This is a genomic window from Bacillus sp. FSL K6-3312, assembly GCF_038007485.1.
Taxonomy (GTDB): domain Bacteria; phylum Bacillota; class Bacilli; order Bacillales; family Bacillaceae; genus Bacillus; species Bacillus pumilus.
In genome coordinates this window covers 3854103-3911773 of sequence record NZ_JBBOXI010000001.1, presented here as the reverse complement: position 1 = coordinate 3911773, position 57671 = coordinate 3854103, and the positions used below count along the sequence as shown (strand labels likewise).

Annotated in this window: 53 protein-coding genes, 4 tRNA genes, 1 riboswitch and 1 other annotated feature (1 of these 59 only partly in view); of the genes, 41 read left to right on the top strand and 16 right to left on the bottom strand. The window is 40.1% G+C overall.

All coding sequences use genetic code 11. From position 1 onward, the window contains the following. Nucleotides 1-139: 139 nt before the first annotated feature. Both MHI11_RS20465 and MHI11_RS20460 read right to left on the bottom strand, forming a co-directional pair. On the bottom strand, nt 140-274 hold the full coding sequence (locus MHI11_RS20465) for a hypothetical protein (protein WP_258395159.1): 135 nt from the start codon (nt 272-274) through the stop codon (nt 140-142). A gap of 91 nt (nt 275-365) precedes the next feature. Next, complete coding sequence (locus tag MHI11_RS20460; protein WP_340962247.1) at nt 366-1286, bottom strand: DUF4885 family protein; 921 nt, start codon at nt 1284-1286, stop codon at nt 366-368. A 109-nt stretch (nt 1287-1395) separates the two neighbouring features. On the opposite strand from MHI11_RS20460, the gene MHI11_RS20455 reads away from it, so the two are divergent. From MHI11_RS20455 to MHI11_RS20445, 3 genes are all read left to right on the top strand, one after another. Then, nucleotides 1396-2253, top strand: a complete 858-nt coding sequence (locus tag MHI11_RS20455; protein WP_044139059.1) for a hypothetical protein — start codon at nt 1396-1398, stop codon at nt 2251-2253. Between the two features lie 243 nt (nt 2254-2496). Further along, nucleotides 2497-3861 (top strand): replicative DNA helicase, encoded by a 1365-nt coding sequence (dnaB, locus tag MHI11_RS20450; RefSeq protein WP_003214779.1) that lies wholly within the window; start codon nt 2497-2499, stop codon nt 3859-3861. Nucleotides 3862-3990: 129 nt separating this feature from the next. Then, nucleotides 3991-4404 carry a VOC family protein gene (locus MHI11_RS20445; RefSeq protein ID WP_044139061.1) on the top strand — a complete coding sequence of 138 codons (414 nt, stop codon included), beginning with the start codon at nt 3991-3993 and terminating at the stop codon, nt 4402-4404. Between the two features lie 32 nt (nt 4405-4436). Here the strand turns inward: MHI11_RS20445 and MHI11_RS20440 are convergent, their stop codons facing one another. Further along, on the bottom strand, nt 4437-5642 hold the full coding sequence (locus MHI11_RS20440; protein ID WP_044139062.1) for a cytochrome P450: 1206 nt from the start codon (nt 5640-5642) through the stop codon (nt 4437-4439). Nucleotides 5643-5778: 136 nt separating this feature from the next. Here MHI11_RS20440 and MHI11_RS20435 point away from each other — a divergent pair, with 136 nt between their 5' ends. The 4 genes from MHI11_RS20435 to MHI11_RS20420 all read left to right on the top strand — a co-directional run bounded on the left by MHI11_RS20435 (nt 5779) and on the right by MHI11_RS20420 (nt 9361). Then, nucleotides 5779-6360 (top strand): TetR/AcrR family transcriptional regulator, encoded by a 582-nt coding sequence (locus MHI11_RS20435; RefSeq protein ID WP_044139063.1) that lies wholly within the window; start codon nt 5779-5781, stop codon nt 6358-6360. A gap of 216 nt (nt 6361-6576) precedes the next feature. Beyond that, nucleotides 6577-7866, top strand: coding sequence for an adenylosuccinate synthase (locus MHI11_RS20430; protein ID WP_340962246.1), 1290 nt, complete (start codon nt 6577-6579; stop codon nt 7864-7866). Between the two features lie 136 nt (nt 7867-8002). Continuing rightward, entirely contained in the window at nt 8003-9136 is a 1134-nt protein-coding gene (locus tag MHI11_RS20425; RefSeq protein WP_340962244.1) for a DUF418 domain-containing protein, read from the top strand. A gap of 15 nt (nt 9137-9151) precedes the next feature. After that, nucleotides 9152-9361: a hypothetical protein gene (locus MHI11_RS20420; protein WP_106065888.1), complete on the top strand. Its 210-nt coding sequence runs from the start codon at nt 9152-9154 to the stop codon at nt 9359-9361. Nucleotides 9362-9395: 34 nt separating this feature from the next. Here MHI11_RS20420 and MHI11_RS20415 read toward each other — a convergent pair whose 3' ends face one another. Then, nucleotides 9396-9914: a peroxiredoxin family protein gene (locus MHI11_RS20415; protein ID WP_065097598.1), complete on the bottom strand. Its 519-nt coding sequence runs from the start codon at nt 9912-9914 to the stop codon at nt 9396-9398. 342 nt (nt 9915-10256) lie between these two features. On the opposite strand from MHI11_RS20415, the gene MHI11_RS20410 reads away from it, so the two are divergent. From MHI11_RS20410 to MHI11_RS20360, 11 genes are all read left to right on the top strand, one after another. After that, nucleotides 10257-10332, top strand: a tRNA-Lys gene (locus tag MHI11_RS20410). Between the two features lie 6 nt (nt 10333-10338). Beyond that, nucleotides 10339-10410, top strand: a tRNA-Glu gene (locus MHI11_RS20405). An 81-nt stretch (nt 10411-10491) separates the two neighbouring features. Beyond that, nucleotides 10492-10568: transfer RNA gene (locus MHI11_RS20400), tRNA-Asp, on the top strand. 27 nt (nt 10569-10595) lie between these two features. Continuing rightward, nucleotides 10596-10668: transfer RNA gene (locus tag MHI11_RS20395), tRNA-Phe, on the top strand. Between the two features lie 350 nt (nt 10669-11018). Beyond that, entirely contained in the window at nt 11019-11726 is a 708-nt protein-coding gene (yycF, locus tag MHI11_RS20390) for a response regulator YycF (protein WP_003215017.1), read from the top strand. Nucleotides 11727-11733: 7 nt separating this feature from the next. Next, on the top strand, nt 11734-13572 hold the full coding sequence (walK, locus tag MHI11_RS20385) for a cell wall metabolism sensor histidine kinase WalK (RefSeq protein WP_044139069.1): 1839 nt from the start codon (nt 11734-11736) through the stop codon (nt 13570-13572). Further along, the gene (yycH, locus tag MHI11_RS20380) at nt 13562-14941 is read left to right on the top strand and encodes a two-component system activity regulator YycH (protein ID WP_340962241.1); all 1380 of its coding nucleotides are present in this window, start codon (nt 13562-13564) and stop codon (nt 14939-14941) included. The genes walK and yycH overlap by 11 nt, the downstream gene beginning before the upstream one ends. Next, on the top strand, nt 14928-15791 hold the full coding sequence (locus MHI11_RS20375) for a two-component system regulatory protein YycI (protein WP_003215210.1): 864 nt from the start codon (nt 14928-14930) through the stop codon (nt 15789-15791). Before yycH ends, MHI11_RS20375 begins: the two co-directional genes overlap by 14 nt. A gap of 6 nt (nt 15792-15797) precedes the next feature. Then, entirely contained in the window at nt 15798-16592 is a 795-nt protein-coding gene (locus tag MHI11_RS20370) for an MBL fold metallo-hydrolase (RefSeq protein ID WP_340962240.1), read from the top strand. A gap of 78 nt (nt 16593-16670) precedes the next feature. Beyond that, nucleotides 16671-17861: a S1C family serine protease gene (locus MHI11_RS20365; RefSeq protein ID WP_445661871.1), complete on the top strand. Its 1191-nt coding sequence runs from the start codon at nt 16671-16673 to the stop codon at nt 17859-17861. Nucleotides 17862-17929: 68 nt separating this feature from the next. Next, nucleotides 17930-18394 carry a GNAT family N-acetyltransferase gene (locus MHI11_RS20360; protein WP_217012611.1) on the top strand — a complete coding sequence of 155 codons (465 nt, stop codon included), beginning with the start codon at nt 17930-17932 and terminating at the stop codon, nt 18392-18394. 38 nt (nt 18395-18432) lie between these two features. Here MHI11_RS20360 and MHI11_RS20355 read toward each other — a convergent pair whose 3' ends face one another. Together MHI11_RS20355 and MHI11_RS20350 are read right to left on the bottom strand one after the other, a co-directional pair. Beyond that, entirely contained in the window at nt 18433-19314 is an 882-nt protein-coding gene (locus MHI11_RS20355) for an ABC transporter ATP-binding protein (RefSeq protein WP_340962238.1), read from the bottom strand. Further along, nucleotides 19315-20001, bottom strand: a complete 687-nt coding sequence (locus MHI11_RS20350) for an ABC transporter permease subunit (RefSeq protein ID WP_065097607.1) — start codon at nt 19999-20001, stop codon at nt 19315-19317. A 192-nt stretch (nt 20002-20193) separates the two neighbouring features. Next, nucleotides 20194-20464: a binding site (T-box leader), on the top strand. A 110-nt stretch (nt 20465-20574) separates the two neighbouring features. Here MHI11_RS20350 and MHI11_RS20345 point away from each other — a divergent pair. From MHI11_RS20345 to MHI11_RS20300, 10 genes are all read left to right on the top strand, one after another. Continuing rightward, the gene (locus tag MHI11_RS20345; RefSeq protein ID WP_340962237.1) at nt 20575-21435 is read left to right on the top strand and encodes an SAM hydrolase/SAM-dependent halogenase family protein; all 861 of its coding nucleotides are present in this window, start codon (nt 20575-20577) and stop codon (nt 21433-21435) included. A gap of 14 nt (nt 21436-21449) precedes the next feature. Then, entirely contained in the window at nt 21450-22007 is a 558-nt protein-coding gene (locus MHI11_RS20340) for an ECF-type riboflavin transporter substrate-binding protein (protein WP_041508071.1), read from the top strand. A 19-nt stretch (nt 22008-22026) separates the two neighbouring features. Beyond that, the gene (locus MHI11_RS20335) at nt 22027-23742 is read left to right on the top strand and encodes an ABC transporter ATP-binding protein (RefSeq protein WP_340962236.1); all 1716 of its coding nucleotides are present in this window, start codon (nt 22027-22029) and stop codon (nt 23740-23742) included. After that, complete coding sequence (locus MHI11_RS20330) at nt 23733-24560, top strand: energy-coupling factor transporter transmembrane component T family protein (RefSeq protein WP_340962235.1); 828 nt, start codon at nt 23733-23735, stop codon at nt 24558-24560. Before MHI11_RS20335 ends, MHI11_RS20330 begins: the two co-directional genes overlap by 10 nt. Before the next feature lie 164 nt (nt 24561-24724). Beyond that, nucleotides 24725-24895, top strand: coding sequence for a CxxH/CxxC protein (locus tag MHI11_RS20325; protein ID WP_340962234.1), 171 nt, complete (start codon nt 24725-24727; stop codon nt 24893-24895). A gap of 80 nt (nt 24896-24975) precedes the next feature. Continuing rightward, the gene (gene rlmH, locus MHI11_RS20320; protein WP_034324655.1) at nt 24976-25455 is read left to right on the top strand and encodes a 23S rRNA (pseudouridine(1915)-N(3))-methyltransferase RlmH; all 480 of its coding nucleotides are present in this window, start codon (nt 24976-24978) and stop codon (nt 25453-25455) included. Nucleotides 25456-25790: 335 nt separating this feature from the next. Then, nucleotides 25791-27545 carry an SIR2 family protein gene (locus MHI11_RS20315; protein ID WP_340962233.1) on the top strand — a complete coding sequence of 585 codons (1755 nt, stop codon included), beginning with the start codon at nt 25791-25793 and terminating at the stop codon, nt 27543-27545. A 327-nt stretch (nt 27546-27872) separates the two neighbouring features. Next, nucleotides 27873-29000 carry a hypothetical protein gene (locus MHI11_RS20310; protein ID WP_340962232.1) on the top strand — a complete coding sequence of 376 codons (1128 nt, stop codon included), beginning with the start codon at nt 27873-27875 and terminating at the stop codon, nt 28998-29000. Nucleotides 29001-29138: 138 nt separating this feature from the next. Then, a complete protein-coding gene (locus tag MHI11_RS20305; RefSeq protein ID WP_340962231.1) occupies nt 29139-30236 on the top strand; it encodes a hypothetical protein in 1098 nt (365 codons plus the stop codon). Nucleotides 30237-30497: 261 nt separating this feature from the next. Beyond that, nucleotides 30498-31346 carry an MBL fold metallo-hydrolase gene (locus MHI11_RS20300; protein WP_340962230.1) on the top strand — a complete coding sequence of 283 codons (849 nt, stop codon included), beginning with the start codon at nt 30498-30500 and terminating at the stop codon, nt 31344-31346. Between the two features lie 60 nt (nt 31347-31406). Here MHI11_RS20300 and MHI11_RS20295 read toward each other — a convergent pair whose 3' ends face one another. Together MHI11_RS20295 and MHI11_RS20290 are read right to left on the bottom strand one after the other, a co-directional pair. Beyond that, nucleotides 31407-31649 carry a hypothetical protein gene (locus MHI11_RS20295; protein ID WP_340962229.1) on the bottom strand — a complete coding sequence of 81 codons (243 nt, stop codon included), beginning with the start codon at nt 31647-31649 and terminating at the stop codon, nt 31407-31409. 14 nt (nt 31650-31663) lie between these two features. After that, nucleotides 31664-31912, bottom strand: coding sequence for a hypothetical protein (locus tag MHI11_RS20290; RefSeq protein ID WP_340962228.1), 249 nt, complete (start codon nt 31910-31912; stop codon nt 31664-31666). Nucleotides 31913-32060: 148 nt separating this feature from the next. Here MHI11_RS20290 and MHI11_RS20285 point away from each other — a divergent pair, with 148 nt between their 5' ends. Beyond that, a complete protein-coding gene (locus MHI11_RS20285) occupies nt 32061-32567 on the top strand; it encodes an LURP-one-related/scramblase family protein (protein WP_340962227.1) in 507 nt (168 codons plus the stop codon). A gap of 88 nt (nt 32568-32655) precedes the next feature. Here MHI11_RS20285 and MHI11_RS20280 read toward each other — a convergent pair whose 3' ends face one another. Next, complete coding sequence (locus MHI11_RS20280) at nt 32656-32961, bottom strand: nucleotide pyrophosphohydrolase (RefSeq protein ID WP_044139088.1); 306 nt, start codon at nt 32959-32961, stop codon at nt 32656-32658. Beyond that, nucleotides 32954-34600: a DUF2075 domain-containing protein gene (locus tag MHI11_RS20275; protein ID WP_340962225.1), complete on the bottom strand. Its 1647-nt coding sequence runs from the start codon at nt 34598-34600 to the stop codon at nt 32954-32956. The genes MHI11_RS20280 and MHI11_RS20275 overlap by 8 nt, the downstream gene beginning before the upstream one ends. A gap of 142 nt (nt 34601-34742) precedes the next feature. Between MHI11_RS20275 and MHI11_RS20270 the strand changes: the two genes are divergently transcribed. Continuing rightward, nucleotides 34743-35615, top strand: a complete 873-nt coding sequence (locus tag MHI11_RS20270; RefSeq protein ID WP_340962224.1) for a LysR family transcriptional regulator — start codon at nt 34743-34745, stop codon at nt 35613-35615. A gap of 40 nt (nt 35616-35655) precedes the next feature. Here MHI11_RS20270 and MHI11_RS20265 read toward each other — a convergent pair whose 3' ends face one another. Continuing rightward, complete coding sequence (locus MHI11_RS20265; protein WP_340962222.1) at nt 35656-36552, bottom strand: PhzF family phenazine biosynthesis protein; 897 nt, start codon at nt 36550-36552, stop codon at nt 35656-35658. Nucleotides 36553-36792: 240 nt separating this feature from the next. Between MHI11_RS20265 and MHI11_RS20260 the strand changes: the two genes are divergently transcribed. Then, on the top strand, nt 36793-38976 hold the full coding sequence (locus MHI11_RS20260) for an Ig-like domain-containing protein (protein ID WP_340962221.1): 2184 nt from the start codon (nt 36793-36795) through the stop codon (nt 38974-38976). Nucleotides 38977-39060: 84 nt separating this feature from the next. Further along, the gene (locus MHI11_RS20255; protein ID WP_340962220.1) at nt 39061-40071 is read left to right on the top strand and encodes a hypothetical protein; all 1011 of its coding nucleotides are present in this window, start codon (nt 39061-39063) and stop codon (nt 40069-40071) included. Nucleotides 40072-40121: 50 nt separating this feature from the next. Here MHI11_RS20255 and MHI11_RS20250 read toward each other — a convergent pair whose 3' ends face one another. Further along, nucleotides 40122-40832, bottom strand: a complete 711-nt coding sequence (locus MHI11_RS20250; protein WP_113767949.1) for a GntR family transcriptional regulator — start codon at nt 40830-40832, stop codon at nt 40122-40124. 153 nt (nt 40833-40985) lie between these two features. Between MHI11_RS20250 and MHI11_RS20245 the strand changes: the two genes are divergently transcribed. Next, nucleotides 40986-42878: a beta-glucoside-specific PTS transporter subunit IIABC gene (locus MHI11_RS20245; protein WP_106065908.1), complete on the top strand. Its 1893-nt coding sequence runs from the start codon at nt 40986-40988 to the stop codon at nt 42876-42878. Nucleotides 42879-42887: 9 nt separating this feature from the next. After that, nucleotides 42888-44327: a 6-phospho-beta-glucosidase BglA gene (gene bglA, locus MHI11_RS20240; RefSeq protein WP_126741966.1), complete on the top strand. Its 1440-nt coding sequence runs from the start codon at nt 42888-42890 to the stop codon at nt 44325-44327. A 53-nt stretch (nt 44328-44380) separates the two neighbouring features. On the opposite strand, the gene MHI11_RS20235 is transcribed toward bglA, so the two are convergent. Then, nucleotides 44381-44542, bottom strand: a complete 162-nt coding sequence (locus MHI11_RS20235) for a hypothetical protein (RefSeq protein ID WP_223250661.1) — start codon at nt 44540-44542, stop codon at nt 44381-44383. A gap of 155 nt (nt 44543-44697) precedes the next feature. Between MHI11_RS20235 and MHI11_RS20230 the strand changes: the two genes are divergently transcribed. The 6 genes from MHI11_RS20230 (at nt 44698) to MHI11_RS20205 (ending at nt 52579) form a co-directional block, all read left to right on the top strand. Then, the gene (locus MHI11_RS20230) at nt 44698-45933 is read left to right on the top strand and encodes a TerD family protein (protein ID WP_340962219.1); all 1236 of its coding nucleotides are present in this window, start codon (nt 44698-44700) and stop codon (nt 45931-45933) included. Nucleotides 45934-45969: 36 nt separating this feature from the next. Then, nucleotides 45970-46443: a YxiF family protein gene (locus MHI11_RS20225; protein WP_445661870.1), complete on the top strand. Its 474-nt coding sequence runs from the start codon at nt 45970-45972 to the stop codon at nt 46441-46443. A 387-nt stretch (nt 46444-46830) separates the two neighbouring features. Then, nucleotides 46831-48708 (top strand): beta-glucoside-specific PTS transporter subunit IIABC, encoded by a 1878-nt coding sequence (locus tag MHI11_RS20220; protein ID WP_044139097.1) that lies wholly within the window; start codon nt 46831-46833, stop codon nt 48706-48708. Between the two features lie 35 nt (nt 48709-48743). After that, nucleotides 48744-49586 carry a BglG family transcription antiterminator LicT gene (gene licT, locus MHI11_RS20215; protein WP_044139098.1) on the top strand — a complete coding sequence of 281 codons (843 nt, stop codon included), beginning with the start codon at nt 48744-48746 and terminating at the stop codon, nt 49584-49586. Nucleotides 49587-49604: 18 nt separating this feature from the next. After that, nucleotides 49605-51080, top strand: coding sequence for a glycoside hydrolase family 1 protein (locus MHI11_RS20210; RefSeq protein WP_044139099.1), 1476 nt, complete (start codon nt 49605-49607; stop codon nt 51078-51080). Between the two features lie 305 nt (nt 51081-51385). Next, nucleotides 51386-52579: an MFS transporter gene (locus tag MHI11_RS20205; RefSeq protein ID WP_113767946.1), complete on the top strand. Its 1194-nt coding sequence runs from the start codon at nt 51386-51388 to the stop codon at nt 52577-52579. 41 nt (nt 52580-52620) lie between these two features. Here the strand turns inward: MHI11_RS20205 and MHI11_RS20200 are convergent, their stop codons facing one another. The 3 genes from MHI11_RS20200 to MHI11_RS20190 all read right to left on the bottom strand — a co-directional run bounded on the left by MHI11_RS20200 (nt 52621) and on the right by MHI11_RS20190 (nt 56183). Beyond that, nucleotides 52621-53523 (bottom strand): hypothetical protein, encoded by a 903-nt coding sequence (locus MHI11_RS20200; RefSeq protein WP_044139102.1) that lies wholly within the window; start codon nt 53521-53523, stop codon nt 52621-52623. Between the two features lie 18 nt (nt 53524-53541). Continuing rightward, a complete protein-coding gene (locus MHI11_RS20195) occupies nt 53542-54723 on the bottom strand; it encodes an MFS transporter (RefSeq protein ID WP_340962216.1) in 1182 nt (393 codons plus the stop codon). Nucleotides 54724-55163: 440 nt separating this feature from the next. Then, a complete protein-coding gene (locus MHI11_RS20190) occupies nt 55164-56183 on the bottom strand; it encodes a LacI family DNA-binding transcriptional regulator (RefSeq protein ID WP_111913000.1) in 1020 nt (339 codons plus the stop codon). A gap of 263 nt (nt 56184-56446) precedes the next feature. Continuing rightward, nucleotides 56447-56526: riboswitch (glycine riboswitch) on the top strand. A 162-nt stretch (nt 56527-56688) separates the two neighbouring features. Here MHI11_RS20190 and MHI11_RS20185 point away from each other — a divergent pair. Next, nucleotides 56689-57671, top strand: the 5' portion of a protein-coding gene (locus MHI11_RS20185) for an amino acid permease (protein WP_050944619.1). It continues 364 nt past the right edge of the window; 983 of the gene's 1347 nt are visible here — the first part of the coding sequence; the start codon lies at nt 56689-56691; its stop codon lies off the right edge, out of view.

Sequence of the window (57671 nt, the reverse complement as noted above, 5' to 3'; positions counted from 1 at the left end):
TTTTTCACAACACACTGTGGATGTACAGAAAGGGTTATTTCAAGTGGACTTTATGATTGTTCCGGATTAGATGGAATGACAAAGAAGCAGACAGCAAAGGTCTGCTTCTTATCTTTTCTAAAAAGGTCACCGGTGAGAATCAGTTTTTAAAACTCTTTTCTTTTAGCAGCTCTATGATGAGTTCATTTTGTTTTTCAATTCTGTTTAAACTTTTCTCAATCATGGTACTTGATATGAAAAGCACAATGAGAATGGCAATCCCCACAAATAACAAATAAACCCTCCTCAAATTACAACTATCAAACCAACAATCAATTTGATCCTTCTAGGAAGTTCTAGTTTTGTTGTAGGAATCCTTCTTCACTTCAACCAATATCATATAAAGAACCATTTTGATAACCAATAGATAATACCAAATCAGGAATAGAATCAAACCCGTTTTTGGCTAGATCAAATAGCTGTGCACCATAATGTGAAGCAGCAATGCGCGCATTTTCTGCTGTGTATGGATTTTTCAGGAGTTCTTCTTTGTATATATCAAAAATATTTGTTCCCTTATCCGTGACAAATTGACCGTTTACAATGCTTAAATCTTTTAAATTGTAGCCTGTCACCGTTTTAATTTGATTGACAAGATGAAACTTGGCAAGAGAATCCGGCATGAATTGAGTAGAATCGTCATTTCTACTTTTCATAATATGGAAAAATAGTTCTCTTGTATTATTGGTTGTATTCAATAAGTCTTCTATTTGTTTGGTCAGCGATTCATCTGTTGATCCACCCACCACTAATTTGAAATGATTTGGGTCAATGGTAAAAGTTAAATTCGTGTTTTTGGGAATGTTTATACCGTTTTTAGAGAATAAATCTTGTAATTGTTCGTTTACCTTTTGGCGATTGAGTATTTTCTTTTCTATACTTTCTAGTGTGGGATCGTAACGTTTTTCATTCCGGAAGATGGCGTCATTAAAATCGTATTGTCCACCCTTATTATTCCTTGCCCAACTCATTTCCATAGTGTACGCAGCTTCTCTCTCCACTTTAGTTAAATCATTTCTGAAATAAGAGGAATATGGATTTCTATACTTATCATATATATGGTCTTGAGGGTCTTTGAAACGTTTATTTTGTTCATTTATTTTTTGGTATTTTTCATCTAGTATTTTCATTCGTCTATCAGATTCTGTCATCACCTCATTTGTACTTTTAATAGCTAATTGACCTTTATAGTCTATTCGGTTCTGATTGTTTGAAGCACCTGCCGTGTATGACGTATTAATATTCATTTCGACTCTCCTTTTTCAAAAAAATAGTGATTATTCAATATATCGGCAATTAAGTTAAAATTTGTTAGTTTTGAACCGATATAGTAATTATTACAAGGGGGGTTAAAATATGACAAATACTATCTTTAAACGTTTTTTATTACCAGCGTTAGTATTAGTTCTAGTTACTAGTTTTTTTGCACCTAATTCAGCGGAAGCAGCTATTACTGGAAATAACAGTCCGAGCACAGCAAGTTTTATGGGGGATTGGAAATATAGTCGTCCCGATACGACAATCTTACCTGAAGGTGAAAATGAAGCGTATTATCAGTTCACGATCAATAAGGGTGAAAGGGTTTATGTGCGAAGTTCATATGATAAGCAATATACAGGAATGAAAATAGAGGTGTATAATTCTAAACATTCTATGACTGGGTCCGAGGTTATGAATCCTTATTCCATTACACCATTTATTTATGCCAATACTAGTGAAGTTACTTCAACAACAGAAACTTATTTTGTGAAAGTAACTCGTGGCACATATACAGGGAATATGTATTTTACCGTCTCAATTCGAGATCGTATTAAATCTGGATTTGGGACATTTAATTTTATAGGAACTGCTACAAACATAGGGAATTCTTCATTGAATCGAGCAGGTGTTGATTCTTCTGTCATTACAATGGATTTAACTAATAATCCTGCAGTTCCTAAACATGCTGTTGTTAAATCGATTTCGACGACTAGCACTCAAACACCTAACCAAGGCAATGTTACTCACAAGCTGATGGCTGATGAAAACAAGATTTGGAACGAATCCGTGTTTTCATCTGCAACAAGTGGTTCTTACCGTATTTCTCTGGAAAATCAATTAAGAGTGGCTCAAAAATGGAGCTTTAAGTACAACGCAAAAGCTACAGCGAGATCTACTATGAGCAATGTCAAAGCCGATATTCGTTACGAATATGATGTCACAGACGGGTTCTAATCGTTTGAATGAAAGGTCAGCTAAACATCCATAAAGAGACAAGGCGCAATACGCCTTGTCTCTTTTGTTACGTCCCCATTCATGCCTTTCGTTTTCAATCCTTCTTCCTATATATTTAAAGGCACTGTTCAATCAATCATCCTCATGGTAATTTTGACTATAGTCGATGTTTTTCACTTTTTTATTGATGAAAATGTTAAAATGATGAGTAGCGTATTTTTTTATGAAAGGACGGTGCTTGGCATGACGGAACTTCTCGATGACCGGCTGCCGCCGCAAAATATAGAAGCCGAGCAGGCCGTATTAGGTGCTGTTTTTTTAGAACCATCTGCGCTCACGCTCGCTTCTGAAGTTTTAATTCCAGAGGATTTCTATAGAATGTCGCATCAAAAGATTTACAATGCGATGCTTGTACTTGGTGATAGAGGGGAACCGGTCGATCTTGTTACGGTGACTTCTGAACTGGCCAATACAGATTTACTAGAAGAGGTAGGCGGGATTTCGTACTTAACCGATATTGCGAACTCCGTCCCAACTGCCGCAAACATTGAATACTATGCAAAAATTGTAGAAGAGAAATCAATTTTAAGACGTCTGATCCGCACGGCGACAACCATTGCACAGGATGGGTACACGCGTGAGGATGAAGTAGAGGATCTGTTGAGTGATGCTGAAAAGACCATTATGGAAGTGGCGCAGCGTAAAAACTCAGGAGCCTTCCAAAACATTAAGGACGTGCTTGTTCAGACATATGATAATATTGAACAGCTTCATAACCGAAAAGGCGATATCACAGGGATTCCAACAGGTTTCTCCGAGCTTGACCGGATGACAGCTGGATTCCAGCGAAATGACTTAATTATTGTAGCGGCTCGTCCATCAGTAGGGAAAACAGCCTTCGCATTGAACATCGCACAAAATGTTGCGACCAAAACGGACGAAAGTGTCGCCATCTTTAGTTTAGAGATGGGGGCTGAGCAGCTCGTCATGCGTATGCTTTGTGCAGAGGGGAATATCAATGCACAGAACCTAAGAACCGGTAATCTGACAGAAGAGGACTGGGGCAAGCTGACAATGGCGATGGGCTCGCTATCAAATAGTGGGATTTTCATAGATGATACGCCTGGAATCAGAGTAAGTGAAATTCGTTCGAAATGCCGCCGCTTGAAGCAAGAAAACGGTCTTGGCATGATCCTGATTGACTACTTACAGCTCATTCAAGGGAGCGGACGATCAAGCGATAACCGTCAGCAAGAGGTTTCTGAAATCTCTAGGGCATTAAAATCACTGGCAAGGGAGCTTGAAGTTCCAGTTATTGCTTTGTCTCAGCTTTCACGTGGAGTAGAGCAGCGTCAGGACAAACGTCCGATGATGTCTGATATTCGTGAATCAGGAAGTATCGAGCAGGATGCCGATATCGTGGCATTCCTTTATCGTGATGATTACTACGACAAAGAATCAGAGAATAAGAACATTATTGAAATCATCATTGCCAAACAGCGTAACGGCCCAGTTGGTACAGTATCACTGGCGTTCGTCAAAGAATATAACAAATTCGTCAACCTGGAAAGAAGATTTGACGATGCGGGTGTTCCGCCCGGTGCTTAAAGCCCAGCTCAAGAAGCTGGGCTTTTTTTGATGGATCTACATCGAAAGAATGATTGAAAAACGATCGAAATGAGGAGGAGAGAAAGACAGAGAAATCGTATACTAAAAGGAGAAAAGGAGTGATGACTGATGAAATTCCAACAGTTCGAAGCCGCTCAATTACGCATCGCACGCCCAACCGTCAACATGGAAGAGGTTGTGTCCTTTTATGAAGAAGGCTTAGGGCTCAAACGAATAGGTTCTTTTGATCAGCATGAAGGATATGATGGTGTCATGCTAGGACTTCCTCATCAGCATGTTCATTTAGAAATCACGAAGCATGAAGAAGAAGAAAGCCTGCCCGCTCCGCATCCAGAACAACTTCTTGTGTTCTATATTCCAGATGCTGAGGAATTTCAGCAAATGAAAGAGAGGTTGATCTCATTTGGCGGACGGCAAGTCACCTCTACAAATCCATATTGGGAACGGGGAGGAGCAACCATTGAAGATCCAGATGGGTATCGCATTGTGCTCATGAACACAGATGGAATCACCCCCGTTTAAAAAAAGACTCCCTTGCCCGGGAGTCTTTTCTGTTATGAACGAGGCGTGACACGCAGTTTCAGCTCTTTCAGTCCATACATGCTGCTGCTTGTCATCGGAACGTAAGAAAGGAGCTCTAACGCCTCATATCGTTCGATTAAAATCTTTATAGCTGTACATGCTTCAAGACGTGCCAGTGGTGCGCCAAGACAGAAATGGATGCCGTGCCCGAAACCAATATGAGGGTTAGGGTGGCGGTGAATATCGAATTCATGTGCGCTTGAAAATTGACGCTCATCTCGGTTGGCAGAAGCAAGAAACACAATCACATTGTCCCCCTTTTTCAACACTTCCCCTCCAAGCTCTGTATCTTTTGTGACATAACGGACGATTGTAGGAGCTGGTGCACGAAAACGGACGGCCTCCTCCACTGCACGTGGGATGAGTTCAGGTGATTGGGCGAGCGCTTCATACGCACCCGGCTGTTCTAACAAGCTGAAGATCATATTGGAGATCAAGTTGGTAGTTGTTTCGTTGCCGGCTAAAAGAAGAAGATTACAAAATGGAATTAGTTCATCCGCTGACAGTTTGTCTCCATTCTCCTCCGCTTGAATAATGAGGGAAATCAAATCATCACCGAGGTTGTGACGTTTCTTTTCAATGGTGTCTGCAAAAAACGCCATCATGTCAGCTTCTCCTTTGTCACGTGTTTTGTGCCATTCAGCTACATCCTCCTCATTTTCACTTTTAGGCATGCTGACGAGAATATCTGACCATTCTTTAAAGGATTGTTTATGCTCTGACGGCACACCTAAAAGCTCTGCAATGACAATGACAGGAAGCGGATAAGAGATGTCTTGCACTAGGTCTATCTCTTTTTTCCCTTCAAGTTGTGCCATGAGTTCATCCATCAATTCTTGAATACGAGGCTCCCACAATTTCATGACTCGAGGAGTAAAGGCTTTGCTGACAATGGAGCGGATACGAGTGTGATTGGGAGGGTCCATCATCACCATTGTTTTCATCAGTGAATGCTTCCGCTGGTTTTTAGGAGGCTGACTCGAAAAGGTATCTTTATCGATTGTCACACGTTTTGCTTCCTCGTAGGTGAATACACTCCACGTTCGGCTGGCTTCGTCAAAATGAACAGGTGATGTCTGGCGCATGTTGGCATACCAATCAAATGGGTGATACGGGTCCTGCTTGTTTTTTCCTCTTAATAACGTTTTTTGCACGGCACTTGGGGTCGTTGTTTCCATGATCATCACTCCTTATAGGTTGTCAGATGCTTCCTTTTTTTCATTGTGTTAGATTAAAGTTAATTCATCAGCCTGGAGGATTCAACCAACAGAAAAGCAAAATCTGTTGAAGAAAATAGGAAGGGGAGAGCGGCTTGTGGCGGACTGCTACAGAGAGGATAAGCGCGCAACGGAATCAAAGCAGCAATTAAGAAAAGCATTATTTCAGTTATTAAGCGAGAAAGAATGGGGGAAGATTTCTGTACAGGATTTGACGAAAGTGGCGGGCATTCACCGCACGACCTTTTATCAGCATTATGAGGATAAATTTGATCTTGCCCAGCAGGTGATGGATGAGATGTTTGATGTGATGAAATGTGCCATTTTTGCGCCTGTACAAGAAGGTGATTTGGAAAAAGAACATGCAGCATATGTATATATTTTTCGATTTTATCAGCATTTGCAAGAACACGAAGAGGAGTATCAAATTCTCTTGAAACGAGGACGAGAGCTCAATATTCATGAAACGGTTCGTGCTTTTTTTGAAGAAAGCTTTTCTTTGGGGGTAAAGGGGGTGGCAGCCTCAAAACTTGATCCGCATCTCGTTCCTATCGACATGCAGAAGCAATTCGTCATTTCGGCTTACGTTGGAACAGCTGAATGGTGGCTGAGGACAGGGAGACCGTACTCACCTGATTTTATGGCAAGCTCGATGATTCATTTAATTGAAAATCAATAGAAAGTAAGAATAATCAAAATCGTTGTTTTTACTCAAAATCTCCCTTTTTAAGCGCTGAAGAAGTGATTAAAGCGCTTTTTCTCATATTTAAAACGAACAAAATTTGATTTCGAGATATTAATGTTCGGATTTCGCGTTGACTTTTTCGTTTTGCATTGATAAAATAAATGTGTTTGAAAGAGATAACGTTTTGAAAGGTTAACGGAGGTGCACGATATGTCTTCAGTAGTCGTAGTAGGTACGCAGTGGGGTGACGAAGGGAAAGGGAAAATTACCGATTTCCTTTCAGAAAATGCAGAGGTGATTGCCCGTTATCAAGGGGGAAACAATGCAGGTCACACGATCAAATTTGATGGAGTGACTTACAAGCTACACCTCATTCCGTCCGGTATTTTTTATAAAGAAAAAACTTGTGTCATCGGTAATGGAATGGTGGTTGATCCTAAAGCGTTGGTCACTGAGCTTGCGTATCTTCACGAACGGAATGTGAGTACAGATAACCTCAGAATCAGCAATAGAGCCCATGTGATTTTGCCTTACCATTTAAAATTGGACGAGGTAGAAGAAGAGCGGAAAGGGGCTAACAAGATCGGTACGACGAAAAAAGGAATCGGACCAGCTTATATGGACAAAGCAGCTCGTATCGGTATCCGTGTCGCAGATCTATTAGATCGTGAAGTATTTGAAGAGAAGCTTGCACGTAATCTAGAAGAGAAAAATCGTCTTTTAGAGAAAATGTACGACGCAGAAGGCTTCAACATTGAAGATATTTTAGACGAGTATTATGAATATGGCCAGCAAGTGAAAAAATATGTCGTGGACACATCTGTTGTCTTGAATGACGCACTAGATGAAGGCCGCCGCGTGCTATTTGAAGGAGCACAAGGTGTGATGCTTGATATCGATCAAGGGACATATCCATTTGTTACGTCATCTAACCCAGTGGCTGGAGGAGTGACGATTGGTTCTGGTGTAGGACCGACGAAAATTCAACATGTGGTCGGCGTGTCAAAAGCGTACACAACACGTGTTGGAGATGGCCCATTCCCGACAGAACTCCATGATGAAATTGGTGATCAAATCCGTGAGGTTGGCCGTGAATACGGTACAACAACTGGACGCCCGCGCCGTGTTGGCTGGTTTGACAGTGTTGTTGTCCGTCATGCGCGCCGTGTGAGCGGTATTACAGATTTATCTCTGAACTCAATCGATGTACTGACAGGGATTGAGAAATTGAAAATCTGTGTCGCTTATAAATTGAACGGAGAAATCACAGAAGAATTCCCAGCAAGTCTAAAGGAACTAGCGAAATGTGAGCCTGTCTACGAAGAAATGCCAGGATGGACAGAGGATATTACAGGCGTGAAGAATTTAAGCGAACTGCCTGAAAATGCCCGTCATTATTTAGAGCGCATTTCACAATTAACAGGTATTCCACTTTCCATTTTCTCAGTCGGTCCAGATCGTTCACAAACGAACGTTGTCCGCAGCGTGTACCGTCCATAATCATAGACTGATCAGACACCAGTAAAATTGCACATTTTACTGGTGTCTTTTTGTTTAAATATTTCTTAATTTCAGTAGAACAGGCTTCCGACCATTACCAAAATATGATAACTGTATAGGGGGAAGGAGCGTTCTAGTGAAAGAAAGAATAAGATTATTAGATATTTTAAGAGGTTTTGCCATATTAGGTACATTGGGAACGAACGTCTGGTTTTTTGCGTATGCAGGGGATACCTTTGCGACAGATCAGATTGCAGATGAATATGAACATGGCAGTTTTCTAGAAAGCCTTGTTTCCATGTTCGTCTATGGGAAAATGCTCTCACTGCTTACCATCATGTTCGGTGTAGGGCTAGAGCTGAAATACCAGCAGGCCAAAAGAAAAAACACGCCTTGGCCGGGTACATATTTATGGATTCTTTTATTTTTATTTATCGAAGGCTTTGTCCATTTTGCACTTGTGATGGAATATGATGTGCTCATGAGTTACGCTGTCACCGGTTTGCTTGTGGCATTTATTGTACGAGGAGGGAGCAAGCGTATCAAAAGAGGCATGATCTTCTCTGGAGTCATTCATCTGCTTGTTCTGTCCTGTCTGATGGTGTTTGCCCTCTCTGAAATGGATACCGCATCGTATGATCAAAGTAGTGAACCGGCGCTGGAAGAGCAGGTGCCAGAGACATGGATCTCGCAGGTTCAAGAACGATTACAACACTTTTTCATGTACCGTGAGGAAGCGATCTTTATCGTTCCAATGAACACATTTTTGTTTTTATTAGGGGTGCGGATGATGAGAGCCGGTGTATTTTATGCAAATGAACGCGGGCAATCTCTGCGGAAAAGATTATTCCGAATCGGTCTGTGGGTGGGTTTGCCGCTGAATGCACTTGTCTTCGTTCCGAATGAACTAGTGGAATTCGTGGTGCGCTATGCGTTTTCGCCATTCCTCTCTCTTTTCTATATTGCTGTCGTGGCGAAGCTTCTAGCACGCACGGAGTCATGGTTCATGTGGAATTGGTTTGAATATGTAGGGAAAATGGCGCTCAGCTGTTACATCCTGCAAAATGTCATCTGCTCGGTTCTTTTTTATAGCTGGGGATTGGGTCTTGGCGGGCAAATCACTTCCCCTCTTATCGTATTGGCATGGCTGCTCATTTCTCTTCTGCAAATCGCCATATCAGCATGTTGTCTAAAGGTTTGGAGAATTGGTCCAATGGAATATATTCGTTCGCAGGCACTTCTCCGGGTGACGAAGAAGAAAGCAGCATAAAGGGGAATCGTTACAATGTTTTTCAAAAAAAGTACGAAAAAAGAACAAGCGAATGCACATAAAGCAGCAGGACCGGCATTTATCTTTTATCTTCTCGCATTAGGAGGACATTCGCTGTACTCATATTTTCAGGATGATAAACCACCCGTCACCTTTGTGATTCTCATGTCGGGTCTCCTTGTATTTTTCGCCGCAGACTGGCTATATAATAAAACGCGTTCATAAAAGAAGCCCTCATGACAAGGGCTTCTTTCTTATTTCAGCTTTTATATTGACCTTTTAAGTTTTTGCGGATGTACTGAATGATTTTGCGCAGTTCGTTGGCATGCGGTCTGCCAAACGGACTTGTTTGTCTTTGCTGATAGAGGACTTGGCCCTTTTCGTTTAGTAAGAAATAGGCAGGTTCCCCGTGCACTCCGTGATCTTCATAAGGAGCATCTTCTCCGTGATAGTGGACTTCATATGCTTTTAATGAAGTGAGGTCCTTGTCAGACATGATTGGGAAGGATAGTCCTTCTTTATCGGCAAATTCCTTCAAGTCATCAGAATGATCCGTTGAAATCGCCATTAAGTGGATATCCTTGTCTTGAAAGTATGATTGCTGCTGTTCAAGCTCTTTCAATTCTTCTACACATACTGGGCACCATGAGCCTCTAAAGAAGACGATGAGGTGCCAGCTTTGATGCTCCTCTAAATGTTTGTGAAAATCAATATGTTCGCCCTGAATGGTTGGAAGTGAAAAATTGGGCATTTTATCTCCTAATTTAAATGAACTCATACTGCTTCCTCCTTTTTCAATCACAATGTTACTTGTTTCATGTATAACCAATTTCGAGCGGTCTAAAACGTTTCTATGTGCTTGAATAGGCAGAGGTCATGAAAAGAGGCAGTAAAAATGAAGGCGGTTGCAAGCAGAAGAGATTTGGCATGAGATTTCAAATCCGACACTTTTTTTAAAAAAATGTCGAAAAACGTATTGCCATATGTAATTACTCTATGATATTATAAATCTCGTTGTTGCAAAGGTCTCTGAAACTTGTTAGGATGCGATGTTCCAGCTTTTTTAAAGCGATTGGTTTGACGCAATACAACTTCTTCAGAATTACTTTTCACAAACCGAGAGCCATTAGCTCAGTTGGTAGAGCATCTGACTTTTAATCAGAGGGTCGAAGGTTCGAGTCCTTCATGGCTCACCATGTATTGGCCCGTTGGTCAAGCGGTTAAGACACCGCCCTTTCACGGCGGTAACACGGGTTCGAATCCCGTACGGGTCATTGATTTACTTTAGCGTTAAGCTAATTTTTCCTCACTTGCTTGAAAGAGCACCACGATTGCTTTTTCGGGCAAGTTACTGAGGTCCGGTAGTTCAGTTGGTTAGAATGCCTGCCTGTCACGCAGGAGGTCGCGGGTTCGAGTCCCGTCCGGACCGCCATTTATACTTATTCATCTTTTTGATGATGGCTCGGTAGCTCAGTTGGTAGAGCAACGGACTGAAAATCCGTGTGTCGGCGGTTCGATTCCGTCCCGAGCCACTTCCAAACGCATCTGCAATCGCAGGTGCGTTTTTATTTTATGAAAAAAAGGCATAAAAAGGGAGAAGCCGGACCTAGGTAGGGCCCGGCTCCATAAGAAGAAGACGTTACATCTATATAGACGATCGATGACTGGAAAAGTTTCAATAAAAAAGGAAAAAAACCATCATTTTTTTGAGCATTGTCTTCCTATCCAACGTTTACTAGAAAAGAAAGCCGTTATTATTTTTATCTTTGCCACGTAAAGCGTTATAATAGACAGTGAGCCTTTTTTGCTCAAATGAAAAAGGTCTGATGAGACATGCAAAAATAGAATGACATAGATGCTAAAAATGCAGGAGGAAATCACAATGGAAAAAAAGATTCTTGTCGTAGATGATGAAAAACCGATTGCTGATATATTGGAATTTAACTTAAGAAAAGAGGGCTATGAGGTTCATTGTGCATATGACGGCAATGAAGCCCTTGAAATGGTAGAAGAAATCAAACCGGACATTATTCTGCTCGACATTATGCTACCGAACAAAGATGGCGTTGAGGTATGCCGTGAAGTGAGAAAGAAATATGACATGCCGATTATCATGCTGACAGCAAAAGACTCTGAAATTGATAAAGTCATCGGTCTTGAGCTTGGCGCAGATGATTATGTGACGAAGCCATTTAGCACGCGCGAGCTGCTTGCCCGTGTGAAAGCGAATTTGAGAAGACAAATTGCTACGCCGCAGACAGAGGAAGAATCTGAATCAAATGATATTGAAATTGGATCACTTGTCATTTATCCAGATGCGTATGTAGTGTCTAAGCGCGAGGAAACGATTGAATTGACGCACCGTGAGTTCGAATTGCTTCATTACTTAGCGAAACATATCGGACAGGTCATGACACGTGAGCACTTGCTGCAAACCGTTTGGGGCTACGATTACTTCGGGGATGTCCGTACAGTAGACGTTACCGTCCGCCGTCTTCGTGAGAAAATTGAAGACAACCCTAGCCACCCGAGCTGGATCGTGACAAGACGAGGCGTCGGCTACTATTTAAGAAACCCAGAGCAGGACTAAGATTCTTATGAATAAAGTAGGTTTTTTTCGCTCGATTCACTTTAAATTGACCTTAATTTACGTGCTGCTGATCATCGTCGCCATGCAGATCATTGGCGTGTACTTTGTGAAGCAGCTAGAGCAGTCCTTAATTAATTCATATGATAATTCCTTGAATCAGCGAATCTACTCGTTATCGTATTACCTAGAACAAGATTCATCGAAAAGCAAGGCAGAATTAAAAGAGGATGCTCAAAAGATATTAAACGACTTTAACAACAAAGATGAGTCTAATGAAATTTCTGAAGTCAGCTATATTGACGGAAGCAGAGAGGTGATTGCCTCTGTGAATAACGGCAGTCAGGAGATTGCCGGCAAGAAAATCACAGATCAAATCATTAGCCGTATTTTCGCAGTAGGCAAAGACTACGAGAAAAAATTCTATGACCCAGAATCGAATAAACGAGTCCGCATATCAGCGACAGCCGTGAAAAATGAGAACCAAGAAACCGTTGGTGTCATTTATGTGGTCTCATCCATGGAAAGTGTTTTTAACCAAATGCGAACCATTAATACGATTTTGGCAACGGGAACGCTGCTCGCCCTTGGGATAACCGCTCTACTTGGTATATTCATATTCAGAACCATTACACACCCAATCTCGGATATGAGAAAGCAAGCGATAGAGCTCGCCAAAGGGAACTTTTCCAGAAAGGTTCGAAAGTATGGACATGACGAGATTGGCCAGCTTGCGACAACCTTTAACCATCTGACGAGAGAGCTGGAGGAAGCGCAGCTGATGACGGAGGGTGAGCGGAAAAAGCTTTCTTCGGTCATTGCCTATATGACGGATGGCGTCATTGCTACGAATCAAAACGGTGCCATTATTCTATTAAACAGCCCAGCATTAGAGCTTCTGAATGTTTCACGTGAAACAGCACTAGAGATGCCGATCACGTCCTTACTGGGCCTCGAGGACACGCATACCTTTGAAGATTTAGTCGAAAATCAAGATTCCATGCTGATAGAAATCGAACGCGAAGATCAGCTGTCTGTTTTGCGTGTCAATTTCTCAGTGATTCAGAAAGAGCATGGGAAGATTGATGGTTTAATTGCGGTCATTTATGACGTCACAGAGCAGGAGAAAATCGATGCAGAACGCCGTGAATTCGTCGCAAACGTATCACATGAGCTGCGCACACCGCTAACGACGATGCGAAGCTATCTTGAGGCTCTGGCTGAAGGCGCAATTGGTGATAAAGAGCTTGCGCCAAGGTTCCTCAGTGTTACGCAAAATGAAACAGAGCGCATGATCCGGCTTGTTAATGACCTGCTGCAGCTGTCTAAGTTCGACAGCAAGGATTATCAATTCAACCGTGAGTGGACGAATTTTATCAGATTTATCTCATTGGTCATTGATCGTTTTGAAATGACAAAGGAGCAGCATGTCGAGTTTATTCGCAATCTTCCGCAACGTGAAATATATGTGGAAATTGATCAAGATAAAATCACACAAGTGCTCGATAATATCATTTCCAATGCTATGAAATACTCGCCAGAGGGTGGACATATCATGTTTACCGTTGATCTGGATGAGGAGAATGGTCTTGTATTATTCAGCGTCAAAGATGAAGGGATCGGTATTCCGAAGAAGGATATGGATAAAATCTTTGAACGTTTTTATCGAGTGGATAAGGCGAGAACAAGAAAACTTGGCGGAACCGGCCTAGGCCTTGCGATTGCAAAAGAAATGGTTCAGGCTCATGGCGGAGATATTTGGGCTGACAGCATTGAAGGAAAAGGAACAACAGTGACCTTTACCCTTCCGTACAATGAAGAACAAGAGGATGATTGGGATGAAGCGTGAGACCTTTAAAACCATAATATTGACAATCCTAATTGCGATCAGTCTTGTGTTTACGTGGAATATTTGGATGTTCCAGCCCGTCATGCAGGACCAGGCAGATGCCGGCACTAAGGTCGTGGAAACGAAGAAGATATCAAGCGATGAGCCTAGAAGCCTCATTGATGTCGTGAAGCCGCGGGAGATGTTCATCCATTCAAATGGGGAGCATTTTAAAGTGGATCAAAAGGAACTCTTTCAAAACTTCTGGAATGATGTGAGCCTTTGGGATGTGAAAGAGATTTCGGATGTGTCAGATCAATATTCGGAGCAGAAATTTAAGAATTTCTTCTATGGAAGCGGAGGACAGGGGAAGACATTGGATCTTGTGTTCAATGACCCGATTCCGATTGATATTTTCCAAGCGTTGTTTAAATGGCCGAATAAGTCCATTGAATACAATTCGTTTGACCGGATGATTGTGCCGTTCTCCCAGCAGGACAAGGCCAATAAGAAAGTTTATTTGGTTTCATACAGCAAGGAAACGGTGCTTGAGCTGACAATAGAATCCGCTAACTATCGGAATCTCATGGACAGTATCGCAGCTGCTCAAAACGAGATGCCGCACTATGATCTCTATACATTCTCAGCGAATTCGAAACGAGATTTCCTCCTTCCGAGAAAGCAAAAGCAGCTTGAAGCAAAAATGTTCTTTATCGAAACGATTAAGACAAGCAAATTCAAGGACGCTTTGTTTACGGATCCGAGTCTAGTCGGCGAGGAGTCTAATTTAAACCGAACGGTGTACACAGATGGCACAAGCCGCCTTGAAGCCAATCAAAAAGACCACCGCATCCAATATCAACATCGCAATATCAACAGCAGCACCGTTTTCCAAACGGGCGATTTGATCAAGCGAAGTGTGAAGTATTTCAATGATACGGGGAGCTTTACCGATGACTATCAATACTTTGGCATCAATAGCAACCAGCAGCTTTCCTTTAATATGTTTATGGATGGCCTACCGATCGTCAACAGTACAAAGCACCCATTTGGGATGACCTCTCTTGAAGTACAGTGGGCGAATGACGACATCTTGAATTACAAGCGTCCAAACTATATTCTAGGCAACAAAGCGAGTCAGAGCGAACAGGTCAAGCTGATGAATGGGACAGAGTTGAAAGACTTAATCGTCAAGCAGACGAAATATGATGACCTTGAGAAAATTGAACAAATTTTCCCGGCCTATCAAGCTGTTTCCACCGCATCAGATCAAGATCAAGCGATGTTTGTCTGGCTGGAGCCAGTATGGTGCATGAAATACAATGGCAAAACCGTGATTCTATCGCATGATTTGTTGACAGAGGGGAGCGAGAATCATGGAGTGGAATAAGACCAAAACGATCTTTATCCTAGCCTTTCTCGTTCTCGATATCTTTCTAGGTTTTCAATACTTTGAAAAACGATCAACCGATCATTTTGCGATTATCGAAAAAACGGATACGCTGGAAGAAATGAAGGCAGACGGGATCAAATATGGCAATCTATCAGATGAAGCGAAGATTGGCTATCGCATTACAGCTGAAAAGAAGCAATATACGAAAAAGGATGTTGACGAATTAGCTGATCAAAAGGCGAAAAGCACATTCCCGAAAAGAGACAAAGATGATCCTGTCACGCTGCTTGAAATGACTTTCAATAAACCAGTGGCCTTGCCGAAAAAAGATATGAAAACAGCGGCGGCAAACCTTGTGAACCAGCGTTTGCTGGATGGGAAGAATTATAAGCTGTGGAGTATTGATGAAGAGACAGGGAAAATCGTCTTTTTCCAAACGTATAAAGGGAAATACATTTTCCAAGAGGGGCTTGATGACTCCGAAACCATCGGAAAAATCACCCTAGATCTAAATGATAAAAACGAGGTCGTATCGTATCAGCAGTCGATGGTGACATCGATTAATGAAGTGAGAAAAGAAACCCTAGTGCCAGCGCTTGAAACTGTGAAGGATTTATATACGCAAAACATGCTGAGCCAAAACACGACCGTGAAAAAGGTAGAGCTGGGCTACTATACGCAATACCCAGGTGCAAGCACGCAGGTCATGGTGCCTGTATGGCGAGTCGAGCTTGAAGGCGTATCAGCTAGTTCAAAGAAAAAGACAGAAGAAGAATATTTGATCAATGCCATTGATGGCTCAACACTTGATCATATAGAGAAAGATGACAAATCCTCAATGGAGTGAGAGAACATGAGCTTGCAGTTCAGTGTACTAGCGAGCGGAAGTACGGGGAACGCTTTTTATTTAGAAACAGACGAGCATGCCTTTTTAGTGGATGCTGGGTTAAGCGGCAAACAGATGGTCGAGCTGCTTGGTCAAATCGACCGCAAGCCTGAGGACTTGGACGGCATTTTTGTGACACATGAGCACTCAGATCATATTAAAGGGCTCGGTGTTATGGCAAGAAAGTACAAGCTCCCTGTCTATGCAAATGCGAAAACATGGAAGGCGATGGAGTCTCATATCGGGAAGATTGACACAGAGCAAAAATTCCATTTTGATATGGAAACCGTCCAATCCTTTGGCGGTCTCAATGTTGAGTCCTTTGGCGTCTCACATGATGCGGCTGAGCCCATGTTTTACGTGTTCCATTATTGCGGGCGCAAACTTGCCCTAATGACGGATACAGGCTATGTGAGTGATCGTATGAAAGGGATCATTCAGTCAGCCAATACATTTGTATTTGAGAGCAATCATGATGTCGGTATGCTGCAAATGGGCCGATACCCGTGGAGCATTAAGCGCAGAATTCTGAGCGATGTCGGACATGTATCAAATGAAGATGCGGCTCTTGCGATGACAGATGTCATTGGAGATGCCACCTCACGCATTTACTTGGCTCATTTGAGTCAAGACAACAACATGAAGGATTTAGCCCGTATGGCCGTCCAGCAGACGCTTGAGATGAAAGGCTTTGTTGTCGGGGATGGCTTTGATTTATATGATACGGACCCGAAAAAAGCAACCCCGCTTTGCGCCGTATGATTTTTACAATCGTATGATTAAGATAAGGGCTTCTTACCAACACTATATACATCATCTATTCACTGAAAGGAAGGAAACATAGTGGATTATCGCGATGTAGAGTGGAAGCCGAGACGAAGCAGAAAAGGATATTTCCTATCTGGTCTGATCGGTGTATTGGTAGGAGCTTTTTTAATGGGATTCTTTTTCCCCTATGTGTCAGGACAGAGCGGCAGTCCCTTTGGGTGGCAGCAGAACGGAGATGGGCAAGCAGCACAGGGCCCTTTAAAGACCGTCAATGTGAACGTCAATGATGCGGTCACAAAAGTCGTATCTCATATGTCGGATACGGTTGTCGGCGTCATTAATATCCAAAAGTCGAGCTTTTGGGAAGAAGGCGGAGAGGCAGGCAGCGGGTCAGGTGTGATTTATAAGAAAAAGGGTGACACCTTTTATATCGTGACCAACCATCACGTCATCAAAGGTGCCAATCAGCTTGAAGTGAGTCTTCAGGATGGGACAAGAATTGGCGCCAATCTTGTCGGAAGCGATCAGCTTATGGATTTAGCGGTTCTCACCGTCAAAAGTGATAAGATCAAGAAGACCGCCGCCTTTGGCAATTCAGATCATGTGAAGCCCGGTGAGCCAGTTATCGCCATTGGAAATCCATTAGGGCTTGAATTCGCAGGCTCTGTCACACAAGGTGTCATTTCTGGAACGGAACGTGCAATTCCTGTGGACTCGAATGGAGACGGACAGGCGGATTGGAATGCGGAGGTACTGCAAACAGATGCCGCCATCAATCCAGGCAACAGCGGCGGTGCTTTGATCAATATGGACGGAAAAGTGATCGGCATCAACTCAATGAAGATTGCTGAATCAGAGGTAGAAGGTATTGGACTGTCTATCCCGGCGAATCTCGTTATCCCTGTCATAGAGGATTTAGAGCGCTACGGAGAGGTGAAGCGTCCGTATCTAGGCGTTGGCATGAAATCATTAGCTGATATTGCGAGCTATCACTGGCAGGAAACGCTGAAGCTGCCGTCTAACGTCACATCAGGGGTTGTCGTGATGAGTGTCGAGCCTTTGTCTCCGGCAGGAAAAGCGGGACTAAAAGAGCTGGATGTCGTCACTTCCTTTGATGGCAAGAGTGTACAGAATATCGTAGACCTTCGTAAGTATTTATATCAAAAGAAAGTCGGCGACAAGGTAAAGGTGCAGTTTTACCGAAGTGGAAAGAAAAAATCAGTAGAGATCAAACTTTCTCAAACCGACCGATTCGGTGGCTAACCAGTTCCTTGAGGGGACTGGTTTTTATTGCATGCTCATCATATGATGGAGGAAAGGGGGCGGTACGATTGGTTACACTACAACCAATGTCACAAACGGATTACGATGTATTGATGAAGAAGGCCATTCAGCGGTACGCAGAAGAAAAGGTACTCGCAGGCACTTGGGAGAAGGAAGAATCACTTGCAAACGCCGAAGAACAATTTGATCGGCTACTTCCCGAAGGTCTGCAGACAGAGCATCATGAGCTATGGAATTTCTTAAATGGGGAAGAAGCGATTGGCTGGGTTTGGCTTTGTTATGACCCCAATCATCCGCAGAAAGAAGGATTCATTTATAACTTTTTCTTATTCGAAGCCTATCGAGGCAAAGGCTTTGCAAAGCAGGCCATTGCTGCATTAGAGGAGCAAGCAAAGTCATTAGGCGTGCAGAAACTCTCGCTTCATGTTTTTGCTCACAATCAAATTGCCCGTTCACTGTACGAGAAGACCGGATTTGCAGAAACTGGAATCTATATGAGTAAACCTTTATAAAAAAGAAGAAGTACCGTGCGGATCGCGTACGGTACTTTTTATGAGGTGCTCATGGCATCCTGAGCCGTGACTCTGTATAAATCAACTTTGCATTTCACGAAAGCACGGATGATCGATGGGACTTGGGCTTCTGAACGAATCAACAATGAGGTCTCGTCATCACTGATCACAAGATCTGTTCCAACAGTTTGTAAGTACTGCGTGAGAACAGGCTTCACCTCATCATCAATCCACGCATGCTTGAAGGTTGCACGTATGTTTGAGGATGTGATGGTTTTCTCTTGAGGATGTGTATGGAGGGACACTAATTTTCCTTCAGAAATAAAAGCAGTTTTTGTACAGATACTATTTGTGAACCTTGGGCGGTCAGCCGTTAAAAAGACGGTTTTCCCTTCATGTTTTAACGTGTCAATGACCTGCTGGATGTGCAAGATCGAATCTGCGTCGATATCAGCAAAAGGCTCGTCGAGTAAAATAAATTCAGGTCGATGGGCGATAGCCTGCGCCATGCCGAGCCGTTTCTTCATACCAGGTGTGAAGGAACCGACCTTTTCCTGATGATAGCGATCTAAGCCGACAAATTCGAGCAGTTCTTCATAATCACTCGTTTTCTGGCGCGTTCCGGTGATTTTTGATAAGTAGGCAATATGTTCAAGTGCCGTAAGCCCTTCATATAAATCCGTATATTCAGGCAGAACACCGATATGCTGCCTCACCTTTTTTAATGAAGGCATATTCATCATCGTAAACGTCCCAGAGGTTGGCCGGGAAATTCCCGTAATGATATTGAAAAACGTCGTCTTACCAGAACCCTTCGGTCCAATGAGCCCGAAAATATCACCTTGATTGACATCAAGGGTAATGTGATCTATCGCGACTTTTGTCCGATATTTTTTTGTGAGTTCTTTTGTATGTAGCATTTAGACATCCCTCCTTTGAAATAGGAGTGCTGTTCCAATGAGTAAGATAACGGTCAATGCTGTATTCATGAGTACATAGGTCAGCGGCTCACTCAAGCGCACATAATAATAAGGCGTCATATATTGGAACCAATGAATCAATCGTTCTGAAGAAAGAACAGATATCATACTGACGATTGGGAAAAGAAAGGAAAACAACATCCCAACAAACATTGATTTCTGCGGGGTTGGAAAGAGCATGGACAAAAATAAAGCACATGAGATACCGACACTGATAAAGGTTAAGATTTTTAACGCATCAGAGAACAGAAAACGATGTGAAATCACCATATTCAGTACGTATGTCGTCATAATACAGCTAAGCCAAAACAGCATCAGTCCAAGATATTTCCCGATAATAATGTTCAAACGAGTAGTTTTACTGACGAGAAAACGAATGGTTTTCAAATGAATTTCTCGGCTTAAAATATCGTGAGACAATAAGAAAATAAGGAAGAAACCAAATAACGACATCACCAGTTCATTCCCAATGGAATAAGGATCCTTTGCCTCCCATTTGTCCTGATGAGCAGCAATAAACGGTAGAGTTGAAACAAAAGTAGATAAAATGAAAATAATAACAATTGTTAAAATGGATTTTGTGCTTTTGAAGAGCTGCTTAAACTCATTCATACAGATGGTCCACACACGCTGTACCTCCCTTCATCTTTATTATACCGCTAGAAAGGAAAGACACCATATCTCGCTCTTTAACATTTGTTTAAATTTTATAAAAAGAAGACTCTTTCAACACCGGTTGACTCACTTTTGAAAATGTTCAGAAAAATATCTTGATTTATCAAAAAACATCATGTATGATAGCTTTAATTCAAGATAGTTAAACAGGCAATGACGAGAGAAAGTACAATCATCAATTTTTCCACAGAGAGCTTCGGCAGCTGAAAAGAAGCAAAAATAATGATTTGAAAAATGGTCTCTGAGCCTCGTGCTGAACATATCTATGATATTAGTAGGACACGACGAGAGTTGGTACTCGTTATCAAAACCACAGTATATGAGCCAGATTGGAGCTTTGTACTTGTAGAGGCTGTTTAGCGCGAGCAAACAGTAAATAAAGGTGGTACCACGAGACAAATACCTCGTCCTTATGATTCAAAGATAAGGATGGGGTATTTTTTATTGTCCACTTTTTTCATACAAATGTTCAAATGTTCCACGTGAAACACCACATCCATTTTTTCAAATGAAAGGGAGATTGACATGAGTGAACATGCATTGGTTTTACAATCAGATTTCGGTATTGATGATGGAGCAGTCAGCGCTATGTACGGAGTGGCAAATACGGTCAGCAGCAGCATCCGGCTTTTTGATCTAACACACAATATTCCGCAGTATGACATTTGGGAGGCATCTTACCGCCTGCTCCAAACCGTTACATACTGGCCAGAAGAGACGGTATTCGTATCCGTCGTTGACCCAGGCGTAGGGTCAGAAAGAAAGAGTCTTGTCGTCAAAACCACAAGCTCGCACTACATCATTACCCCAGATAACGGGACACTCACGCACGTCGCACAGGATATTGGCATAGCGGAAGCCCGTTATTTAGATGAAACCATTAACCGACTGCCGAAGTCGGGAAAATCACATACATTCCACGGGAGAGATATTTACGCGTATACAGGGGCGAGAATCGCTTCAGGTGAGATTTCTTTTGAAGAGGTTGGGCCAAAGGCGGATATTGATGATATTATTCACCTTCCAGTCGTACAGGCTTATGCGAAAGAAGAGGTCATCACAGGAACGATTGATATTTTAGATGTGAGGTTCGGAAACCTTTGGACAAACATTCATCATACGCTATTTGAGCAGCTTTCAATCAATTATGGGGATGCAATAGAAGTTACCATTGCCAACGGGCCAAAAAATGTGTATAAAAATATCATGACCTATGGACGATCTTTTGCCGATTTAAAGGTAGGCGAACCACTCGTATATGTCAATTCACTCGATCATTTAGGCGTGGCGATCAATCAAGGGTCATTTGCAAAGGCTTATAACATCGGAACAGGCACAGGCTGGCGCCTTTCGATTCGCAAAGCTCCGCGCATTATATACGAATAAGAGGAGGATACATCATGGCAGGTAAACAACTTTCAACGAAAACTGTCGTTGCCATCGGAATTGGCGCAGCCGTCTTTGTCATTTTAGGACGATTCGTCTCCATTCCAACTGGGATTCCGAATACACAAATTGAAACCTCGTACGCATTCCTTGCATTAATGGCCGTGCTATTTGGTCCTGTTGCAGGCGCACTGATTGGGTTTATTGGTCATCTTATTAAAGATGCCACCACATTTGGCCCTTGGTGGAGCTGGATTATCGTTTCAGGTGTTGTTGGGTTATTGATTGGCTTGATTTCGAACCGTTTAAAAGTAGAAGAGGGCGACTTTGGCTGGAAAAAAATCACGCTCTTCAATGCCGTACAAGCAGGCGCACAGGCATTGGGCTGGTTTGTCATTGCCCCGGTACTCGACATTGTGATCTATGCAGAACCTGCGAACAAAGTATTTGTTCAAGGCATCGTGGCGGGAATCTCAAACATCATCACAGTCGGTGTACTAGGAACCATCATCATTGCGGCTTATGCGAAAACGAGAAGCAAAAGCGGCAGTCTATCGAAAGAAACATCATGAAGCAAGGTGGAACACATAAATGAAGAAACCGATGATTCAATTCGAACATTTCGGATTCCAATATCGCAGTCAGGCAGAACCGACATTGAAAGATATTAACCTGACCATCTATGAAGGCGAAAAAGTCCTCATCGCAGGCCCGTCTGGATCGGGAAAAAGCACACTAGCCCATTGCATCAATGGGCTAGTTCCTGCGTCTTATAAAGGTTCTATGGAAGGAAGTCTTCACATCGGAGGGAAGAATGCAGAGAAAGAGAACATTTTCTCCCTCTCACAGCTCGTCGGAACGGTGCTGCAGGACCCTGATGGACAATTTATCGGGCTGACCGTTGGAGAAGACATCGCATTTACACTTGAAAATGATCAAGTGACACGCGAAGAAATGAAAGCACGTGTCGAAGAAGCAGCAAAATTAACAGAGGTAGATGGCAAGCTGGCATCATCCGTACATGAGCTGTCAGGCGGTCAAAAACAACGTGTCGCCATCGCAGGCGTACTTGTTAACGAAGTCGACATTTTGCTGTTTGACGAACCACTCGCAAGCCTTGATCCCGCTACAGGCAAAGAAGTGATCGATCTCATTGATCGACTGCAAAAACAAACGAAAAAAACCGTCGTGATGGTTGAGCACCGATTAGAGGACGTCCTCTTCCGCCAGGTGGATCGCATCATCGTCGTCAATGACGGCACGATAGCAGCGGACATGACACCAGATGAATTGCTCGCCTCAAATGTATTAGAAGCGGCGTATTTACGTGAGCCTTTATATGTAAAAGCCATGAAATATGCAGGTATTCCAGTTACACCTGGAGATCAGATCGCGAATTTACAGCATCTTACCTTAAATGATGAGGCAAAAATGAAAATCGAGCAGTGGATGGAAGCCTCTGAGCCGTCAGTCGAGCAGAAGGAAGCGCAGGATTTACTAGAAGTGCGCGAGTTGAGCTTTGACTATCCAACAAGACCAAATTCGCTGAGCAACATCTCTTTTACCGTCAAAAAAGGAGAAATGATCAGCATCGCAGGAGCCAATGGCGCAGGCAAGACGACACTATCCAAGGTGCTCTGCGCGTTTGAAAAGCCAACGAAAGGGACCATTCATCTAAATGGTGATGACATCACAGGAGACACCATCAAACAGCGCTCCGAACGAATCGGCGTCGTCATGCAAAACCCAAATCAAATGATTTCTAAACAAATGATTTTTGATGAAGTCGCATTTGGTCTCGTTTTAAGAGGCGTAAAGGAAGAAGACATCAAGGAACGGGTGGAGCGAGTCTTAAAAGTATGCGGCTTATACCCATTTCGGAACTGGCCGATTTCTGCTCTCAGCTTTGGACAGAAAAAGCGCGTCACGATCGCATCAATTCTTGTATTAGAGCCAGAAATCATGATTTTAGATGAGCCAACCGCCGGACAGGATTTTAGACATTACACAGAGATGATGACGTTTTTAGAGCAATTAAATCAGCAGGGTGTCACGATCTTGATGATCACACATGATATGCATTTGATGCTCGAATATACGACAAGAACCATTGTCATTTCTGATGGAGAAAAAATCGCAGATGATACACCAGCCAAAGTGCTGACAGATCAACTGCTTGTCCAAAAGGCGAGCTTAAAGGAAACATCGCTGTATGAACTGGCGCTTAAAGCAGACTGGCCAAATCCAAATGAACTCGTGGATCGCTTCATTGAGGTTGACAGAAAGGAACGAATGACATGGCTGTAGACATGCTGTCTTATATCGATCGCCCGTCGCCGATTCACCGGCTGACAGGGGCAACCAAACTCATTTGCTTTATCCTCTGGTCATCCGCAGCGATGCTCACGTATGATACAGGCGTGTTAGTCTTTATGTTAGCCGCCAGTGTCGTATTCTTTCAGATGTCGAATGTGCGATTTCGTGATATCTCCTTCGTGGTGATCGTCCTGGCAATTTTCCTAGTCATCAACAACATCGCTATTTACATCTTTGCACCCCAGCAAGGAGTCGCGATCTACGGAGCAAAGCATGAACTATTTCATATTGCCGGCTGGTACAACGTCACACTTGAACAGCTTTTCTATCAGTTGAATATTACACTCAAATATGTGACGGTCATGCCAGCAGCGCTTTTATTTATCGTCACAACAAATCCAAGTGAATTTGCCTCATCGCTCAGCCGAATCGGGGTCAGCTACCGGATTTCGTATGCGGTTGCGATTGCTCTACGCTACATTCCAGATATTCAGCGTGATTTTCGAACGATCGCAATTTCTCAACAAGCAAGAGGCATTGATTTATCGAAGAATGAAAAACTGGGGAAACGGATCAAAAATGCGCTGTCGATTGTGATGCCGCTGATATTTTCTAGCCTAGAGCGGATTGAGACCATCAGTAATGCGATGGAGCTGCGCGGTTTTGGAAAGCATAAAAAGCGCACATGGTTTACAGCGAAAGACTTTCAAAAAGCAGATTATGCTGCGTTATTGTTTGTTGGCGTGGTGCTGATCGTGTCGTTAGTGATTACATTTGTTAGAGGAACGAGATTTTATAATCCGTTTTGATAGAAGGAAGCCTTCACAGGAGTGGAGGCTTCTTTGTTTTGTTTGTGGATAAAAGTTGTGGAAAATAGTAAAAGACTATTAACATGTGAATAAATCGGTTATATTGAACAATGAGCGAAACACTTGTGAATAACGAAACAATATATTGGAGGAATTAGAAACTTATGAACAAACCACTTTATGCTTGCGCAGAACACATAGAAACCGTACTAGACATGTACATAGATGATCACGAAACGCCGCCGGAATTCAGAAAAATCGAACATACACACAGTTTATCCACAACCTGTGAATTGTGCGATGAACCTGCAATATATATAGTGGGGAACGAATGATCGGACACAAAATACACAAATTTTATCCACAATTGTTGATAACTTATATGAATAACTTGTTCTTAAGGTGGGGATGACCTGTGAATATATCAATTATCACAGTAGGAAAATTAAAAGAGAAATATTTAAAGCAAGGCATAGCCGAATACACAAAACGATTACAAGCCTATGCAAAACTAGAAATCATTGAGCTCGCGGATGAAAAAGCACCCGAACACCTCAGCGAGCAAGACATGAAAATCATCAAAGACAAAGAAGGCGAACGCATCCTAAGCAAAATCAATCCAGACGCCCACGTCATCGCCCTCGCCATCGAAGGAAAAATGAAAAGTTCCGAAGAATTAGCCGATACAATAGATAAGCTGGCAACATACGGAAAAAGCAAAGTATGTTTCGTCATAGGCGGGTCGCTTGGGTTAAGTGACGCTGTGATGCAGCGCGCGAATGAGAAACTGTCGTTTTCGAGGATGACGTTCCCGCATCAGTTGATGAGGCTGGTGCTGGTGGAACAGATTTATCGAGCGTTTCGGATTGTGCGGGGGGAGCCTTATCATAAGTGAATGGGGTTTTAAAGTTATTATTTATGACAATGGTATCCCTATAATAGTAGGTTATGCAATCACTTCTGGCTTTTATGTTGAGCTTTTAATTGGGAAATTTCTAAGAGTACCATTTAAAAAGGGTATTACTTTAAGGTAACTAGTTTGTGAGCTTCACACAGAATTGTATCCTAATATTAAATCAAAACTTCAGTGAAATTATCTATACACATAAACAGAAGTCCCATTTACAAGTTACTGAAAGAGCACATGATTATATCATGCAGCGAGTAGATACATTATTTAAAAAATTTGGCTATGAACAGCTCTAATAGCACTAGAAGGAGGACTTTAAATTGAATGATAGATTAATGTCATTATCATTTTCTGTTGAAGCAAATCAAGGTGTTTATGCCTTATTGCTGGGTTCGGGTATTTCCTATTCATCAGGTATCCCTACAGGATGGGGCGTTCTAAAAGAGCTGTGCAGAAGAATTATGCTAGTAGATGGTTCAGAAGAGCAAGATGAGATTAAATGGTATGAAGAAAAATTCGGAACCCCACCTTTATACGATGAAGTAATAGGTATGCTAGCTAAAACATCATCAGAGCGGAATGGTCTACTAAAAGAATTTTTTGAGCCTACAGAAGAGGACTTAAAGGAAGGTAGAAAGGTACCAACGGCAGCACATAAGGCAATAGCAGAATTAGTAAAACAGGGTTATATAAAAGTAATTGTTACCACAAACTTTGACCGTTTAATTGAACAAGCATTAGATGAATTAAATGTACAGTATCAAACGCTTTATCACGAATCAGATATAGAAGGAATGAAGCCTTTAGCACATGCTGAATGTACAATATTGAAAATTCATGGAGATTATAGAGATACAAGGTTTAAGAATATTACCGATGAGTTAGAGAGTTATTCAACTAATCTATCTGTGTTATTGCAACAAATTTTTGATGACTATGGATTAATAATTTCCGGTTGGTCGGCTGAGTGGGATACGGCATTAAAAGACACAATCAAAAGTGTTAAAGGACGCAGGTATTCATGGTACTGGCATTCTTTTTCTGAAACAATAAATGAAAAAGCAGAAGAATTAATTAATTTTAGGGATGCCAATTTAATAATTGACTCTGGAGGTGCTGACCATTTTTTCAGAGAAATAAAAGAAACTGTATTTAACATTTCCAAGTTGAAGAAAGTTAATCCAGAAAATACTCAAGTCAAAATTAAGAGGTTAAAAGACTATATTCAAAATGGCAATGAATCGGCTATTCGTGATTTGTTTACTAGTGAATCACGAGATGTTATCAATAAAATTAATAAATTTGATTCAAATCTAGAAGCAACTATTGAACTCATGAAACAATGGGTTGAAGAAATAAAGGTCATTGTAAAACCTATTTGCGTTTTATCTTCAATACTCGCTTTTTATGGAAAAGGTAATTATCAAGAACGATTACTAATTGAGACTTTAGAAAGATTTACATCAATAAAAAACAGTGATGGCAGAGTTTCTTTACTAGGATTGAAACAACTACCACTGCAAGCTGTTTTTTATAGTATGGGAGTTTCATTGACTATGAGGAGAAAATATAAACTTCTAGATGAAATTATGATGAAACCTAAGGTAAGAGATAGACTCCATAGTAGACAAGATTTTTCTTGGTATGTTTCCCCACGGAGACATTTATATGATGCTTTTCAACGCTTACAACCAGAAAGACCATATCATTTACCCATTGAAGTAATGTTTACTTTTCCTTTCATGGAAGAGGTTTTTAAAGAAAGTCAATTGGCATTTGATAGTGTTGAATATATGATTCATTACGATTTGTTTGAATTTTTACGTTCATTAAAACACCGATACTTAGGTGACAGCAATTACTTTAGTGGATGTTTCGGTTATAGAAGTGATCGAAGTCATATTGAGCAGTTTTTAACTGAAGGTTCTCTAATAACTGATTGGGAAGTGCTTTTATTATTTGAGGGTGATAGAGAACTCTTTACTAAATCTTTAAGAACATTAGCTGATGACTTAAATAAGCAAGTGTATTTCAGTGGACATGGTCTTGTTGAAGCGTATCTTAATGAAAAATAAGTTTAAATCTTATTTAGATGCACCACGGAGAGCAAAATCTTAAGTGAGTGGGGTTTTTAAAAAATATATTTAGCCTATTCACTATTAGCGAATAACTTTGCGTTGTAGGAGGGAAAAATATAAGGTATAAAAACTATTAAAAAAACACCTTTAAATATTTACTCCTATATACTCTGTTTAATAGACTCACCCTTTTTGACACTGAAGAATTCTACCGAAAATAATATCGCAATAAACTATTAAGCTAATTACAATTATCTCTATAATTAAAAGAAATATAAAAACTGAATATTAGTGCTTTGAAGCTTTTAGAGGGGGGAGCTAAGAGTGATAAAAATTTATGCTGATTTAACTAAAGATTTATTAAAATATGCTAATGAAAAGCTAAGTGATTTTATTGAGCGTTATTTTGAATTTAATGATGAGGATTATTCTGATATTTTTCCTATGGTAATCTATGAGACTAAAGAACAGCAGTGTAAAAAAGCTGCAAAAGACTTATATTTGTGGAGTAAAGATTATTTCGTTCATACACTTACTCCTTTGCATGAATACGCTTTATATTCAATTATTAATATAGCTAGTGAGATTGAAGATGATTATAGTACTCATAATGGGGAAAGTCTATTTTTCTATGCCGTGGAACCTGAGATAAGAAAGGAACAACCTGAAATAGACGAGGAAATGTATTGGATTATTGAGGATTTGAATGATTTTCATTTTTATTTTGAAAATTGCTTTCAAGATTTTGACTTTTTAGATGTCCCTCTGTATTTATCAATATTTAAGGATATGCCAACAAAAAAATTTGAATCTCAGTTTGATGTTGTATTAGCAGATTACGTGGATTTAATGCCACCTGATATTGAGGAAGAATATAAATATCTTTTAAGCTTAAAAGAATTAAAAGAAGAAAAATACGAGGTAACTATAAAGGATGACTTTTTTATTGTGGTTAAAAAAGGAATCGATAATTTTATCCATTCAATTGTTAATCACGGTTCTTATAAACTTCTTTGGTCTGAAAATTATAAGTCGAGAGATGAAAAAGCAGTACAGCTACTTTTTATGGCAACTTGTTACTTATATTTTCAAACAAATAATATAGACGTTTCCCCAGAAGCGAATATTGGGAGAGGTCCAATAGATTTTAAACTTTCAAGAGGAGTAAATGAAAGAATCTTAATCGAAGTAAAGTTGGCATCTAACCCTAAATTAAGACATGGATTAAACTTGCAACTGCTTAAATATTTAGTTGCTGAGGAAATAAAAGAAGCGGTATTTATGATAATTGTATTTAAAAAAAACGAATTTAAAAAAATAGAAGAATTGAAAAAAGATGTTGTAGTGATCAATCAAAAGTATAATCTTAATATAATTATTACTAGTGTTGATGCAACAAATAACAAACTATCAGCTTCACGTATGAAGAGTAATTCTTCCCCGCTTTATTAAAACTACAGTTATAATTGATAACTGAAATTATATCAAAATAAATTTAAAACGTGGAAGCAATCATATGTTTGAAGCATGTATTGCATTATTAATTCTAATAATAGGCTATGGTTATGAACTATGAAATGAGGGGAAATAATGCATTTAATGTATTCATCGCCTGCTTCTAAGATGGTTAATTTTATAAATTTAGCCGACTTTTTGAGAGAAAAAGAACCTAAAGATTTTATTTTAATTATGGATTCTAATGTAAATATTTATTTAGAAAATTATTTTGATGATCCAGTTGGTACAATCAGCAACTGGAATAATCATAATAATCATGAATTATTAACAGATTTTTTTGAGATGATTAAGTGCATAAGAGAAAGGAAATTAGAATTCGATATATTTAACGCACTAAATGAAAATTGTAGAGATATTCTGGGGGATTATTCTTTAAATACAGATAAATTTTTTCTTAGAGTCGATAAAGCTTTCAAATTAATTGAAGATTTACCTATAAAAGATGTTCTCTATCCTGATGGTCCTTTTAAATCTAGTACTAATTTTTACAATTATGAATTATTTTTCAAACCATTAATTACTAAACATGATAATTCAAAAACATCAACGTATTTAATTTTATCTTACGTTTTTACACTCAAGATAAAACAACTTATGAGTGATAAAAATAAGAATGATTTCCAAAAATTAAGGTCTTTTTATAATTTTATGACTAATGAGGTTGATTTTATTAGCCTAGTTCATAGGGGCACAGCTATACTTTGCTTTGGAGGACTTAAATTAAAAAGTGGGAAGAGTATAACAAGACTGATCCACATTACTAAAAAGAAAAATATTTCAAAAAGGGATTCTTATATAAGAGGTATCTGGAATGCTGCTATTGATCTGGCTTGGGTTATAGAGGTTTGTCAAGAAGTGAAAAGGGACAATAAAATTCCAATATTTGTAACTAATGACGAAGCAATCAATGAGATAATGAAAAGATATACATTACGCATGTTTATTAAAGGCATAGATAATATGCCTGCAATAGCAGAATTTGATTTATCAGGTACTAATTTTAATGCAACCTTTAAAAAGGAGATTAATATTCTCGAAAAAGACCTTATAATACGACAAAGGATCGAAATACAATATAGGTATAATGATATTAAAAGATTATTAGCTAATGAATTTCGTGAGCATATAATAGATATTAAACAAAAATTAGAAGAAAATATACCTGATTAATGATATTTAGGTGATTAAAATTATATATTTACAAAAAAATATTTTTTGTAGATTTTTTAGTTCAGCAAGCAGTAATTAAAATATTTATGATTAATGGTAAAAATACAAAAGTCATTAAAAATGCTACGGGGTTATTGTTATATAACTTTGAAATGAAACTTATTACTTGGAGTAAGAGGATATCAATGAATCATAGTATATAATATTTCTTTTTTTGAGAGCAACTCAAATTAAGATATAAGTATAGAAAGCAGGCACACCATGCACACAATCAAAAAAATAGGCCAAACCTTCTCCTACATCACACCAATATCAAGAACCGACCGCCCCATCCTAGGCATGGTCGTAGGCAATAACAAAACATTAATGATCGATGCCGGCAACTCAGAAGATCATGCGAACTATTTCATCCAAACAACTTTAAAGCATGAGCTCGCCTCTCCCGATCTGGTTGTCCTCACGCATTGGCATTGGGATCATATTTTTGGTCTGCCTGCGCTGCCTGATACGGTTTCAATTGCTTCTGCAAAGACTAGAAAGGAAATGGAGAAGCTTCTTCCGTTTTCTTGGTCAGATGAGGCGATTGATGAGCGGGTGAGGGAAGGAACGGAGATTGAGTTTTGTGCGAAGGCGATAAAAGAAGAATATAAGAATCATCGAGAGATTCAGGTCGTTTTACCGGATGTGACGTTTGATCGTCGGATGGAGATTGATCTTGGCGGGGTCACTTGTGTTGTGCAGCATGTTGGGGGTGATCATGCCGCAGATTCAGTGATCGTGTATGTGAAAAAGGAAAAAATTCTTTTTCTTGCTGATTGCATTTATCCGAAAATGTATGCTGAAAAAGTACATTATACGGTAAAAGAAATCTTGCGTCTTTTAGATAAGTTAGATGCTTTTGACGCCGATACGTATATTCCTTCACACCAAAGACCGTGGACAAAAGAGGAGTTTCGTCAGGAAACAGACAAACTGAGGGTCATTGCTAAATTCACTGATCTTTATGGTGGAGATCGGCAGAGAATCGTGAGTGAATATCAAGCACATGTGAACAGAGAACTGAAAGAAGATGAGTTAGAGACGATCGCTTATTTTGTAAATGGTTATTAAATAAATGCGCTAAAAAAAGTCTCATTTGAGTTATGCATCTCAAATGAGACTTTTAAATTTCTACGGCAAACCTACAACATCTTCTGCATCACAAACTGTGACAGACATGTTTTTTGCATTAATAATAATGACACAATCAAAAGTCGGCTTCATTTGCAGTTCATTATTCTCATCAATACGGATAATTCCTTTAAATTCAACGGTCTGTTCTAGAAAAACCATTTTCTTTTCTGTATCATCTTTGACTGCTGTTAAATGTTCAGGGTAGTGAACTTTCCAGTCAAAAAAAGTAGTTTTTTTCATAAATCCTCCTGTTTTCACTCGTATAAATCTCCGAATACTTCTTCTGTTTGCCGGATTGTTAGAGTTTTGTTGGTTGGATCAATTGTAATGACACAATCCCAAGTAGGTTTGATTTGTAGCTCGTTGTTTTCATCTATCCAGATCACACCGTTTAATTCAATGGATGGCTCTAAAATGACCATCTTTTTTTCATCATGATCTGTTATTGCCGTTAAGTTTGCTTGTAATTGAATGGTCCAATCAAAAAACGTGATTTTTTTCATGAGTTCCCCTCACAATTTTGTTTATATTTCCATTATAACTTGCATGAGTTCTGACATGTTATTTGATCATTCTATTTTTGGTATAATTAGATGTAAATAAAGAATGGATAAATGACTGATAAAAGTTTGAATTTAATCGGAGGTATGTATGAAGCAACTATACATGAAGCAGAAAGTATTTAGTCTGAGCGGCAGGTTTACAGTAAAGGATCAGCAGGAGAACGATGTGTATTTGGTCGAAGGCAGTTTTATGAAGATACCGAAGACGTTCACCATTCTGAATACAGAACGAGATGAAATCGCTGTGATTACGAAGAAAATGTTTAGCTTTTTACCGAAATTTTTAGTAGAAGTTGGTGGTCAAGAAGTATTGACGATCAAAAAAGAGTTTACGTTCTTTAAAGCAAAATATTCAATTGATGCTGCGGGTGTAGAAGTGCAGGGTAACTGGTGGGATATGAATTTCCAAGTGCTGCAAAGCGGCGAAGTGATCGGCCAGGTGAAGAAGGAATGGTTTACATGGGGAGATAGTTATAAGGTCGATATTTTGAAAGAAGAAATGGAGCCTGTGATGATTGCGCTCGTTGTTGCGATTGATTGTGTGAAGGCTGATGAAGCAGCCTCTAGGTCTTCGTCGTCGACAACGACGAATTAGATAAATATGTTCTTAAAGCATAATGAAATGAAGAAGAGTGGTAGGACATTACTCTTCTTCATTAATCAGTAGAACGAATCATGTTTCTTTACTTTTCAATGGGGTACTTCTCTGCATTTTTTATTAATTTTTCTTCAATTATTTCTTTCACATTTAGATGAAGATCTGAACAAAGCATAAGAGAATATATTAAGATATCTGCTATTTCCTCTTTGATATTTTCTTCGTTCGCCTCAAGAGCATCTTCATTACTTTTCCATTGGAAGTCTTCAAGCAGTTCAGCTGCTTCTATCGAAATTGAGATGGCCAAGTCTTTTGGATTATGATACTGTCTCCAGTTTCGATCATCTCGAAATTGGTTAATCGAATGTATTAAATCTTTGATTTCAGTCATATTTGCCTCCCTCATTTATCTCTTGTAATTTCCTTCTCAATTTTTCATCTGTTGCATAAATATAAAGCCCGTGAATGCCTCGCTTCATCAGAACGTTAATCGAGTTTAGTATAATTTTTTCTTTTGCCTGTTTGATTTCCTCTGCAGACATGTCACTTCTTGTTGTGAATGCACCTGTATCTTTATAATTTGACGTGTCTATGAGAAGTTCATCCTTTTCTTCATCATAGCTGATAGAAGGGCCAAGTATGACGCCGACATAATTTAAATCAAATCCTTGAACCGTATAGATTGAGCCCACTTCTCTAACTGAATCTGCATGTTCAGCCCATGTCCATTTATCATTTGTAAAATTCCAGGGCATATTGATACCGTCTTCATCTACGATATAGGCAGCTCCATCTTTTTTATGTAAAAAGTCAAAGGTAGATACAATGCGGGATAGGCCTACTTCATTATCTTTTTCTTGAATGGCAGTTTTAAATTGATTAGGATTCTCAAAAATTTTGAGTTCGAAAGATTCCTGTTTTTTAGGCAGAGTTAATAATCGTTTTGAGACAAACTGGTCAATCCATTTCAACGTATCAGTATCAGCATACATACGCATCTGTTCTGTAAGTTTCACAGTCTTGGCATGGTATCTGTTTGTTATTTCCTCGAGTAATTTTTCATTCCAGTAGCTTTTAATTTTGAGTACCTGCTTTGGATCAAAAATGACAATGGTGATTTTACTTCGTTTGATAATCTCCTCTAGTTGGTTTTGGTAATGGAAGTTATTGTACTTATCATCTTTTGTTAATAAAAGGTGTGCTTCATCAATTAACACGATATCAGCCATATCACCTGACTTTGTCATCTGATTGATAAACGAGGTTGGTCTCATAATTTGTTTCTTCTTCAGATTTGGCAGACTCTTTGCGATGTTTTGATATGTTTTAAGCATTTCCGCATGATTCACAAGTAAATAATTGTTCTTTTTGTTTAAGACAGATTCCATATCATTTGATAAATCTTGAATCGTATTAAAGAGAGAACTTAGTAAAACACTCTTCCCAGTTCCTGCATCACCCTCTATCGAAATCACATGGTGACCGGACTGTTTGATATGCTCTTTACAAAAAGATAAAATTCCATTTTTAATTTCTACTTGTTGAGGTGATAATTCTTTATAGGGAGACAGTTTATAAATATCTCTATTTTTTAATGTTTCAATTGAATGAGTAACGATCTCCTCTTTTTGAAGTTGCGTCCATACCTCATTAAAGACAGATTCATTATAAAAGTCTTTCTGATAATAATGGTGCATCTCCCTCGATCGTGTCTGGCTAACATTTTTTAATTGAAAACGATTTTCTGCAATAAAGTAGTTTATGAGATTTGTCTCAATATTATAAGAGGCAGATTGATGAAAGCGTTCATGTCCGATCAGAATGGTTTTGGTTAGTTTATTCTTGTTCTGGTCTTTCAAATGGTCTTTCAAACGTCTGCTAGCTTGGACTGACTGACCAATATAAGCAGATGGTTTCTTCTTTTCATCATAAAGAATATAGACAATAGGTTGATTATGAAATACGGTTGTTCGTAAAGAAAGAATTTGATCTGTCATAAAATCGCGTTTTTCAATAATAAGTTCACTCATTTAGCAAGCCCCTGTAGTCTTTTTGCCTATTATCGTATCATAAATTTAGCAAAATATCTCAGTGGTTATAGGTGAAAATTGAATCTCGAGATAAATTAGACATGTTGAGTTATTTTTTCGATTTACAATATGAAGATACGAGGTGACCAAACTGATCACATTCCAATACAAAGTATTTCTAACAGTCGTTGAGTGCGGCAGTTTTACAAAAGCCGGGGAGAAGCTTGGACTAACGCAGTCTGGAGTCAGTCATAATATTGCGAAGCTTGAGTCGGAATTAGGGGTTGTGCTGCTTCGGCGGAATCGAAACGGGCTGTCGCTAACAGACGCAGGTGAGCGGGTGATGCCTCATATTCGGCAAATCATCCACCATGCGGCATTGCTTGAGCAGGAGGCGGCGTTGATTCAAGGGATGGAAGTGGGGAGTATCAAGATCGGGACGTTCTCCAGTTTTTCTTCAAAAATGCTTCCACAGCTAATTCACCGCTTTACAAAAAGGTATCCCAATATCCAAGTAGAGCTATATGAAGGTGGTTATGAGGAGATTGAGGAATGGATTGCGTCTGGCACGGTTGATGTCGGTTTTTTAACGCAGCCATCAAGAGAATTTGAAACCGTTCCACTTTTCCAAGATGAATTGGTGGTGCTCATGCAAGAGAATCATCGCTTCCATACGAAGAAAGTGATAGAAGTTGATTCGTTACAAGATGAATCATTCATTATGCCAAAAGCGGGCTGTGACCTACTCATTAAGAAATTATTAAAAGAAAGAGGCGTGAAGCCTCAAGTTTTGTTTGAAATTGGAGACAACAATACGCTCATTTCTATGGTTCAAGAAGGGCTCGGAGTGACCATCATTCCGACATTCATTTTGCCGCCGCAGATGTCTGATATGAAAGTGATTCCACTTGAGACAAGCGTCTATCGTGAGATCAACTTGGCGTTCAAATCATTCAAAACAGCATCCCCATCGGCTAAAAGATGGATCGAAGTGGTCAAAGATCATTTCAAGTAAAATCAGCTTGAACGAGATGCCTCCCATTCAAGCTGATGGTTTATAAGGTCAACACGCCGCGAATAGTGATAACCGCCGCGCCTGCCACTTTGATCACAGGCTTTGATTCATTCGGAATGACCGTGATACGAAGTATGCCAGGCCTGCCGATGGCATTCCCTTGGGCAATGTTCAGACGAGTAGTTTCTTGCTGAGAAATGATTCCTTCCAAATAAAGATAGCCAGCCAATGCTCCGTTTGCTGCCCCCGTCACCGGATCTTCGGGTATCCCAATTCCAGGTGCAAAATCTCTCGTGTAAAGATCACATTCTTTTGTGGTATGAAATGTATAAAGGTGAGTCGTCGTGATATTCTGCTCTTTATTCATTTTCCCTAAAGCCGCTAAGTTCGGTGCTGCTTGATCGATATCCTTTTGGAGCTTCATCGGAACGAGAAGATGCCAGTTTCCGGTGTTTGCTAATTTGATAGGATAAGATGGATCAATGCGGTCACTGCTGACACCAAGCATGTCACTAAGCTCTTCTAAATCAATCATAAAATCTCGCGTTTTCGGCGTCACCTGTGTCATTTCCACATCGATGACTGTGCCATTTTCTTCGTGCCATACAACAGGAACATTGCCAATCTTCGTTTCTAACACGACCCTTGTTTTCTCTTTTGCCAGCCCTAGCTCCGTCGCCAAAAGCCAAGTCAATCCAACAGTCGCATGCCCGCAGAAATTGACCTCTTCCGTCGGTGTGAAGTATTTGACCCGATAATCAGCTTCTTTATCATGTGCAGGCAGCAAGAAGACAGATTCCGGTAAATTCAACTCCTTGGCGATATTCTGCATCTCATCCTCCGTTAAAAGATCACCATCCAACACGACCCCAGCAGCATTTCCTCCAAATTTCTCAGTTGTAAACGCATCGACATGATACACTCTAATGTCTCTCATATAATGAATCCTCCTATACATTCTTGTTACGTTTATCATAAGTTTGATCAATGCATTCGTAAAATGAATCTTTCTGATACTTTAAATCGGAGGTGTTCATGTAAGAGAGTGAAAGGCGCAGTATCTATTAAATTAGTATTTAGATAAGTCTTTAGTCATAATATTAACTCTTGTGCCTACATTGGATTAAATGTATAATATTTGTATATTAAAACATTAATAGGAAAAGAGGATATCTTTATGAAAATAGTCCTGAAAATAGTAGCTTCTATTCTCTGTATGATGATGTTGACTTTCAATATACAAGAAAATGTGAGTGCCGCAGAGGATGGAACGAAAACAACGGTTGATCGTTATCAATATGGTGATAACTATCTGACGGGTAAAACAAAGCCAAATGCAATTGTTGCATTCGTAGATTGGGGTATTCCGAGTAACTGGAAATCTAAATATATGCACTATGCAAAAGCAGATAGTAACGGAAACTTTAAGTTGTTTTCTTGGAACATTAGTTCAGGCCAAACGGTGGGGCTAGATACTTACGACCAAAATGGGACAAAGCTTTCTTCAAATAAAGTGTATGTTTTCAAGGAATCTTTTACCTCATTAGATCCGATATATGATACTTCTCAGGAGCTAACTGGGAAAACTGTGAAGAACACAAAAGTAGAGGTCTTGAAAGATGGCAAAGTGATTGCTTCAGGCATATTCAATGATGCCATTCATTTAAAGCTGCCTGTCCTAAATGCAGGCACATTCCTAACAGTGAAAATGACGACTGGAAGCAATATCGACGTTTACAAAAAAATTGTTAATCCTAAGAAAATCTCACTTATTCCTACGACAAAATGGTCTAAATCAGTGAAAGGCCAAACGGGAATTCCTTATGCAAAGATCGTCTTTAAAAATCAAAAATCAAGTGAAGTCATCCAAACGATTACTGCAGATGGTGATGGCAACTTTGAATTGAGTGTGGACAAAAACACAATAAAAGCATTAGATCAAAGTGAATTTCAAGTGATGGAACCCTCTTATGATAATGCTTTGCATGAGACCACTTTCCGACTTAGATCAACGGCCCCAACTATTGATCCATTTACTCAGCTTTCAACTTCAGTGGGTGGAACCGCAACTCCTAAAAGTATGATCAATATTTTAGATGGAGAAGGCAGAGTCATTGGGGAAGGTCAGGCAGACTCTAATGGCGTCTATGATGTTCCTGTTTCAAAGTTAATCGGTGGTGACTTAATTACAGTCAAGTCGTTCATGGCAGATAACCCGAATGAAACGGATCAATCTCAGGAAGATGTACAGAAAGTTTTTGTGGAAGAAATCGATGATTCAAGTGATACGATTAATGGCGTCAGTACGTTTGGTGATCAAGCTGTTGTAGAGGTGCAAACTGATTCAGCGAATAACACAATAAGAGCTATGTCGAAACTCAGCTCAAGCATAACAAAAAAGAAATATGGACCGTTTGCCATTACACCGGGAAAAAACTTCAAATTAAAAACAGGGAAATTAACGGAAGGATCTAAAGTGACCATCACGTTGCAAAGTGGGAAGAGAAAGGTTGCCCTGCCAGCTGTTACCGTTAAAAAAGTCATCACATCTCCACTTCTATCATCTCAAGTGAAGGTGACAAACAACAAAGGCAAAAACGATACAGTGACGATAAAAGGAATCAAAAAACAATCCGTCATTAAAATCTTTAAACAAGCTTCTGGTGGAAAAGCAATTGCTCAACAGACTGCATCTAGCTCGAACATGACGATTTCCTTGAAGCAATTAGGCCAAACAAATGGAACACTTTATATCAGTATGAAAGAGCTTGGTTTAAAAGAGGGAAATCGAGTACCAATCCGTTATCAGGGTGAAAAATCAGATGTTTTAAAAGCCAATCAAGTCAAAATCAATAATCTTAAAAATAAAAAAGACGTCATTACAGTGAGTAAGATCAAGAAAAAAGATGTCATTAAAGTTTACTCAACAAATGGAAAACTACTTGCCACATCAAAACCAGCGAATAGTTCATCTATCAAATTGTACGTTAAACAAGTAGGGACTAAAAGCGGCAAAGTGTATGTGACGCGTAGCGGAGATAAGATGCTGGAAAGCGGAAAGCAAGCCATCTCTTTTAAAGGTGAACCATCTACTTCGCTAAAAAGCAATCAAATCAAAATCGTGAACAACAAGAAGAAAAAAGACGTTGTCACGATCAGTCAATTAGCGAAACAAGATGTTATCAAAATCTATCATTCATCAGGGAAGCTGATTGGAAAATCAACGGCTTCTAAAGGTAAGGTTGTGAAAGTCACTTTTAAACAACTAGGTGCCAAGGGTGGAAAGCTTTATTTCACCGTCACTGGGAAAGGCATGTCGGAAAGTAGTAAGACAGTAAAGAAGTTTCGGGCTGAAAAGTAGAGTTTTCAATCGCCATTCATTTAGGGTGGCGATTTTTTAAATAGCTAAATGCTAAAAATTCCATTGATAGGAGCGTGTTTTTTTTTGAAAAAAATAAAGAATATCACCCTAATGGCTGTCATCTTTTCGTGCAGTATGTGGTCAACTACTATTCAGGCTCAATCAGGATATTTCAACACGTATACAACGTATTCTGCAATGTCTGGTTCTGGGTTTTACACTTCTATGCAAGGGATTGCTGTAGATCGTAATAATAATACGATTTATTCTGCAAAAATAAATACGTCAAATCATCTGACGCAATTGTACACGACAAAAATGAACAACTCGTCTAGCAAAAGAACTGTTAAGCTACTTAAAAACTCTGACACCAACAGTACTAGCAATGACTTAGGACATGCGAATGACCTAGCTGTGAAAGCTCAAAAAGGTGATGAACAAGTTAGCTTATATGTAGCGCCGATGACTGATGGTGTAAAGTATGTAAAAAAAATAGTGAAGTTAAGTGTGAACACGAAGAAAAATACGTACAAATTGGCTAATTCCTATGTCCTGCAGTACCAAGGGGCGAATTTATCAATTAGCGGCATCACATATTCTGTTGGAGCGGATAAATTTATTGTTAGGTCTGGCAATCGCTTTTTTATTGGGAATTTTAATGACAAGAAAGGGCAATTTGAATATGAGGCAACATTTACATTAAATTATACAAAAGCTGTGATAAACCAATCAGTGGTTGATGTTTCGAAGTACATTCTTCAAGGAATTTCTTTCTATCAAGGAACATTATATGTACCTTTATCTAAGCCGGCTACTAACGGAGGAGCTTCTAATGTAAGTATTATTCTCACATACCCGTTAAATATCAATCAAATGATAAAAGAGCAAAAGGAAACAGCCGCAAAGGATTTTTCAAAAGAGTTGTTTACGAGAAAAGATCTTTCTTTCCGAATTACGAGCAGTGCATTTACTCTTTTTGAAATAGAAGCTGTTGATTTTGATGACGGAACGTTATATTTTAATACGAATCGTGGGAAAAAAGGAACGCAAGAAGATATGATAGCAACGTTCAATGACTATAGCTATTACAAATAAAATGTCCACTTTAAAAAGACCCCTCATAGCTGAGGGGTCTTTTCCATCCATCACCCATAATAATTATTCGCCTGAATAAAAAATTGGGATTGCATGTAGTTATATGTGATTTTCGAGAAGTCGAAAGGCTGGCCGTTTGTGAGATGAAAGACGGTTTCGACGCGGAGAGCGGGATCGTCTTGGTTAAGGCCGAGGTGTTTTGCTTCGGTTTCATTCAGTTTGCCTACTTGCAAGTACATATCGGAAAAGCCGACTTTGAGCCCAAGGCCTTCACTGATAAATTTAAAAACAGAGTCGGCGGCAATTTCTGTGTTGAGATAGGGAATGATGGTTTTTCGGTAATAGGATTCTTCTAGACATAAGGTTTGTCCATTGATGTAACGGATGCGTTTGAGGTAAAAAACATCCTCATCTTGTTCAATATTCAAATTAAGCGCTGCTTCTTCGGGCGGTTTGATGGTGTCTAGCATTAAAACCTCTGAAGTCAGTTGAAATTCCTCTAAATCTTTTTTAAATCCTTGGTTGGATAAAAGGCTGATGTAGCCCTTGCGCCTGTGTCGTCGAACAAAGATGCCGCTGCCCCTCACTTGATAGATAATTCCTTTTCTTTCGAGTAAGTCTAATGATTTGATAATGGTGCTTTTGCTCACTGCAAATTGGCTCATGAGGGTTTCGAGTACAGGGAGTTTGTCCCCTTGCTGCAGCTCATGGGTGACAATATATTTTTCAATATCGCTCGCAATTTGTTGATACTTTAACATAGCCATTCCTCTTTGTTTTCACGATTTATTGTCTTTGATTATAGCACATACCGATTTTTCTTTGATATGTTAAATGAAATTATATATGTATTGATAAATTGTACCGGTATAATTATAATGTACATATACTAGTAGTGATAAAGGGAGGGTTATATGTCAAAAGTGAGGGATTATCAAAAGCTTGCAGAAGACATCTTAGAGGCAGTTGGCGGAGAAGAAAATGTGGTGAGTGCCGCAAGATGCGCCACGCGTCTGCGTTTGGTACTGAAACGTTCGAATCCAAAAGCCAAGGAAGCAGTCAATGCGATGCCTGGCGTCATTACCGTGGTGGAAAACGGCGGTCAATTTCAGGTCGTCATCGGCCAGCATGTTGGTGAGGTATACGAGCATTTTTCAAGCCTTGTTCAGCTCCAAACGTCGGATGATGACCAGCCTAATGAAAACAAAGGAACGATACTGAACCGTGTCATTGCGACCATGTCCGCTGTGTTTGCACCTTTTGTGTATATTTTGGCCGCAGCTGGTATTTTGCAAGGTGCACTTATCCTCATTAATTTGTTATTTCCAAGCTTTTCGAAAACGGGAACGTATGAAGTCTTTAGCTTTATTTCCTGGGCGCCGTTTACGTTCTTACCAATCTTTATTGCCATCACAGCAGCCAAGCATTTTAAAACAAATATGTATATCGCCGTAGCGTGTACAGCAGCGCTTGTTAGTCCGGCTTGGACAGAAATTGCTGGACGTGTAGCTTCAGGTGAAGGCGTTACCTTTTTAGGGATTGCGTTATCTGAAACTGTTTATACGTCATCCGTTTTGCCTCCGCTGTTCTTAGTGTGGATTCTTTCATATGTAGAGAGATTTTTAAACAAACGGATTCACGAGGTTGTCAAACCGTTATTTGTGCCATTTCTCTGTATGGTCGTCATGGTTCCGTTAACCATTCTATTAATTGGACCTCTTTCAACAGCAGGTGCAAATGGGATTGCAAACGGATACAATATCTTGGCGGAAAATGTACCGGCTTTAGCAGGCGCCATTATCGGTGGGTTCTGGCAAGTGCTTGTCATTTTCGGCGTTCACTGGGGCATCACGCCAATGGTGCTCGCCAACTTTGAACAGTACGGACGGGACTCCTTCCAGGCATATCAAACCATCGCTGTTATCGCTCAGGTCGGCGCAGTGTTAGGGGTTATTTTAAAAGCAAGAAACCGCGAAACTCGGAAAGTCGGAGTGTCAGCTGGAATTACGGGACTCTTCGGAATCACCGAGCCAGCGATTTACGGTGTTACCTTACGTTTTAAAAAGCCATTTATTTTCGGATGTATTTCTGGAGCAGCCGGTGCCATTGTTGCCAGCTTCTTTACGCCTTATTACTTTGCGTATGCAGGCTTGCCTGGTCCGCTGACAATTGTGAACGGAATTAGTGCAGATTATCCAACATCGATCATCGGTATCTTAATTGGTGTCGCAATTGCGCTGATTTTACCAGTTGTGCTCATTCAAATGTTTGGTTATGGGGAAGATACAGTAGAACAGACGGCAAGTACAACACCAGTCAAAGATGAAGAAAATAAAAATGCTTCGATGAACAATGAAGAAACAATCACTGCACCACTTGCTGGAAAAGTACTCGCATTATCTGAAGTACCAGATGCCGTATTTAGCTCTGGGGCGATGGGCAGAGGGTTTGCGATTGAACCGACAGATAATAAGCTGTATGCACCGTTTGACGGCAGCGTCGTCATGCTTGCACCAACAAAGCATGCCATTGGACTTCGTTCAGAATTTGGTGTGGAGTTACTTGTTCATGTAGGAATTGATACGGTTTCTCTAGATGGCTCAGCGTTTACACTCAAGATCAAAGAAGGTGACAAGGTGAAGAAGGGTGACTTGTTGATGACATTTGATCAAGAAGCCATTGAAAGCAAAGGATTAAAAACAGTCACACCGGTCATCATCACCAATACACAAGCGTACGAAGATGTGATCGTAGAACAACTATCGACATGTCAGCCAACGGACGTCATGATCACAATTGTGAAATAGGAGGAATATATAATGACATTACCAAAAGATTTTCTATGGGGTGGAGCATTAGCTGCACATCAATTCGAAGGTGGATGGAATGAAGCAGGAAAAGGCCCAAGTGTTGTGGATGTAATGACAGCTGGTGCCCACGGAGTACCGAGACAAATGACGGAGACGATAGAAGACAGCAAATTTTATCCGAACCATGAAGCAATCGATTTCTACCATCGTTACAAGGAAGATATCGCGATGTTTGCCGAAATGGGGTTAAAATGCCTGCGTACATCCATCGGCTGGAGCCGAATTTTCCCAAAGGGAGATGAAGCAGAACCGAATGAAGCTGGTTTACAATTCTATGATGATGTATTTGATGAACTGCTCAAGCATGGCATCGAGCCTGTGATTACACTGTCTCACTTTGAGATGCCGCTTCATTTGGCAAGAGAATACGGCGGATTCCGAAGCCGAAAAGTTGCTGAATACTTCGCGAAATTCGCTGAAGTGTGCTTCAATCGTTACAAGGACAAAGTCACATACTGGATGACATTTAATGAAATCAATAACAAAATGGATGTCAACAACCCGCTGTTCCTATGGACAAACTCAGGGGTATCAGTCAAAGAAGGCGAAAATGCCAAAGAAATCATGTATCAAGCAGGACATCATGAATTACTAGCAAGTGCATGGGCAGTAGCAAAAGGCAAAGAAATCAATCCTGCTTTTCAAATTGGTGCAATGGTATCTCACGTACCAATCTATCCGTATTCCTCAAATCCAGAGGATGTCATGCTTGCTGAAGAATATATGAGACAACGCTATTTCTTCCCAGATGTACAAGTTCGGGGCTACTATCCGAGCTATGCACTGAAAGAATTCGAACGCGAGGGCTATCATATTCCGTTTGAAGAAGGCGATGAAGAAAGCTTAAGAAAAGGCAAAGTAGATTATCTTGGCTTTAGCTACTACATGTCGACAACAGTTAAAAGTGATGCAGTGTCTGATAACGACGGAGACATTGTCAACGGAGCCCTTCCGCATGGTGTAGACAATCCTTATATCAAATCAAGTGACTGGGGCTGGTCCATTGACCCGACTGGCTTAAGATATACGTTGAATCGTTTTTACGATCGTTATCAAATCCCGCTCTTCATCGTTGAAAATGGGTTTGGTGCTATAGATCAAGTGGAGGAAGACGGTTCCATTCATGATCCAGAACGAATTCAATATCTCGCTTCTCATATCGAAGCACTGAAAAAAGCCATCGAATACGACGGTGTTGACCTGATTGGCTACACACCTTGGGGTATCATTGACATCGTGTCATTCACAACAGGTGAAATGAAAAAACGCTACGGCATGATCTATGTTGACCGCGACAACGAAGGCAACGGCTCAATGAAGAGACTCAAAAAAGATTCGTTTACTTGGTACCAAAACGTCATTGCCACGAATGGTGAAGAAGTGTAATAAAGGAAAAAATAGAAACCCGGATGAGCGTGGTATATGCTTGTTCGGGTTTTTCATCGTTTAAGTTTTATTAATGCCTGAATACAAAGAAAAAAGAGGGTAATGGCGACAAAATAGTTCATTGGGTTGTGAAAGATCTTCATGTTCAAGGATATTTGAAGAAGAATCCAAAGGCCGAATATCACCATAACAGCAGGAATGATTCTTTTATACACATTGATTCTCCTTTCGAGAGTGGTTTGTTTTTAGGTAGCATTGTCTCATATCGCAGCAGAGGTTGAAAAGAGATAAAGATATGAATAGGTTTCATTACATGATTTGGTATAATTGATCTATAAAAACGTTAAATGGTAGATTAGGAGTTGTTGTAATGAATCACACTCTGCAAATGGGAGCCAATACCGTACTAAACTCTCAAAAGGGACAGGTATCCATCAGCTATGAAGTGTCATCTGAAATTGATATTTCTTTAACGGCGTTTCTTTTAACAGATTCAGATATGGTTCAAGGAGATCATGGCATTATTTTTTACAATCAACCAGAGAGTGCCACGGGTGTCGCGACACTTTTACCAGCAGAGGTATCAGGTCAGTTGAAAAGGCATCAACTAAATTTTGATATGAGCAAAGTGCCTGCTGGAATCACAAAGGTGGCTATTTCACTAACAGAGGATCAAGGATCGGGCTTTTCTCAAGTGAAGAATTTACAAGCAGAAATTCGAACAGGTGACGAGGTGCTTTATCTAACACCAGTAAGCTTTACAAATGAAAAGGGCATTGTCGTAGTAGAGCTATATATAAGAAATGGTGACACGAAAGCACGCTCAATCTGGCGTGGCTTCGATTCTGGACTGGAAGGGCTATGCAAGCTTTATGGTGTGGAGGTTGAACCTGATGAACAGGATATTTCTACACCTCAAATGGCTCCTGAAAAACAACCAATTGAAGACCCTGCTCAAACGAAGACAACTGCTAAAGAGAAAGTCGCTGCACCTATCAGTTTAGAGAAAGTTCAAGGTAAAATTAGTCTAGATAAAGGTCATAAACCGATCATAATCGAGAAAACGCCTGAGATCACAGCTACAGTATCTTGGGAGTCTGGCACTGATTATGATATTTATGCATTGGTCTACACAAAGTCAGGAAAGCAAGTAGATGTGGCTATGTTTGGTGCGAAAGAAATTCCTGCTCTCAAAAGTTACGACAACGGAGCTGTTGAGCATATGGGAGATGTCGGTAGAGACTATGAATCAATGAAAACAGAAGTTATTAAACTACGGTTAAATGACGATATCCTTGCCGTCGTTCCGGTTGTTTATTCTGCTCAATCAAACGGAACAGGTTCCTTTTATAGATATAGAGTATCTATGAGTATCGATAATCATCAAGGAACGTCTGTGACGATTCATGCCAAACATGCCAATGACAATGATCGTATTTATTCTTGTGTGCCAGGTATGCTTCAAAATACAAATGATGGTGTAATCATCCGCCCACTTGAGCTTTACAGCAAACCAAACTCTGAGCGGAGACCTAAATTAAAAATGAAGTCTTCTAATGAAATTGAGGTATTGATGGATAAAGGACCTGTCAATGATTATAAATAAAACGGATATATGGCTAGCTCAAAAAAGGTGACTTCTATGAATAATAAGCCCAAAAAAATTGAAACTCTAAAAAGAAAAAGCAGAAGAAAGCACTTAATGAACGAATTAAGCTATATGACACTTCCAGAAAATGCATTTTTAGATATCGAAGAAAATCAACTGTTTTGTCAAAAGGTTTTTACTTTCCTTCAATCAAGAGAAGACAAAATGCAAATACATGGAGATGGCTATCGAGAGCATATTGAGAAGTCTGAACAAGTGTTAAAGGAAATGGTTAAAAAGGTAAAAGTAACTCCTACACAAGGTAGATTACTATTTTTTCGAGACCATGAAATTGAAGCCCTTTTAGTGGATGTGGATGAAGTGTTTAGTCACTTAAATCATCTTCTTGAGCAGACTAAATTTTCAACTGGATATGGTGATTTTATTTTAGTCTCAGAGGATTTTCATTTTGGATTATGCATAGAGCGGACGGAATATTATTATGAATTTAGCACGTGGGGGCTTTGAGTGTAGAAATGAAGAGTTATGACTTTTTTATTGTTCGTTGTTATTTCCTTTATTTTCAAATTCGGTAGAAATCCTAAAAGGTACGATTAGTTGATATAAAAGTGTTCTTTTATCTATATTTAATAAATTTATTATCTGTTTTTCGAGAAAAACATTGCTTTTGTTAAAAGAATTAATTACTATAAAGGTATTAACATGTTAAAAGCGGTTTCATGAAACGATGAAAAGTTAAAAATAGAATAATACGTACATTCAATAAGGCGTGTTACTGTTCGGCAGGCAAGACCTAGATTGGATGGGATATCTGTATGTGTAGATTCCCACCCGATCCAGGTCTTTTTTTATTGCCTGAAGCCTTTTTTATTAAAAATGAAAGCGGTGACTTTAATGAACCATAAAGACTTAGCTCAAGACATTCTAAAACATATTGGCGGAAGCGAAAATGTTCAAAATGCCATTCACTGTATGACGAGATTAAGGCTGACTTTAAAAGACTCTTCACGCGCAAACACTGAAGAAATTAGTCGTCTTGATGGCGTCATCCAAGTAGCAGATACAGCAGGTCAGTATCAAATTATTATAGGAAATGATGTAGGTTATGTTTATAAAGAGTTTGCCAAATTGATTGATCAAAATCCAGAAGCAAGCGGGCAAATTGAACAGAATAAAGATCACAGCTTGAAAGGGTATTTCAATCGTTTTGCCAATTTGATTACTGGCATTTTTGCACCGATCATTCCTGCGATTGCCGGTGCCGGTATGTTGAAGGCTCTATTGATTTTATTGCCGATGCTGAATTTGATGAAAGAAGATAGCCAGACCTATTTGGTATTGAAAATCATCTCAGATGCAGCGTTCTTCTTCCTACCTATTTTGTTAGCCTATACAAGCTCACAAAAATTTGGCACAAATCCTATGGTATCGATGGCTTTGGCTGGAGTTTTGTTACACCCTAACTTAGCAGCTCTGTTTAGCAGTGGTGATCCAGTTGTCTTTGCGGGTATTCCACTGAAAGCTGTTTCTTATGGTGCATCGGTTATTCCGATCATACTGATTGTTTGGCTGATGTCTTATGTAGAAAAGCTTGCAGATAAATTATCACCGGGACCGGTAAAGATCTTCATGGTTCCTTTAATCACAATGATCATTGTTGCTCCAATTGGTTTACTATTTTTAGGACCACTTGGTATGTATCTTGGTGCAGGTTTAGCCGCAGGGGTCTTATGGATTCAGCAAACTGCGGGTTGGGCTGCCGTTGCTATTTTAGCCGTTTTCTTACCTTTTATCGTCATGTTTGGGATGCAGAAGGTGTTCTATCCAGTTGTTATCGCTTCCCTTGCTTCACCTGGTTACGATGCTCTCATTGGGGTAGCCATGCTAGCGGCGAACTTTGCGCAAGGTGGAGGTGCTTTGGCTGTTTCATTTAAAACAAAAGATCCTAAGTTAAAACAAATTGCGATGTCCGGAGGAATCTCTGCATTATTTGGTATAACAGAACCTGCATTATACGGCGTTCATTTAAAACTTAAGAAAACATTACTCGCATGTATGATTGGTGCAGGAGTTTCAGGTATTTTTGTTGGATTGATTAAGCTAAAGGCGTTTGTCATGGTTTCACCTGGAATCGCAACAATGCCGATTTTCATTGAAAAAGGAACTTCAAACTTTACGTTTGCCATTATTGGTGCAGTCATTTCAGCAGTCGTTGCATTTATTGCTGTTTACATCATCGGCTTTAAAGATGCAGAAACTGAAGTCATCCAGAAGAACAGCGAGCCTGTCTCCACATCAGAAAGCACAAGAAATCGTGAAGTCATTTATGCACCAATTCAAGGAGACATTATTCCTTTAGCAAAAGTGAATGATAAAGTTTTCTCTGAAGAAGTGATGGGTAAAGGAGCAGCGATTCAACCTAGCGAGGGAAAAGTATTCGCTCCTTTTGATGGACAAGTGGAAATGGTTTTTCATACAAATCATGCCATTGGACTAAGATCAAAGCTTGGTGTGGAAGTTCTTATTCATATTGGTATTGATACCGTTAACTTAAATGGACAATATTTTACTTCACATGTTCAAAAAGGTGATACTGTGAAACTAGGTCAACTCTTGATAGAATTTGATGGCCAAAATATACAAAAGGCTGGTTATGATACAACAACACCAGTCATTATTACAAATTCAGCTGATTATTTAGAAATTTTACCTCAAGAAGGTAATACGAATCCTATTTCTGGTCATCAGCAGCCACTTTTAACTGTCTTATAAAACGATTTTGAATGTAACCAGGAAGGTGATATGGTATGGAAATTATCAAAGTGCTGAATACCAGTGTGGTTCTCGCTAAAAGAGATGACGGTAAGGAAATCATCGTAATGGGTAAGGCGATTGGGTTTAAAAATAAGCCAGGCAGTCTTATTCAAGAGTCTGATATTCAAAAGATTTATGTGCTAGAAGATCAAAGCACGTCTAATGATTTAGCTGAGCTTATGAGGGAGACCCCAGAGGAATTTTTAATCATGACGGATGAGATTATATCCTATGCGAAGCGCCGTTTATCTACACACTTAAATGAGCATCTTTATATTTCTTTAACCGATCACCTTTTTATGGCTACGAAGCGCTTTAAGGAAAATTTAACGATACAAAATCGCCTGCTGTGGGAAGTAAAGAAATTTTACCCCGAAGAATTCAGTATTGGTCTGCATGCACTAGAGCTGATTGAAAAACAATTGGGCATTCAGTTGCCTGAAGAAGAAGCGGCGAATATTGCATTTCATCTCGTAAATGCGCAGCAGACTAAAGATAATTTAAATCAAATCGTGATGATGACCAATATGGTCAAAGACATTTTAAATATTATCAAAATTCATTATAAGATCGACATTCCCACAGATACGATTAATTACTCCAGATTTTTAACACATTTACAGTTCTTTGTTCAGCGTTTGCTTGAGAACAAAATGCTTGAAACAGATGATCACGATCTAATCGGTCAAATCATGAGGAAATACCCTGAAGAAGTAAAATGCGTGGAGAAAATCGAGAAATATATTAAAACAAATGTTGATTACACGATATCCAATGACGAAAAAATGTATTTAATTATTCATGTCAATCGAGTTGTTCAAAGAAATAACGCATAGTCTTGAGGAGGAAGAAAAATGTCTAATCAAATTAGGAAATTTCCGGAAGGTTTTTTATGGGGTGGCGCCATAGCGGCAAACCAAGCAGAAGGTGCATGGAATGTAGACGGAAAAGGGCTATCGACTGCTGATGTGGCGATCTTTAAAAAAGGTCTCAGCAAGTCTGACTATAAAAAGCACAATAAAGTGGATGAGGAACAAATCCAGCAAGCGATGAATGCAGATACCGCTGAAGACTATCCGAAACGAAGAGGTGTAGACTTTTTTCATCGTTATCCTGAAGATATGGCATTGTTCAAGGAAATGGGATTGAAGACATTACGTGTCTCGATCGCATGGACACGTATTTTCCCAAACGGTGATGAAGAAGAGCCAAATGAAGCGGGGTTATTATTTTACGACCGTCTATTCGATGAAATGAGGAAACATGATATTGAACCACTTGTCACGTTATCTCATTATGAAATGCCACTATATTTAGTGAATCAATATGGAGGATGGTCTCATCGAATTGTTGTTGATTTCTTTGTGAAATTTAGTCGAGTTGTATTTGATCGATATAAGGAAAAAGTGAAGTATTGGCTGACTTTTAATGAAATTGATAGTATTGTTCGTCATCCATTTACTAGTGGGGGCATCGTGTCAGAGCGCTTTGACAATGTAGAACAGGCAGTTTATCAAGCATTGCATCATCAATTTGTTGCAAGTGCTTTGGCGGTTAAATATTGTCATAAAATGATTCCTGGGGCAAAAATAGGGTGTATGCTGACGAAATTAACAACGTATCCGTATTCTTGTAACCCAAAGGATGTTTTAAAGGCGTCAAAGAACAATCAGTTCAATATGTTCTTCACAGATGTACAGGTGCGCGGTGAATATCCACGTTTTATCAATCGACTGTTCAAAGAAAAGAATATCCACATTGAGAAACAGCTGGGAGATGACGAGTTATTAAAGGTGCATACGGTTGATTTTATTTCTTTCAGTTACTACAATTCACTAGTTGCTACTGAAAATAGTGAGGGCATGGAAACTGTGAGCGGAAACACAATTGGCGGCGTGAAAAATCCTTATTTAGAAGTCAGTGAATGGGGCTGGCAGATCGACCCTATTGGTATTCGTATCTCTTTAAATGATTTATATGATCGCTATCAATTACCACTGTTTATTGTGGAGAATGGTTTAGGTGCATATGATAAGGTGGAAGATGGAAAGATCAATGATGACTATCGTATTAGCTATCATGAGCAGCATTTTCAGCAGATGTTAGAAGCTGTTGAAGATGGGGTCGAGTTGATGGGTTACACGAGCTGGGGAATTATTGATTTAATTAGTTACTCATCGTCCGAAATGGAAAAACGGTATGGGTTCATCCATGTTGATCAAGATAATGATGGAAATGGAACATTAAAACGAACACCTAAAAAAAGCTTTTATTGGTACCAGAACGTGATTCGTCAAAATGGTTTGGAAATAGACGATGAAAAGAATTGAGACACCTTTTAAAGGAGTGGCAGATAGCCGCTCCTTTTTTTTATTTATTGCGTCAGATGTTTGGCGATGATTTCCCTCAAATTTAAGCAATTCACTATCATTACCTTTCACATTCATATAAAATAAGAGCAGTGAAAAATTGAAGAAATGCTTGATACATGAAGGGCATGTAAGCGGTGAGCTGCATGACATGATGAGATGTATGAACGTGAAGGCTGCAAAGCTGTTCTTTCTCACATATGAGATCTTATAAGCGTAACCATTATTTATCACTTCATTGCGATGGTGTTGAGGGGTGTGTCAGGATGAGGAATCCGTATGTGAGAACGGCTTCTAGTCTTTATATCAATTATTTTTTATTAGGGATGGTCAATATTATATTGGCTTCCAATATGCCATTTTTAATCAAACAGTTAGATACCAATAGTGCAGGAATTAGTTATATGATTTCGGCGCTTGGCATTGGCAGGGTGCTTACGTATGGTTTATCGGGCGTGCTGTCAGATCGTTTTGGGCGGAAGCCAGTCATTTTGGTTTCGGGTGTGCTGATGGCGGTGTTCCTCATCGGAATTCCGTTGTCTCCAAATTATCAAATCGCGTTTGCGTTTGCGATTTTGGCAGGGGTCGCAAATTCGGCAATGGATGCAGGAACGTATCCTGCATTAATGGAGGCTTTTCCGCAAAACTCGGGATCTGCGAATGTGATGGTGAAGGCCTTTATCTCGATTGGGGCAACCATTTTGCCACTGGCGATTTTCTTTTTAGCAGAGCATGATTTGTTTTATGGAATGGCATTTTTTGTTCCTGCTCTGATCTATCTTGTGAATGTCTTGATGCTGTGGACCTTGCCATTTCCGAATCATCGCAAGGTGGAGCAAGTCCAGGTAACGGAGCATGACGGACTTCCGCGCTTCTCGACAGAGCCTACATTTTGGAGAGAAGGGATCGCACTCATTGTAATCAGCTTTACGTCAAATGGGCTGTACGCCTTGCCGCAAATTTGGCTTCCGACGTATGGTGAGGCCATATTGGGGATGACATCGGGCAGTGCTGTGAAACTGCTCAGTTACTATAGCATGGGCGGGCTGCTGTCTGTCGTGATGCTCGCATTTCTGTTGCGCCGTTTTGTCCGTCCGGTCACTGTGCTGCTGATCTATCCAATCATTACGCTTGTTTCCATTTGTGTGCTCTTGGTCGTGAAATCCCCAGTCATCGGAACCGTCAATGCCTTTGTATTGGGATTTTCAACAGCAGGAGTCTTTCAGCTGACGTTAACTGTGATGGCTGAATTCTTCTGGAAAAACAAAGGGACGATGACAGGAATTATTTCCACAGCGGGCGGTGTGTCGGCTATCGTCATCCCGGTCGTAACAGGCTTAATTCAGAGTCACTCGTCCATTTTACAAATCTTTATGTTCGATGCAGTGGTGGCTGTTGCGGCCATTATCGGCGCACTGTATATCCTGTATCGATACCGCCAAATCATGGTACATGATTAAAAAAAAGACGACCTCCGCTTAGGAAGTCGCCTTTTTTTTGTTTAGAAACGGTCATTTTCAAAAAGAATTTGTTTCACTTGATCAACTGGCATATCTTCACCAGTAAAGAGTTTGTAAGCAAGTGCACCTTGCCATAGCATCATGCCAAGACCGTTAATGGTTTTGGCGCCAGCTTCCTGTGCTTGTGCAAGAAGCTTTGTTTTTTGCGGGTTGTATACGACATCTGTTACGATCAAATCTTCACGCAGTACATCAAGTGTATCATCGATAATGCTGAGCTGATCTAGTGGTTTCATGCCAAGGCTTGTCCCATTTGCTAGGATCGCACTTTCTGCTACTTCACGGCGGAAAGCGTCTTTGTCTTCAAGTGGGAAAATGTTCGCTTTGACACCAAATGATTTCATTTCTTCGTTGATGTACGTCACATTTTCTTCAGCTTGAACAAAATATTGATCATTGCGAGCGAAAATACTAATTTCACGAATACCAGATTGTGCAAGCTGAATCGCAATCGGAGTCGCAGCGCCGCCAGAGCCAACGAGAGTGACCTTCTTACCGGCTAATTCAACGCCATGTTCAATCAAGTTTCTCACATACCCAAGACCGTCTGTGTTGTAACCGATGAGCTTACCATCCTTGTTCACAACGGTGTTGCTTGCACGTGTGTATCTTGCAGAATCGTCTAGTTCATCTAAGTAATCCAATACTTTCATTTTGTTCGGCATAGAAACGTTAAACCCAGCTGCACCCATTGCTTTCATACCATTTACGGCTGCTTCTAGTTCTTCATTCCCTACTTCAAATGCGAGGTAAGCATAGTTGATCCCTGTTAGTGTATAGCCAAGGTTATGCATCCGTGGTGAAAGGCTGTGTCCGATTGGTGTAGCAAGAAGACCAACTAATTTTGTTTTCCCATCAATATTTCGTTCATGTATGTTTGTCATGATTGACATCTCCTTTAATTATCTAAATAATTTTTTCATGCGTCCAAGAACAAAGACCGCTAGCAATACGCTCATAACCGCAATGATCATATCGAAAAATAACGTCATTTTAATATCGTACGTGCTGACCAACCCACTTGTAATGAGCGGCACGAGAATAAACGCGGAGCTTGCCGCAATGTTGACGTAGGATGAAGCCGTTGCTTTGTTTGTCGGGAATAGTTTCATCATGATACTCATCACCAGCTGGAAGATTCCCGCTGTAAATAGCCCTAAGAAAAAAGTGCTGACAATCACAATGCTGTATGTTTCGATTTGGAATAATGAAAGCATCGCAAGGAATGCTCCAATTGGATAAATAATTGCCACCATAATAGGTGAAATGAATTTATCTAAGACGATCGACAGCAAGAGAACAGACACCAGTGCACCGATACTAAAATAAGATAGAAGCTGTGTGGCTTGTTCTGTGCCAAGTCCGATTAATTTTAACCCGAGCTGCGGAAGCCATGTCTGCCATACGACAAACAATGCAGTCGACGTGAACCCCATGAGTACAACAGCTAAGCCTTCACCAAGCATTTTAGGTTCTTCCTTCATTTGTTCCTGTACTGGAAGGTCATCTTGTGAAGAGACTTGCTTATGGTTCGGGAACGGCATAAAGATTAAGTAAATCCCAACAAGTAAATAAAGAAGCCCTAGTCCAAAGAACGCCCAGCCCCAGAAGATGTCATGTGCAATAAGGAATGCCAGGATAAATGGAAGAACAGTCGCTCCAATTGAAACGGACGCCTTCACTAAAACAGAAGCTGAACTTGCCTTTTTAGGAAACGATTCTGTCAAAGCAGGATATGTTCCCGAATCAAGTAATGAGTTTGCAATCCCAGCAGAAATCGCAAAGATAAATGCTAGTGTATAACTCGTTGTCGTTGGAATACCGATTAAGAATAATAAGTAAAGAAAGTTTCCTGTAATAATGACAGGCTTACGTCCCCAGCGGTCGGCTAACCGGCCTGAGAAAAAGAGAGCAACCAGTTTACCAATTCCGATCGCCGATACAAGCAAGCTGATTTTCGGAATATCCACATGGTAGCGTTCAGATAAGCTGTCCATGTTGGATGCCACAATAATATTGATCATGCCGAGCATGAAGTAGTTTAAATACATGCCAACAGACGATTTAATATAAGGATTTTTCATGTTCCCACTCCTATATTTGAAACCCCTTTAGGGTCAAATTCTTTGTACACCCTTTGTTATTTCCTTAAAAGTAAATAATATGATGCCCATCACAACACCCCTTTTGTGATTGATGAAAAAAATAATGAATATTCATCTGTTCTTCAATTAAGTAAATCGTTCTACTGAAATATAAAAAATAATAACAGTCTTAATAAGAAAGTCGATCTTCATGATTTGATCAGAATCAGAAATGATCAATTTAACTGTTGTTGAATGAAAAATAACGAGCTGACGAGATAGGTATAACGATATACTAAAAGAAGCAACGAGATAAATATACTCCTGTGTTTTAAATGTGTCAAGTTTATGACTTTGTGATTTAAAAAAAGAAAAATGAAACAAAGAAATAGTTGACTTGATCAATAAAAAAAGAGAATTGCTGCACGCAATTCTCCCTTTCATGATGATGAGGTTTCTCTAATATGAAGTTGAGGTTTTAAGATCACTCGCTGCAGCTCTTCATCCTGCTCGTTCATTTTTTGATATAAAAGGTTCGCTGCTTTTACCCCGATGGATCGGGGGAATGAGGAGACAGTGGTGAGCGGTGGGTGATATAGCTCCGCTTCAGGGATGTTATCGAATCCAACCACATCGATATCTTCACCAGGCTTAATGTCCCGTGCTGCCAGTTCCTGAATGACCCCAAATGCGACTAAGTCACTAAAGCAAAAAATAGCAGTAGGAGGCTCGGGCTGGTCGATGACTTGGGTAAGGGCTTCCTTCCCGCCTTCACGAGTAGGTACCATATCGATAATAAGAGATTCATCAATTGTCAGGTTTGCCTCATCATGTGCTCTTTTGAAACCTTTCATGCGTTCAATCCAAGTCGATGAGGACTTGATGCCGCCTAAAAAGGCAATACGTCGATGTCCTTTTTGAAGAAGGTGATGTACCGCCATCCAAGTGCCTTGTTCATAATCAGCGCCGACATAGTCACAATGCACATCCGCTAATTCACGGTTTGCCAGTACTTTTGGGGTGCGAATTTGATTTAACTGTTTGACCGTCCGAGTAGAGCTTTTCGAAGCTAGGTTTAAAATAATCCCACCAACTCGATGCTCTACCATTGTGGAAATGAGCCGCTCCTGTTTATCGACACTGTCAAAGGTCGTACCAAGTAAAACAGTATAGCCTAGTGATTCAAGCGTGGTTTGCACGCCAATTAAAAACTCAGAAATAAAGGTGTTAGAAATATCCGTGACAATCACACCAACGATATTTGAGCTTTTTGACCGCATGTTGGCAGCAACGCGGTCGTATACGTATCCTAAGTCCTCCATGGATTGCAGTACTTTTTTTCGAGTGGCTTCAGAGATTCTAGGATTATTTCGAACAACAAGTGATGCCGTTGAAGTCGAAACACCGGCATGCTTGGCGACTTCCTGTAATGTGACACGCTGTTTGTTCATTTTTTTCATTTGTTTTCACCAACTTCCATGGATTGCCTAACTTTGTTCTTGATCAGAGGGATTTCTCCATCAAACGGGCCGAACATCTTTTGATTTATTATACATGAATCAAGGGGGAATGATGAAGTGAAGTTATATGACTGCCACCGTCAATCATAAAAGATTTCCATTGACAGCTTTCTTCTAGAGGCGTAAAATATGAAATTATTCAGAAATAGCAACATTTTAATTAAATAATGAAGGCTATGATTGCTGTGGGTTACACTATGGCAGGAGCAGCTTCTGGAGAGACCGCATGTATGTGCGGCGCCGAAGGGTTCACAATCTCAGGCAAAAGGACAGAAGAGTACGAAATATTGTATTTGTAATGCATGGATGATGCCGTGTATTGCTTTTCTCTATTTTGCTATTCTTTTATGACCGTGAGATTGGAGCGCATCCAATCTCTTTTTTTATGGACTTTTTGAGAGTTCATTATTTCAGTATAAGATCGTGTCGTAGGAGGGCGTTAGCATTGGAACAACAAGAATTAAAACGAGATTTATCAAACCGCCATGTTCAGTTGATTGCAATTGGCGGAACCATTGGAACTGGGCTGTTTTTAGGCTCTGGAAAGGCCATTCAATTGGCAGGTCCATCGATCATTTTTGCTTATTTAATTGTCGGAATGGCGATCTTTTTTGTCATGAGGGCACTTGGTGAATTGCTCTTATCGAAGACAGGCTATCAGTCATTAACCGATATTGCAGAGGATTACCTTGGTCCGTGGGCATCCTTTGTGACAGGATGGACGTATTGGTTTTGCTGGATTATGACCGCGATGGCGGATGTTATTGCTGTCGGAGTGTATGTGCAGTATTGGTTTGACATCCCGCAATGGATTCCTGCTATCATTTGTTTGTTGATTTTACTAGGGTTTAATTTATTAACGGTGAAGCTTTTCGGAGAAATGGAATTCTGGTTTGCACTTATTAAAGTGATTACGATTCTATTATTGATCGGCGTTGGAATTGTCCTTTTAATCATTGGTTTTCAAACAGATACAGGACCGGTGACGGTAACGAATCTTTGGTCACACGGCGGACTATTCCCGCATGGTGTCACAGGCTTCTTACTGTCATTCCAAATGGTCATCTTTGCGTATGTGGGAGTGGAACTGGTCGGTGTGTCCGCAGCAGAAACAGCCAATCCACAAAAAAACATCCCGTCTGCGATTAATAAAATTCCATTAAGAATTCTATTTTTCTATGTGGGCGCCATTTTTGTCTTACTATGTATCAACCCATGGACTGAGCTCAGTGCATCAGAAAGTCCTTTTGTAAAAACCTTTGGGCTGATTGGAATTCCAGTAGCAGCGGGACTCATTAATTTTGTTGTCTTGACGTCTGCGGCTTCGGCTTGTAATAGCGGTATGTTCTCGACGAGCCGAATTTTGTATAATCTCAGTCATCAAAAACAGGGCCCATCTTCCTTTGGCCGCCTGAACAAGCACGCTGT

Bases quoted from the DNA above. Each gene is read 5' to 3' on its own strand.
- MHI11_RS20460 (WP_340962247.1), bottom strand. From the start codon at position 1,286: ATGAATATTAATACGTCATACACGGCAGGTGCTTCAAACAATCAGAAC.
- MHI11_RS20455 (WP_044139059.1), top strand. From the start codon at position 1,396: ATGACAAATACTATCTTTAAACGTTTTTTATTACCAGCGTTAGTATTA.
- dnaB (WP_003214779.1), top strand. From the start codon at position 2,497: ATGACGGAACTTCTCGATGACCGGCTGCCGCCGCAAAATATAGAAGCC.
- MHI11_RS20445 (WP_044139061.1), top strand. From the start codon at position 3,991: ATGAAATTCCAACAGTTCGAAGCCGCTCAATTACGCATCGCACGCCCA.
- MHI11_RS20440 (WP_044139062.1), bottom strand. From the start codon at position 5,642: ATGGAAACAACGACCCCAAGTGCCGTGCAAAAAACGTTATTAAGAGGA.
- MHI11_RS20430 (WP_340962246.1), top strand. From the start codon at position 6,577: ATGTCTTCAGTAGTCGTAGTAGGTACGCAGTGGGGTGACGAAGGGAAA.
- MHI11_RS20420 (WP_106065888.1), top strand. From the start codon at position 9,152: ATGTTTTTCAAAAAAAGTACGAAAAAAGAACAAGCGAATGCACATAAA.
- MHI11_RS20415 (WP_065097598.1), bottom strand. From the start codon at position 9,914: ATGAGTTCATTTAAATTAGGAGATAAAATGCCCAATTTTTCACTTCCA.
- yycF (WP_003215017.1), top strand. From the start codon at position 11,019: ATGGAAAAAAAGATTCTTGTCGTAGATGATGAAAAACCGATTGCTGAT.
- walK (WP_044139069.1), top strand. From the start codon at position 11,734: ATGAATAAAGTAGGTTTTTTTCGCTCGATTCACTTTAAATTGACCTTA.
- yycH (WP_340962241.1), top strand. From the start codon at position 13,562: ATGAAGCGTGAGACCTTTAAAACCATAATATTGACAATCCTAATTGCG.
- MHI11_RS20375 (WP_003215210.1), top strand. From the start codon at position 14,928: ATGGAGTGGAATAAGACCAAAACGATCTTTATCCTAGCCTTTCTCGTT.
- MHI11_RS20370 (WP_340962240.1), top strand. From the start codon at position 15,798: ATGAGCTTGCAGTTCAGTGTACTAGCGAGCGGAAGTACGGGGAACGCT.
- MHI11_RS20355 (WP_340962238.1), bottom strand. From the start codon at position 19,314: ATGCTACATACAAAAGAACTCACAAAAAAATATCGGACAAAAGTCGCG.
- MHI11_RS20345 (WP_340962237.1), top strand. From the start codon at position 20,575: ATGAGTGAACATGCATTGGTTTTACAATCAGATTTCGGTATTGATGAT.
- MHI11_RS20340 (WP_041508071.1), top strand. From the start codon at position 21,450: ATGGCAGGTAAACAACTTTCAACGAAAACTGTCGTTGCCATCGGAATT.
- MHI11_RS20335 (WP_340962236.1), top strand. From the start codon at position 22,027: ATGAAGAAACCGATGATTCAATTCGAACATTTCGGATTCCAATATCGC.
- MHI11_RS20330 (WP_340962235.1), top strand. From the start codon at position 23,733: ATGGCTGTAGACATGCTGTCTTATATCGATCGCCCGTCGCCGATTCAC.
- MHI11_RS20325 (WP_340962234.1), top strand. From the start codon at position 24,725: ATGAACAAACCACTTTATGCTTGCGCAGAACACATAGAAACCGTACTA.
- MHI11_RS20305 (WP_340962231.1), top strand. From the start codon at position 29,139: ATGCATTTAATGTATTCATCGCCTGCTTCTAAGATGGTTAATTTTATA.
- MHI11_RS20300 (WP_340962230.1), top strand. From the start codon at position 30,498: ATGCACACAATCAAAAAAATAGGCCAAACCTTCTCCTACATCACACCA.
- MHI11_RS20295 (WP_340962229.1), bottom strand. From the start codon at position 31,649: ATGAAAAAAACTACTTTTTTTGACTGGAAAGTTCACTACCCTGAACAT.
- MHI11_RS20290 (WP_340962228.1), bottom strand. From the start codon at position 31,912: ATGAAAAAAATCACGTTTTTTGATTGGACCATTCAATTACAAGCAAAC.
- MHI11_RS20285 (WP_340962227.1), top strand. From the start codon at position 32,061: ATGAAGCAACTATACATGAAGCAGAAAGTATTTAGTCTGAGCGGCAGG.
- MHI11_RS20280 (WP_044139088.1), bottom strand. From the start codon at position 32,961: ATGACTGAAATCAAAGATTTAATACATTCGATTAACCAATTTCGAGAT.
- MHI11_RS20275 (WP_340962225.1), bottom strand. From the start codon at position 34,600: ATGAGTGAACTTATTATTGAAAAACGCGATTTTATGACAGATCAAATT.
- MHI11_RS20265 (WP_340962222.1), bottom strand. From the start codon at position 36,552: ATGAGAGACATTAGAGTGTATCATGTCGATGCGTTTACAACTGAGAAA.
- MHI11_RS20260 (WP_340962221.1), top strand. From the start codon at position 36,793: ATGAAAATAGTCCTGAAAATAGTAGCTTCTATTCTCTGTATGATGATG.
- MHI11_RS20250 (WP_113767949.1), bottom strand. From the start codon at position 40,832: ATGTTAAAGTATCAACAAATTGCGAGCGATATTGAAAAATATATTGTC.
- MHI11_RS20245 (WP_106065908.1), top strand. From the start codon at position 40,986: ATGTCAAAAGTGAGGGATTATCAAAAGCTTGCAGAAGACATCTTAGAG.
- MHI11_RS20230 (WP_340962219.1), top strand. From the start codon at position 44,698: ATGAATCACACTCTGCAAATGGGAGCCAATACCGTACTAAACTCTCAA.
- MHI11_RS20225 (WP_445661870.1), top strand. From the start codon at position 45,970: ATGAATAATAAGCCCAAAAAAATTGAAACTCTAAAAAGAAAAAGCAGA.
- MHI11_RS20220 (WP_044139097.1), top strand. From the start codon at position 46,831: ATGAACCATAAAGACTTAGCTCAAGACATTCTAAAACATATTGGCGGA.
- licT (WP_044139098.1), top strand. From the start codon at position 48,744: ATGGAAATTATCAAAGTGCTGAATACCAGTGTGGTTCTCGCTAAAAGA.
- MHI11_RS20210 (WP_044139099.1), top strand. From the start codon at position 49,605: ATGTCTAATCAAATTAGGAAATTTCCGGAAGGTTTTTTATGGGGTGGC.
- MHI11_RS20205 (WP_113767946.1), top strand. From the start codon at position 51,386: ATGAGGAATCCGTATGTGAGAACGGCTTCTAGTCTTTATATCAATTAT.
- MHI11_RS20200 (WP_044139102.1), bottom strand. From the start codon at position 53,523: ATGACAAACATACATGAACGAAATATTGATGGGAAAACAAAATTAGTT.
- MHI11_RS20195 (WP_340962216.1), bottom strand. From the start codon at position 54,723: ATGAAAAATCCTTATATTAAATCGTCTGTTGGCATGTATTTAAACTAC.
- MHI11_RS20190 (WP_111913000.1), bottom strand. From the start codon at position 56,183: ATGAAAAAAATGAACAAACAGCGTGTCACATTACAGGAAGTCGCCAAG.